Consider the following 57,671-nt stretch of genomic DNA (forward strand, 5'->3'; position numbering starts at 1 on the left):
GCGCTTTACATGTTGAAGCGGCGTGCGTCAACCCGCTGTGCAGCGTCATCAACTGGGATAACGCTGCAATGAGACTTCAGGCGGCAATGCCGTCGCGCGCGCAGGCCTGAAGCATGCGGGCAGGATGCCCGCGCGTGGTGTAACGTCGAGACGACAACCCGGGTACTGCCATGACTCCAGCCAGGGCGCCACTTTCGATCCGGCTCCGGCCTGCGGGCGTGGACCGGGGTGCATGGCTGCTGCTTGCGGCAAGGAGCTTGCGCGGGATCTGTGACGGTTTCGTCGCCGTGCTGCTGCCAGCGTATCTTCTGTCGCTTGGCTTCGGGAAGCTCACGGTGGGCCTGATCGGCACTTCCACGCTTTTGGGCTCGGCCGTTGCGACGATTGTGGTCGGCCTGCTAGGTAGCCGTTATCCGCAACGCGCGCTGCTGCTTTTCGCTGCCGCCCTGATGGCAGCAACCGGTCTTGCGTTTGGATTCCTGTCGTCACTATGGCCGTTGCTCGTGGTCGCGTTCGTCGGCACGCTCAATCCGAGTTCGGGTGACGTCAGCCTGTTCCTGCCGCTTGAGCACGCACGGCTCGCCGAGTCCGCGACTGGCGACGCCCGGACTGCGCTTTTCGCCCGCTACAGCCTCGTGGGCGGGCTGTCGGCTGCACTGGGCGCGCTGCTCTCCGGGCTCCCGGAGTGGATGGCGGCGCATTCCAGGGTTTCCGCGCTCCTCGCCATGCGCGGGATGTTCATCCTCTACGCGATAACGGGCATCGCTGTATTTCTGCTATACCTCCGCCTGCCGAAGCGTCAGGCACACACGGCGGCGGTCCGGGCGCCGCTCGGGCCGTCACGCGGGATCGTCACACGCCTCGCGCTGCTGTTCAGCATCGACGCGTTTGCAGGTGGGCTGCTCGTGAACTCACTGCTGACGCTGTGGCTTATTCAGCGCTTTGGTCTGTCTCTCGCCCACGCTGGGCAGTTCTTTTTCTGGTCGGGGCTGCTCAGTGCCGGCTCGCAACTGGCGGCTGCGCCGATTGCCCGCCGGATCGGCCTGCTCAACACAATGGTGTTCACCCACATTCCCTCGAGCGTGTGCCTGATCGCTGCCGCCTTCACGCATTCGCTGCCGCTGACCCTCGTGTTGCTGCTGGTACGCAGTGCGCTGTCGCAGCTCGATGTGCCGACCCGCAGTGCTTACGTGATGGCCGTCGTGACGCCAGCCGAACGACCGGCCGCGGCAAGCTTCACGGCAGTGCCGCGTAGCCTCGCGGCGGCTATCGCGCCAACGATCGCCGGCGGGCTGCTCGGCGCCGGCTGGCTCGGCGCACCACTCATAGCGTGCGGCACGCTCAAGATTGCCTACGATCTCGCGGTGCTCGCAGTTTTCCGTCGTATCAGGCCGGACGGAGGATCATCGTGATCGGCGGGCACGCGGGTCATCGCCTCGTTGCGCCGCTCATCAGCATGTTGTTCGCGGCCGCGATCGCAGCCGGAAGCTGCGCCGGCTGTATTGCGCATGGCGCGGATGACGCGGATGACGCGGCGAGCGGCAACCTGCCACTGCAGCACATCGAGGATGTGCCGCTGCCAGGGCGCGCGTCACGATTCGATTATGAAAGCTACGACCCCGGCAGGCATCTGCTGTTCATCGCGCATCTGGGAGACAGCGAAGTCGTCGTATTTGACACACTCGCATCGCGCGTCGTCGCGCGTATTCCAGGCATCTCCGCCGTGCACGGCGTGTTGGCGGTTCCCGAACTGTCCCGCGTGTTCGCTTCGGCGACCGGCACGAACGAGATTGTCGCGATCGACGAGCGCACACTGAAGATCGCCGCACGGGCGCCCGGTGGCGTCTATCCGGACGGCATGGCGTACGCGCCCGATACGCGCAGACTCTTCGTATCCGATGAGACAGGAGAAACGGAGACGGTGATCGATGTCCCGGGCAACCGCCGTATTGCGACGATTCCGCTCGACGGTGAAGTGGGCAATTCGCAATACGACCCGGTCTCCCGGCACATCTTCGTCAACGTACAGACACGTCGCCAACTGGTGGAGATAGACCCGGCCAGCAACACGGTTGTTGCGCGTATTGAGCTCCCGGGCGCGAAAGGCAATCACGGACTGCTGCTCATTCCGGAATCACGCCTCGCACTGATTGCCTGTGAGGACAACGATCGCCTGCTTGTGCTCGACATGCGCACGATGAAGGTTGTCGAGGCGTACGACGTCGGCGGCGATCCGGATGTGCTGGCGTTCGATCCCGTATTGCACGTGGCATACGTGGCCGGCGAGGCGGGCGTCGTGTCAATGTTCCGTGTGGGCGCGACCCGCGTGACGAGGATCGGCGACGGCAGGGTCGGCCCGAACGCACATGTTGTGACTGTCGATGCGCAGACGCATCGGTCCTGGTATCCGCTGAAGGACGTCGACGGGCATCCTGTGCTGCGCATCATGGCGCCCCGATGAGCTTCGGTGTCTCACGTCGTTGAACACGACATTGCCCAATCTTTTCCAACTGGCCGATTCGGGCCGACTACCGCCTGCCCGCAACCGATCTCCCCGCAAATCCACGAAGAACCTTAAAAAAGACCGCGCTCGGCGAGATTGGCGTAAAGCGCCCGCACACCGAACGTCCACGGTTCGATTTCCGTGCAGAGCCGCACGGTGTTGACGATGCCGCCAAGCGGCGGCGCACTGATCGTGACGCGGTCGCCAAGGTGATGGGTGAAGCCGCCGCCGGGCGCGTCGCGGTCCTTGATCGGCGAGAACATCGTGCCGAGGAACAGCATGAAACCGTCCGGGTACTGATGGTGCCGGCCCCACGCCTGCGAAACGAGATCGAGCGGATCGCGGCTGATTTCCTGCATATGACTCACGCCTTCGAGCAGAAAGCCGTCGTCCGCACCTTCCACGCGCAGCGAGACGCTGGTGGCGCGAACCGAGTCGAGCGTGAACGTTTCGTCGAATAAACGAATGAACGGCCCAATGGCGCACGAGCCGTTGTTGTCCTTGCATTTGCCGAGCAGCAGAGCGGAGCGGCCTTCGATATCGCGCAGATTGACGTCGTTGCCGAGCGTCGCCCCGACCACCTCGCCGCGGCTGTTCACCGCGAGCACGATTTCGGGTTCGGGGTTATTCCACGCAGAGGCGGGATGCAGGCCAATATCGGCGCCAAAGCCTACGGCAGACATTGGCTGGGACTTCGAGAACACCTCGGCATCCGGGCCGATACCGACTTCCATGTATTGCGACCACGCGCCGCGGCGCTGAAGCGCTTCCTTCAGTTTGATCGCGGCCGCGGAGCCGGGCTTGATCTTCGAAAGATCGGCGCCGATCAGCTTCGTGATTTCCGCGCGCACGTCCTGCGCTTTGGCAGGATCGCCGCCGGCCTGTTCCTCGATAACGCGCTCCAGAAGACTCACGGCGAACGTCACGCCGCAAGCCTTGATGGCCTGCAGGTCACACGGCGCGAGCAGCGAAGGGCGATCGTCGGGGCGATCGCCCGCGAGGCTGTGTTCGAGCAAGGCATCAACCGTGCCGAGCGGCTCGCCGGGCGTATGCCGCACGACATCGAGCAGATCGTCGTACTCGAACAAGTCGGCCGTGGTGGGGGCAATCTGCGAAATATCGAAGACCATGCCGCCGCGCACGACGACGACGCAGGGGCCGTCGCCCTCTGGTGTGGGCCGCCAGACGCGGCCGACGAGTAGCGCATTGTCGAGATCGTGCGGAAGATAAGCGGATGTTGAGGACATGGCAGGCGTTCCGGAGTGAGAGTGGCGACACGCATCGTAGGGCGGATGAGCGTGCGCGTCCAAACGAACGCCTCATTATCCAACAGGATGGACGAGCGAGCCGGCGCCCTCGAATCGGCTGAACGGCGGCTCGCGTTGCGCGTTAGAACAGGTGCTTGATACCCGCAGACACCGCAACCTGATTCGACGTTGTCGAGGGCGACAGGTAGCCGATGTCCGCGACCGCTTGGCGGCCCCACGAGTCCACGCCGCTTGCGTGCTGGTACGCGGCCGTTGCGTACAGTTCGGTGGCCTTCGAGAGCGAGTAGCCGGCGCCCAGGTTCCACTGCTCATAGCGCGCGCCGCCACTGCCGTTCAGGTTGCCGCCATTCGTGTAATCGAACGACGTGCCCACGCGCAGGAACGGCGTGACCTGATAACGCACGCTCGCGCCCACCGTACTGAACGAGGCCGTGCCGTGGTAGTTCTGCGTGTTGAGCGAGGCCGTAGCGCCGAGATCGCGGTATTGCGTGTTGGACCAGGCGAGGCCCAGGATGGCCGAGCCGATGGTCCAGGTCGAGGCCACGGCGACCGTTTGCTGCGTGCGCGCGGAGGCGAATCCCGAGATGGACGGATTCGATGCCGGGCTCGTGGCGGAACCGGCCGAGCCGAGATTGTTGCCCGTGGCGCTCGCGTTCGCATTCGTGCCATAGAGCGAGTTGTTCGGATTGCGCGCGTTGATGATCGACGCGGCGATCGCAACGCTCGGTCCGGTATAGCTGAAGCCCGTGGACCAGTACTGGTTCTGCGTGAAGTTGCCGGCAATCCCGCCCAGGCTGTATAACGCGCCAAACCGGAATCCACCAAAGGAGTCCGAACTGTATTTGATCGCGTTATTGATGCGGTGCGTGAAGTTGAGGTTGTCGTAGTCGGCCGGATGGATCGCGAGATTGCCGAAGTACCACGCATAGAGCAGCGGCGACACGTAATCCACCGCGGCGTCGGACTGACGCCCAAGCGATGCGGTGCCGTAGTTCGGCGCGGTGAGCCCGACCCATGCCTGACGGCCGAACAGGGTGCCGCCCTGGCCGAGCGTGCCATTGCTCACGCTAAAGCCGCTTTCGAGCACGAACAACGTCTTCACGCTGCCGCCCAGATCTTCGGTGCCTTTCAGGCCCCAGCGGCTCGAACTCGGGCCCGAGGTGCCGCTGTCGAACTGGGCGACCTGGCCGCCCCCGGTGGGTTTGCCACCGGCGGCCGTTGCCGCTGTTTGAACGTTGTTCGTGTACGTCACGTTGCCCGTGACGATACCGTAGAGCGTCACGCTGCTCTGAGCGTAGGCTGCGGCGGGTGATAGTGCGATGGTAGTGAGCGCGAGAAGTGTTTTTTTCATGGTTCGGGTCTTGTTTTAAAACGTGGTCGAGACTAGACAGCGGCAATCTGGAATGCGTTAGTGCGGGAAGTAATCGGGCAGGCGATAGCCTTTGTAGGTCTCATTGCGCAGGATCGCGGCACGGAACTCTTCCGACCGATAGGCCGCGACGATATCGGCGGTCTCCGGTGAGTTGCGGTTCGCCGATTTGACGACCACTTGATTCACGTAAGGCGAGCGCATTTGCTCGAGCGCCAGCGCTTCGGTCAAACGGTGCCCGCTGGAAATGGCGAAGTTGCCCTGGATCGCCGCGAAATCGACGTCCTCGAGGGCGCGCGGCGCCTGTGCGGTTTCGAGCGGGACGATACGGATGCCAGCAGGATTGGCGACCACGTCACGCTCGGAGACATCGACAGGATTGGGATTCTCGCGAATGCGGATCCAGCCGATCGACTGAAGAATCTTGAGCGCGCGTTCGAGGTTGACGGGGTCGTTCGGCACGGCGACCGTTGCGCCGGCTTTCACCTCGGAGAGCGAACGATGGCGGGTCGAGTAGAGGCCCATAGGCGGTGTCGGCACTTGTACGACGCCGACGAGATCGGTGCCGTTCCGGTCGTTGTATGCCTTCAGATAGACGTTGTGCTGCATCACGTCCGCCGCGATCTCGCCGTGCCAAACCGCCTGATTTGCTTCGAGACCGGTGCTGAAATTGACATACTGAACGGTGTAACCCTTGCGTTTGAGTTGCGGCTCGACGCCTTCGCGGAATTCGTCGGCGTATGGGCCGGGCACGAAGCCGACGCGCAACACGTGAGCGGCATTGTCGGCAGCGTGCACCGGCAATTGCAGCGCAAACAGTGCGATAGTGGAAAATACTATTTGGATAACTAATTTATTTATCACGATGGAGGCCTTCGCGGTCTGGGAAGGCCGATTATGGTTGTGAGCCTTTGGGGCGGCCAATACTAAATCGAGATTTACATATCGACTGGTGACATAGAACGCAAAGCAATACGGTTATCTGCGGCGAGAATTAGAAACGCAGGATTTGATGGTTTTCGCTGCGCCGCGCGGCTTATAACATCGGCTTCTTCCTTATTCACTGTCGACCTCACGTCGAGACAACCGGGCATGAACGCACGCCGTCACTTCATTCGCATCTCAGCGGGAGCCGCTGCGCTCGCCGCGTTGCCCATGCTCAGCGCGGGACCCGCACGCGCGGGCAGCGCAGCGCGTACGCTGCGCGTAGGCAATCAGAAAGGTTATCTGAGTCTTCTGAAAGGACGTGGAACCCTCGAGAAGCGGCTCGCTCCGCTTGGTGTCTCCGTCACGTGGACAGAGTTCGACGCAGGCCCGGTGCAACTCGAAGCGCTCAACGTGGGTTCGATCGACTTTGGCGACGTGGGCGAGGCGCCCCCCATCTTCGCGCAGGCAGCGGGTGCGCCGCTCGCCTACGTCGCGGCCACGGTGCCGCGCCCGCAGTCGGAAGCGGTGCTGGTGCCTCACGCTTCAGCCATACGCAGTGTGGCGGATCTCAGGGGAAAGACGATTGCGCTCAATCGCGGCAGCAACGTCCACTATTTTCTCGTGAAGCTGCTGCAAGCGCACAGCATCCAGTATGGCGACGTGAAAGTCGTGTTCCTTGCGCCCGCCGACGCGCGCGCGGCGTTCGAGCGCGGTTCCATCGATGCGTGGGTGATCTGGGACCCGTTCCTCGCCGCCGCGCAAAAAACCCTCGACGCGCGCATTCTCGCCGACGCGAGCGGCGTGGTCGGCAACCGCGCCTACTACTTCTCGTCGCTCAGCTACGCGAAGCAGAACCCCGATGTCATCAAAATTCTCATCGACGAATTGAGCCAGATCGACCAATGGGGGCAGGCTAACCGGGCCGCGCTCGCCACCCAGCTCGCGCAGTTGTGGGGTCTGCCGAACGATGCGGCTAGCGAGGCAATCGCACGCGTGCAGTTCGGCACAGGCCCTATCACGAAAGCCATTCTTGCGGAGCAGCAGCAGATCGCCGATACGTTCTTTGACCTGAAGCTGATTCCAAAACGCGTGAACGTGCTGGAAGCGGCTGCGCCGGGCATCGTCTAGCGCTCGGCACAACGTATCCACCCCGGCCGCAACTCGCGCGACGGGGTTTTCTCACACGCCCAGCGCGCGGCGCGCGGCCATGCTCCGCAGCAAACTATTGGACGGCGCGTGAATACGCGCGCACTGCACATTGCGGTGATGGCGTTCGAGCGGATTGTGCCGCGCAATCCCATGGTTGCCCGCGAGTTCAAGCGCGATCTCAACGGCCTGAATGGCGTTGTCGACCACGTCGTGCTTGACGAGGGCGGACAGCTCGGCGGGCGCGGTGCCTGCGTCGATCGCCTCGGCATGCGTGCGCAGCAGCCAGTCGTTGCTAGCCAGCCGCATCTCGATGCGCCCCACGTTTTCCTGCACGATGGGAACGGTGGCCAGCGCCGCGCCCCCGAGCGCGGCCGGTTTGCGCTCACTGAGGAAGGCGAGCAGCCAGTCGCGGGCCGCGCGCGCCGCGCCGTCATAGACGGTGCCGACGAGACTGAAGTACCACGCCGTGGCATGCGGATCGCGCTGCACGCCGAGATGGGCCGGCCGCAAGCCGACAACATCGTCAACGGGAATCGCCACGTCCGTGAACACCACGTCGTGACTCGCGCTCGCCCGCATGCCGAGCGGGTCCCAGGTCTCCACGATGCGCACGCCCGCCGCCTCGCGGGGCACGAGGAAATGGCCGAGGCGCGGCTCGGGCTCGTCCGTGCGTGCGAGCACGTTGATCCACGCGAGCAAGGGTGCGCCCGTCACATAGAGCTTATGGCCCGTGATGCGCCACGTGCCGCCTTCTCGGCGCGCGAGCGTCTCGGGCAGGCCGCCATGCGAGGGTGAACCGAGCGCTGGCTCGACCTGGGCCGCGTTGACGAGCGCGCGGCCTTCCACGCTCGCACGCGTGAGGCGTCGCGCGAGCGCTGCGGGCCAGTGGCCCGTGTTCTCGCGCGCGTCGTGCACGATCATGGCGTGCTGACTGTAGTGCATCGAGAGAATGAGCGCCACCGACGGGTCGCCATAGGCCACTTCGGCGACTATGGCGCGCGCGAGCGCGAGCCCGGCGCCGAAGCCGCCGTCGCGGCGCGCGATATTCGCGCGAAGCAGGCCCGCTTCGCGCAACGCGCGGAACTGCTCGAGCGGCGGGGTGGCGTCGCGGTCATGCTCGTCGGCCACGGCGGCAAACGCGCGGCCCAGCAGCGCCGCGCGCTCGATCAACGCGGCCGCCTGATCGTCGTCGCGCGCGAGCGTGGCGTCTGGCGTGAATGCGTTCACGGTGCACTCCCTGTGCGTTTAACGTTCGCCGCCCGGCGCACGCGGGTCGGGTGCAGCGCCATGGCGCACGATGCGGCCGAAGAACGGGTGGCCCGGGTCATTGAATCCCGGTGTCGACGGATGGCCGCTCGCCACGAGCGAATCGACGAATGCTTCGTCATCCTCATCGAGATGGTACTGCAACGCGGGCAGATAATCGCGCCATTGCGCCTCCGTGCGCGGCCCCGCAATCGCCGAAGTGATATAGCGGCTATTGAGCACCCACGCCAGCGCGAATTGCGCAGCGCTGAGCTTGCGTGCGTGCGCATGCGCCTCTACACGCCGCGCGAGTTCGATCGTCTCCGCTCGCCATTCAGTCTCATTCAGGCGGCGGTCTTGGCGTCCCGCGCGCGTGTCGGCGCCGGGCTGGGCGCCGGGTTCGTACTTGCCGGTCAGCACGCCGCGCGCGAGCGGGCTGTACGAAATCACGCCTAGTCCATAGTGCCACGCGGCGCTCAACTGCTCCGCCTCGACCTGGCGATTGGCGAGGTTGTAGAGGGGCTGGCTCGCGACGGGCCGCGGCACGCCCAGCAAATCGGCTACACGGCTGAACTCGGCAATACGCCATGCGCGATGATTCGACAGACCGTAGTGACGCAGCTTGCCGGCCGCGATCAGGTCGCCCAGCGCGCGCACCGTCTCCTCGACAGGGGTGTGGTGGTCCTCGCGATGCAGATACACGAGGTCCAGGTAATCGGTACCGAGGCGGGCCAGGCTCGCTTCGACCGCGCGGATCACGTGCTTGCGCGACGCGCCGGCTGCGTTGATGTCGCGGCTGCCGCTGCCGGGCGAGAAGTCGAACGGGTTGCCGAACTTCGTGGCGAGCACCCAGCGGTCGCGCTGCCGTGCAATATGGCGACCAACCACGCGCTCCGATTCACCCTGGTGATAGACGTCGGCAGTATCGATCGAATTCACGCCTTGTTCCTGCGCGGCGCCGATGATACGTTCGGCCGTGGCGTCGTCGGTCTGCCCGCCGAACATCATCGTGCCCAGCGTGAGCGTGGAGATTTTCAGGCCGCTATGGCCAAGTTGCCGGTATTCCATGGATTTTCCTTTGTTCATGCAATCAGTGCGACGTGAGCGCGCTTACCGCGAAAGCCAGACATCGGCGAAACTCGCGGCCGTGCCGTCGGGTGAAATGGAGTGGTCGTGCACGCGCTTCGAGGCGAGCGTCACCCACTGCGGCGAGACGAGATTCAGATCCGGCAGATCGCGCTCCAGAATACGCTGGATTTGCGCGAACTGCTGCTTGCGCTTTGTTTCATCGCTTTCTCGCGCGGCTTGTGCAAAGAGGCTGTCGATTTGCGGGTTGCTGTAGTGCGAGCCGTTCGTGAACGGCACGCCGGGGCGGAAATTGTCGGTCGTATACAAGCGCGCCACGCCGACCACCGGATCGAACAGATTGCTCATGCCGTTCACGGTGAAATCGAACTGCCGGTCGGTATAAACGCGCTTCAAATAGGCGGCAAGATCCTGATTGCGGATCGTCACGGCGATTCCCACCCGCGCGAGCGCCGACTTGATGTACTCGCCCGTGCGCGCGGGCAGGTCGCCAATCGGCAGCGGGTCGAGCGTGAGCGCGAAGCGCGTGCCGTCCGCCTTGCGCGGATAACCGGCCTCGTCGAGCAGACGATTCGCGCGCGCCACGTCGAACGGGTAGGGCGTGGGCGCCGCGTCGTAGTAGCGGTTCGACGGCATCAGTGGGCTCGCGGTGGGCGTGGCGTAGCCGTAGTAGATGACCTTGCGGATGACTTCGCGATCGATCGCCGAGGCAATCGCCTGACGCACTTTCAATTGCCCGAGCACGGGATTGTCGAGATTGAACTCGATACGCGCCACGCCCGCCTGAAATTCGTAGCCGCGTGTTTCGATACCGAGCTTCGGGTTGGCCTTGAGGCGATCGAGGTCGGCGAGCGGAACAGGCGTATCGCCGGCGAGATCGACCGAGCCGTCCTCGAACGCCACTGCACGCGCGGCGGGATCGGCGATGATCTTCACGATGATGCGGTCCAGATACGGCTTGCCTGCGTTCCAGTAATCGTCGTTGCGCGCATATTCGATGTAGCTGCCGCGCACCCATTTGACGAAGCGAAACGGACCGGTGCCAATGGGCGCATTATTGGCCGGATTGGCGAGCACGTCCTTGCCCTCGTAAATGTGCTTCGGCAGGATCGGCGTTTCCGAGGCCGAGAACGCGCGAATCAGCCACGGTGTCGGTTCGCTGAGCGTCAGCACGACCGTATAGGGGTCGGGTGTGGCGATCGCGGTGACGTTCGCGAAGGTGGTGCGCGCGCGCGGATGCACCTTGCGCAGCGAGTCGATCGACCACGCAACGTCGGCCGAAGTGAACGGCGCGCCGTCGTGCCATTTCACGCCGTGCCGCAGGTGAAACACATAACGGCGGCCGCCATCCTCGATCTCCCATGAAGTGGCGAGCAGCGGCTTCGGCTTCAAATCGAAGTCGTAGTCGAGCAATCCTTCAACCACTTTCGGGCTGACTTTGAGGACATTCACGGCTGTCGTGGCGACGTCCACGAGCGCCGTTGGCTCCGGCATCACCACGAAATTGAGCGTGCCGCCGCGTGTCTGAGCGTGCGCGGCGACGTGCGCGATGACGCTCGCCATGACCAGAACCAGCAGAACGATACGACGTGCCGACGTGCGCAGGAGGAGAGGAATCATCGAGTAGGCAAAAAGGCGATCAGAAAGTTGGGAGCGCAAGGGGCCACGCTTCACGCGTTAGCCGGCGAATGCCGCCCGACGCGCAAGCGCCGCCTCGAGCGGCGCCGGATCGACCCATTGTGCGAAGTCGAAATCGGCTGCGATAAAACCGTGCTCGAAGAGAAAGCGCTTGAAGTGCTCGAGCGCACCGAGCGCCCCGGCATCCAGCCCGATTGCTAGTTGCCGGTGCAAGCCAGCGCCATACGCGCGCGTCACCCAGTGCTCGGCGCTGCGCACTTCGCGCGCCACATAACGCGTGACCTCGCCGGGATGCGCATGGGCCCACGCGGCGACGTCGAGCGTGCGTGCGAGCACGCGTTCGACGAGGTCGGGACGCTCGCGCAGGAGTTGAGCATCGACGGTAAGCGGGCGCGGCGTCCCGTTGTTCGCATGCGCGCGGCGATCGGGATGCGCGCTGATTTCGACCAGCACGCGCGCGCCAATTACGTTGGCGATGTCGAGACCCGTCGCGCCCTTGACGAACACCACGTCGGCTTCGCCGCGCAAGAGCGCCGCGGCCTCGCGTGCAAATTCGTGAGCGCGCTGCGCATCGAGCCATTCGGCAAGCGGTGCGGATTCTTCCGGTTTCGCGTGCGCGAGACCACGAGGCGCATGCGGCAGATCCACCAGTTCGACATCGCCAGGTGAGACACTGATGGCTTCGAGCAGCGTGTGAAAGCCGCGCAGCGCAGTGGCGCGGTGAAAATCGACCACTTCGGCGGCGTGATTGATCGGTAATCCGAATCGACGGCCGGCGAGCGAGGCGCGTGTTGGTGTGAGGCGCGGATCGAGTGTAATGAGCGCCTGAAACTCGTCGACCCAGCTCACGCCGATGAGCCGCGTGTCGCTGCCTTGCGCTCGTGCCCACAGCGCTGGAATGTTGCCGCCCTGGCGAAACGACCATGGCTGCGTATGCGTGAAGTGCGAGCGGCGAATCGACGGATCGGCGGCGTCCTGCAACGCCTTCACCTCGATGCCGTCGGCAGCGAATTCCTCCTGCAGCAGTCCTTGCTGCGCGGCAATGCCAAATGGCGTCGGTGCAGGGCAACGGGTGTACCAGAGAAGCGTCATGAAGATTCCTCGGTCGCGAATGGGCGCTCGGCGCATAGCGTCTGCGCGGGCAGACTGGAGCGAACGATTATCGGCAAGCGCTTGCTGCGTGGTCAAAGAACGATTCGTGAAATAGGTCCCCGCGCCAGCGTGATTTGCTTTGGCCGCAACGTCATGCTGCTTGAATGCGCACAATGCAGGCCAACGCAGACAGACGAATAACAAAATGCGAATTCCGTGGTTAGTCGCGGGCAATGCGCTCCCTATACTTTTCCTTTTGGCCGAACGCCTCGAGGCCTGACGAAAAGGAAAACTCAATGTCCGCACTTCCCACTGAACTTTCGCCGAATTTGTCGTTGCAGGACGCGCTCGCCAACTTGCCATCGCTTGCGAACGAAATCGGCAAAGACGCAGCGGCGCGCGAAGGGCGCCGCGAACTGCCTTTCGCAGGCTTCGACGCGTTTCGCCGCTCGGGGCTGGGGCGCCTCAGGTTGCCGGTGGAATGGGGCGGTCTGGGCGGCTCGCTCGTGGACGAATTCGACGTGATCGCCGCGCTGGCCGCCGCCGACAGCAATCTCGCGCACGCGCTGCGCATTCACTACGACCAGACCGAAGCGCTGCTGCTCTCGGCGCGCACGCCGTTCAACGATTTGCAGATTCGGCGTGTAATCGACGGTGCGATTTTCGGCGGCGCCTCGACTGAGCTGGGTACGTCGCGTCCGGGCGAATACACCACGGCGCTCAGGCGCGACGGCAAGGATTATCGGCTCGACGGCCGCAAGTACTATTCGACCGGCACGGCCTTTTCCGACTATGCGCGCCTGAGCGTGCTCAACGACGAGGGCCAGCCGGTCGTGGCGATCGTGCCGGTCCGGCGTGATGGGCTCACGGTGCTCGACGACTGGGACGGCATGGGGCAGCGCATGACGGCGAGCGGCAGTCTCGTGTTCGAGAATCTGCTGGTACGGGCGGACGAGATCACGGAACGGGGCCTCGCCACGCTTGCCGGCCGTCATGGCGGCGCGCTGCGCCAACTCCATCTGGTGGCGGTGGCGGCGGGCATCGTTCGCAACGTGGTTGCCGATGCGAAGCGCTACGTGCTGGAGCACGGGCGGCCCGTGCTGCACAGCACGGCGCCCTCCGCGCGCGAAGACGCGTTCATCCAGCAGATCGTCGGCACACTTTCCGCGCATAGCCACGCGATCGATGCGCTCGTGCGCGAGAACGCCCGCACGCTCGATCGATCGGCACAAGCGATCCGCGCGGGTGCGCCAGACGCCGATGCACTCGTGCTGGAAGGGGCACTGGCCACGGCGCGCACGCAGCTCGTGGTCAGCAAGCTCGCGCTGGAAGCGGGCGAGCGCCTGTTCGAAGCGGGTGGCGCTTCGGCCACTTCGCGTGCGCACAATTTCGACCGGCACTGGCGCAACCTGCGCACGATCTTCAGTCACAACCCGCTGCTGCACAAGGCGCGCGTGGTGGGCGACTACGCCTTGAACGGCGTGACGACGCACCTCACCGAAGGCCGCGTTTTCTGAAATCCATGATTCGAGGAGTGGCCACGAGATGAGCCGAACCGAAGCGTCGCGCCAGTTGCATCTGAACGTCAATATCCTGCATTCGGGCTTTGTGCCGTCCGCCTGGCGTCTGGCCGAAGCCGATCCTCGCGCATTCGTGGACGTGGGGCACTATGTGCGTGTCGCGCAACTTGCCGAAAGCGCGAAGTTCGATGCGGTGTTTCTTGCCGACAATGCCGCGATCATCGACCAGATCGACTTCCGTCCGATTACGGCGCTCGAGCCCACGGTGCTGCTCGCCAGCATCGCCGCGGCGACTACGCATATCGGCGTGATCGGCACGGCTTCGACGAGCTACAACGAGCCCTACAATATCGCGCGCCGCTTCGCCACGCTCGATCATGTGAGCCGTGGCCGTGCGGGCTGGAATGTCGTGACGACGGCCGATTTGCCCTCGGCGCGCAACTTTGGCCACGACGCGGTGCCCGATCACGCGCAACGCTATGCGCGGGCCGCCGAGTTCACGGAACTCGTCAAGGCGCTCTGGGACAGCTGGGAGGACGACGCCTTCATTGGCGACAAGGCAAGCGGGCGCTTCATCGACGTGACGAAGGTGCGGCCTGTTGCGCACGAGGGGCGCTTTTTCAAGGTACAGGGGCCGCTGAACCTCCCGCGTGCGCCGCAAGGTCATCCTGTGCTCGTGCAGGCGGGCGGCTCAGGCGACGGCCGCGATCTTGCCGCGCGTCACGCGGAGGCCGTCTTCTCCGCATCGCAATCGTTCGAGGAATCGGCCGCGTACCGGCGCGATCTCAACGCGCGCGCCGCCGCATACGGGCGAACCCAGGGCGTGCAGGTGTTGGCGGGTCTCACCACCATTATCGGCGCGACCGAGGCCGAGGCATTGCGGCGTCGCGACGAACTCGTCGAGCAGATTCCGTGGCGCTACAGCCTCACGCGCCTCGCCGGCACGCTGGGCCTTTCGCCCGATCAGCTCGAACTCGACGCGCGCCTGCCGGATAACCTCGCGCTGCCGGGCGGCGGCAACGGCAATCACACGTTCTTTCACGCGACGATTGCCGAGGCGCGGCGAGGCGGCCACACGGTACGCGAGCTGATCCGCTCGCTCGCGGGCGGCGGCGGCCATCGCGTGATCGTTGGCACTCCAGAGCAGATCGCGGACGATATCGAGCACTGGTTCACGGGCGAGGCCGCCGACGGCTTCAACCTCATGCCCGACGCACTGCCGGACGGGCTGGAAGCATTCGTGAATGGCGTGGTCCCGATCCTGCAACGCCGTGGCCTCTTTCGAACCGAATACGAGGGCAACACCTTGCGCTCGCATCTCGGGCTCGAACGACCGGGCGGTCGCGAGGCGGAGGCGGGCGCGGCGCTGCAGCATGCCTGAAGCGGTGGGTACGCGGCGCTTCGGGCGCCGCGATTTCACTATTCAGCGGCGCAATCCGGCTTCGTGCAGCAACGGCAGCACGCGTTCGCCGAAGAAGTTCAGGTCGGGCTGAAAATCGTAGAAGCTCAACTGCACGCCGTCGATGCCAGCCGCGTGAAGTTCGATGATCTTGTCGGCCACCTCTTCTGGCGAGCCCACAATCGCAATGTTGCCGCCCACGGCGCGCGAGGCCGCCTTTGCGCGATCTTCGAAACCGCCTCGCCAGGCGTGTGCGTCGCTGTCGAAACGGTGAAAGCTCCCTTCGTCGGCGTGCGCGACGATGGCGTCGTGATAGTCGCGCGCCTCGGCCGAAGTCTCGCGGCAAATCACCATCGGATTGATCAGCGTGCGCACCTCGCGTCCATACGCGCGCGCCGCAGTCTTGACGCGTACGACGTGCGCGGGCAGCGCCTCCAGCGCGCGATCGATCTGCGGGCCGGCCGGGCTCGTGATGAACACCACATCCGAGTAACGCGCGGCGAAATCGATGCCCGCATCGGAGCCCGTCGCGTTGATGAGCAGCGGGCGTCCGTAGCGCGGCTTGGGCGTCACGAACGCGCCTTGCAGACGCCATCCCGAGAGTTCAGGCTCGAAACTGAAGTTATCCGGTTGCGCCCACAACTGCTGCACGGCGTCGAGAAATTCGGCGGCCATCTCGTAGCGCCGGTCGTGCTCGATGCGGTTCCAGCCGAACATTTCGTGTTCGACCGCACGATGCCCCGTGACCACGTTGATGCCCCAACGTCCGCGCGAAATGTGATCGAGCGTGGCCGTGAACTTGGCGAAGTGCAGCGGGTGCCACGGCCCGTAGAGCACGTGGGTCGTCGCCGCCAGGATGATGCGCTCGGTGCGCGCGGTTAGCGCGGCCAGCGTCATGAACGAGTCGAGCGCGTGACCGTCGAACACGCCGCCATAGCCGCCTTTTGGCAGCCATTGCGACAGGGCGAAGACGAGATCGAAGCCGAGCGCCTCGCACTTTTGCACGAGCGCGGCGTTGTAGTCGAACGACCAGTCCGTGCTGCGCGGCAGCGTGGACGCGCTCCATCCGCCAGCCTGGATCGGCAGGAACAGGCCCAGCATGAGCGGCTGCGCGAACGCGCGCGCCACCGGGCTATCGGCAAAGGCAGCGGGGGAGGCCACAGGCACGAAGGGGGTGGCGGCGGCGGTAGATGGGCGCGGCTCGGCCACGTGAATTTCGCTCAAGACAGACACCTTGGAAGTTCGTTGCGGCGCCGGGCGCCTTTGCTGATCAATTGGTTGTTCATTCAATCGATTGATTAAACACGCGCCGCGCGCGAATAACAAAGAAGCTTTTCTGCTTTCCAATTGAATGGCCGCACTGCTGCATTTGCGGTTCGGTGCGTGAGTTCATATGGATAGCAGCATCGCTTGGTTAGCGCGCGAGAAGGCCGTTGCTACGATTGCAGAACTGTCGCCACGGCGCGAATTGACCGGTTTTCGCAGAGCCCCGCTTTGCCCCATTCATATCGGAACGCATCAGCATGTCACGTTTGACCCGTCGAGAATTTCTCATTGCAAGCGGCGCAGCCGCCGCCACGGCGGGGCTTCCCGCGCTTGCCCGCGCCCAGGGCGCTGTTACGCGCAAACGCGGCGGCACGCTGAACGTGCTGATCAATCCCGAGCCGCCGGTGCTGGTCTCGATCTTCCAGACTACCGGTCCCGCGCTCGCGGCAAGCTCCAAGGTGCTGGAAGGTCTGCTTTCCTACGACTTCGACCTGCACCCCCAACCGCAACTGGCGACCGCATGGACCGTGAGCCCCGATGGTCTGCGCTACACGTTCAAGCTGCGGCAAAACGTGCGCTGGCACGATGGCCAGCCATTTACATCCGAAGACGTGGCGTTCTCGGTCGATCTGCTCAAGGCGATTCACCCGCGCGGGCGCAGTACCTTTGCGAACGTGACGAAAGTGCAGACGCCCGACGCCAGCACGGCCATCATCGAATTGTCGAAGCCCGCACCATTTCTGCTGAAGGCGCTTTCGGCGGGCGAGTCGCCCATCGTGCCGAAGCACCTGTACGCCTCGGGCGATCCGCTCACGAACCCGCACAACAACGCGCCCATTGGCACGGGGCCGTTTCGCTTCAAGTCGTGGACGCGGGGCGCGAGCATCGTCTACGAGCGCAATCCCGACTACTGGGACGCCGGCAAACCTTATATCGATGCGCTCGTGTACAAGGTCATTCCCGATCCGGCCGCGCGCTCGGCGGCGTTCGAGACCGGCGCGCTCGACCTGGGCGGCGAGAACCCCGTGCCGCTCACCGACTTGCCGCGCCTCACGCAATTGCCGCAGCTCGTGACCGAAACGCGCGGCTATCGCTTTCTCGAGCCGCTGGCCGAGATCGATTTCAATCTCGATCATCCGGTGTTGAAGGACCCGCGCGTGCGCCAGGCCATCGCGCACGCCATCAACCCGCAGATCGTGCAAAAGACCGTGGCCTATGGCTATGCGGATGTCTCGCCCACGCCCATCACGCCCGCTTCGCCGTATCACGACGCGCAGATCACGCCCTACGCCTTCGACCCGCACGCGGCCGAGGCGCTGCTCGACGCGGCAGGCAAGCCGCGCGGCGCGGATGGCGTGCGCTTCAAGCTCACCCATGATTACCTGCCATACGGCGACATGTACCAGCGCCAGGCCGGCTATGTGAAATCGGCGCTCGCACGTGTGGGGATCGATGTCACGGTGCGCTCGCAGGATCTTCCTTCGTTCCTCAAGCGTGTCTACGCCGACCGCCAGTTCGACTTCACGAGCATCGGCGTGAACACGCTGTTCGATCCGGCTGTGGGCGTGCAGCGTCTTTACTGGTCGAAAAATATCCGGCCCGGAGTGCCGTTCTCGAATGCGCCGCATTACAGCAGCCCGGAAGCGGACCGTCTGCTCGAAGCGGCATCGGTTGAAATCGACGAAAGCCGGCGCGTGAGCCTCTACAAGCAGTTTCAGCAGACCGTTTACCGCGATCTGCCGATTCTCAATCTCGTCGCGCCGCGCATGGTCACGCTCGCCAACCGCCGGGTGCACGATCACACGGTGAGCGCGCAGGGCCTGGAAGGCAATTTCGCCGATGTCTGGCTCAGTGCCTGACTGCGCACTCCATGCGCACCGCAACACCCGACGGAGTCCAACGATGAGCCGAAGCGTTCGCTGGCAAACGATCCTGCGCCGCACCGCCTGGCAGGCGCTGCCCACGGTGCTCGGCATCGTGATTCTCAACTTCTTCCTGCTCAAGCTGATGCCGGGCGACGCCGCCGACGTGATCGCGGGCGAAGCCGGCTCGGCGACATCGGAAACGATGACCCTGCTGCGCGCGAAGTTCGGGCTCGACCAGCCCTTGCTCGTGCAGCTCTGGACGTATCTGAAGCATCTCGCGCATTTCAGCCTGGGCTATTCGCCGCGCTACGACATGCCCGTCATGCAGCTGATCCTCTCGCGGCTGCCCAACACCTTGCTGCTGATGGGCGTGGCGCTTTCGCTCGCACTCGTCGTCGGCGTGGTGCTCGGCGCGGTGATGGCGCACTGGGCAGGCAAGTGGCCCGATCGCGTGTTGTCGGTGTGCGCGCTGCTGTTCTATTCCACGCCGGGCTTCTGGATCGGCCTGCTCGCCATCATTCTGTTCGCGGTCCGGCTTGGGTGGCTGCCGAGCGGCGGCAACGTCACGATCGGGGCGAACCTGCACGGCTTCGCCTATGTCGCCGATGTCGCGCGTCACGTGTTGCTGCCCGCGGCAACACTCGCCACCTTCTTCGTGGCGATCTACGCGCGCATTACGCGTGCCGCGATGATCGAAGTCCAGCGCCAGGATTTCGTGCGCACGGCGCAGGCCAAGGGTCTGCATCCGTGGCGCGTAACGTTGCGGCACGTGCTGCGCAACGCGCTGATGCCGCTTACCACGCTCGTGGGGCTGCATTTCGGCACGCTGCTTGGCGGCGCGGCCGTGACGGAAACCGTGTTCAGTTGGCCGGGGCTCGGCCGCCTCGCACTCGATGCGGTGCTCGCGCGCGACTTCAGTGTGCTGCTGGGCGTGCTGCTCCTGTCGTCGCTGCTCGTGATCGTCGCGAACGTCGTGGTCGATCTGCTGCAGGCGTGGCTCGATCCGCGCGTCAGTTAACGGAGGAACCGCAATGAGTTTCGAATCGCCGGATCTGCCGGTTGAAGCCGGAAGCGCCGCCGCAAGCCAGGGTTCGCCATGGCGGCGCCAGTTGGCGTTTGCGCTGCTTGGCCGCCGTGGCACTGATCGTGCAGGCGCACCCGCACGGCGCGCCGGGCTTGCTTTCTGGCGCGCGCTGGTGCGCAACCCATCGGCGTGCGCCGGCCTCGCACTGCTCGCCGCATTCGTGGTGCTCGCCGTGCTCGCGCCACGGCTCTACCCAGGCGACCCGCTCGACATGGTGGGTGGGCCGTTCGAATGGCCGGGCAGCGACCCGCAGTTCTGGCTCGGCACCGATTCGCTCGGGCGCGACGTAGCGGCCGGCATCGCGCATGGTGCGCGCGTGTCGCTGCTGATCGGCGCGGCGTCCGCCGGCATCGGGCTTGTGATCGGCACGCTTGTGGGTGCGATCGGCGGTTATTTCGGAGGCCTGATCGATGACGCGCTGGTACGCCTCACCGAACTCTTCCAGACCGTGCCGTCGTTTTTGCTGGTGATCGTGCTCGTGGCGATCGGGCGGCCCAACGTGGTGGTCATCGCGCTCGCCATCGGCATTGCCTCGTGGCCCACGGTCGCCCGTATCGTGCGCGCTGAGTTTCGCACGCTGCGGCGCTCGGACTTCGTGCTGGCGGCGCGCAGCCAGGGGTTCAGCAATACGCGCATCATTTTTGGCGAGATCCTGCCCAATGCGTTGCCGCCGGTCATCGTCACGGCTTCGGTCATGGTGGCGAGCGCCATTCTGATCGAGTCGTCGTTGTCGTTCCTCGGCATGGGCGACCCGAATGTCATGAGCTGGGGGGCGATGATCGGCGCCGGACGCGATTCGCTGCGCACGGCGTGGTATCTCACGGCGATTCCCGGCGCGGCCATCGTCCTCGCCGTGCTCGCCCTCAATCTGCTCGGCGACGGCCTGACCGAGGCCCTCAATCCGCGGCAACGGCAACGACCGTAAAGGTGTCTCGTGAGCCAACTGCTTGAAGTACGCGATTTGCGCGTGAATTTTGGGGCGCACGAAGCGGTGCGCGGCGTGAGCTTCGACATCGCGGCGGGCGAAACGCTCGCGCTGGTGGGCGAATCGGGCAGCGGCAAATCCGCTACGGCGCTTTCGCTCATGCAGCTCGTTCCCGAGCCCGGGCGCGTGACGGGCAGCGTGCGCTTCGAAGGGCGCGAGCTGCTGGGCTTGCCGCCCAAGGCGGTGCGCGAGTTGCGCGGCAAGCAGATTTCAATGATCTTTCAGGAGCCGATGACGTCGCTCAATCCGGTGCTTTCGGTCGGCGAGCAGGTCGTGGAGACGCTGCGCCAGCACGAAGCACTGCCGCGCCGGAGCGCCCGCGCGCGCGCCGTCGAACTGCTCGATCTCGTGCGCATTCCCGAGCCTCAGCGCCGCTTCGACGACTACCCGCACGAGCTATCGGGCGGGCAGCGCCAGCGCGTGATGATCGCGATGGCCGTGGCGTGCCGCCCCCGTCTGCTGATCGCCGACGAACCCACCACGGCGCTCGACGTGACCATCCAGGCGCGCATTCTCGAACTGCTCGACGCGCTGCGCCGCGAGCTGTCGATGTCGCTCCTGCTGATCACGCACGACCTCGGCGTCGTGGCCGATCATGCTGACCGCGTAGCGGTGATGCTGGCCGGGCGCAAGGTAGAGGAAGCGCCTACCCAGGACCTCTTTGCGCACCCGCGTCACGCGTATACGCAAGGGCTCCTGAGCGCTTCCCTCAATCTGGCCGACGATCTGCACTACCGGTCGTGGACTTTGCCGGAAATCCGGCATACGGCACCGGCAGAAGGCGAGGAGGGCGGCTTCGTGGTGGTGCCGCGCAAGGTGCCCGAGCACGCAGCGCCGGGCGTGCGGGCGGCGCACGCCGCGCCGCTGCTCGCCGTGCGCGATCTGCGCGTGGCGTACCCTCAGCGCAGTGGCGCGCCGCCGCTTCACGCCGTAGACGGCGTGTCGTTCGAGATTGGCCGGGGCGAGTCGGTCGGGCTCGTGGGCGAATCGGGCTGCGGCAAGTCCACGCTTTCGCGCGCGATCATGCGCCTCGTGCCGGTTGCGAGCGGCTCGATCGCGCTCGACGGCACCGATCTCGTCGCGCTGCGCGAGCGTGCGTTGCGGCCCCTGCGGCGCCAGGTGCAGATGGTATTTCAGGATCCCTATGCATCGCTCAACCCGCGCCGCACCGTGGGCGATATTCTCGAAACCGTGCTGGCCGTGAATGGCGAGGGCGACGCGGCGGCGCGCCGCGCGCGCGTTCGGTTGGCGCTTGAGCGCGTGGGTCTTCCCGCGGCAGCGCTCGCGCGTTTTCCACATGAATTCTCGGGCGGCCAGCGTCAACGCATCGGCATTGCGCGTGCGCTCGTGCTCGAACCCGCCCTGCTGATCTGCGACGAGCCGGTATCGGCGCTGGATGTCTCGATCCAGGCGCAAATCCTCAATCTGCTCGTCGAACTCAAGCGCGAACTGGGGCTTTCCATGCTATTCATCTCGCACGATCTTTCGGTCGTGCGCTATATCGCCGATCGTGTGCACGTCATGCAGCAGGGCAAGATCGTCGAGAGCGGCGACCATCAGGACATCTGGCGCGCGCCAAGGCATGCATATACGCGCACGCTGCTCGCCGCGATTCCGGGGCGCGAGCGGGAGGCCGAAGCGGCTTGAAGCGCGCGCAGTGGCACATCGCGCAGCAAGGTTGCGCTTCCAGTGCTTCAATGAGCGCTGCGCCGCCTTAGCCGATTGGCCTCCGATCAACCGCCCATTCTGGCCCCTATGACAAAGCCCACCGATATCAAGGCCCTCGTATTCGACGTGTTCGGCACCGTGGTGGACTGGCGCAGCGGTGTGGCGAGAGAAGCCACCGCTTTTCTGCAGCGCCACGCGCCGCAACTCGACGCTTTCGAGTTCGCCGATGCCTGGCGTCGCGAGTATTCGCCCTCGATGGAGGAAATCCGCAGCGGGCGACGGCCATACGTGCGCCTCGACGTTCTGCACCGCGAGAACCTCGTGAAGGTGCTGGAACGCAGCGGCATCGCCGGAGTAACAAACGCCGAAATCGACGAACTCAACCTGGCCTGGCATCGTCTCGATCCGTGGCCGGATGCGCTCGGCGCGCTGACCCGCCTGAAGCGCCGCTACATCATCGCGCCTTTGTCCAACGGAAATATCCGGCTCATGGTGGATATGGCGAAGCGCGCCGGTTTGCCGTGGGACGCGATTCTCGGCGCCGAAGTGGTCCGCGCCTACAAGCCTTCACCGCAGGTGTACAGCGAGACGGTGGACATTCTGGGGCTTGCGCCAGCCGAACTGTGCCTCGTCGCGGCGCACAACGGCGACCTTGCCGCGGCGCGCCGGCTCGGTCTTTCGACCGCGTTCGTCGTGCGGCCGACCGAGCATGGACCCGGTCAGAAAACGGACCTGAAAGCGGAGCAAGCGTGGGACTTCGTCGTGGCCGATTTGAACGAGCTTGCGAGTCAGCTTGATGCCTCGATAGATTGAGCTTTAATGGTATTTGCCATGGAGGGCGTCTCTCGGGATCAGGGGCTATATGCGCTGCACAAATTGTGGCTTCGAATGCCGCGAGGGCGCGAGATTTTGCGAGCAGTGCGGCACCCAGGTCGCTCACACTGCGTCGCCCCCGTCCCCGGTCGATTACACGCCTTCGCACCTGGCTGAGCAGATCCACGCCGCGCAGGCGGCCCTCGAAGCCCGTGGCAAAGCGCTCAGCGAACGTAAGACGATTACCGCCTTGTTTGCGGACATGGCCGGCTCGACCGCACTGATCTACGGGCTAGACCCGGAAGAGGCTCACGGGCTGATCGCGCCGGTCCTCGAATTGATGATGGAGGCCGTCCACCATTACGAGGGTTTCGTGGCGAAATTGCTCGGCGACGGCATTCTGGCGTTATTTGGCGCGCCGATCGCCCACGAGGACCACGCGCAGCGCTCGCTCTATGCGGCGCTCAGAATGCAGCAAGCCATGCGCCGTCATAGCGACCGAATTCGCCTCGAGCGCGGCATTCCCCTGCAGATACGCGTGGGGGTCCACACCGGCGAAGTGCTCATGCGGTCCATTCACAAGAACGACTTGCAAGCGGACTATGACCCGGTTGGCAACGCGATCCACATCGCCTCGCGCATGGAGGCCATTGCGACGCCCGCGTCGATATTGGTGAGTCAATCCACTTACCGGCTGACCGAGGGCTATTTCGAGTTCAAGGCCTTAGGGCAGACACAGGTCAAAGGCGTGGCCGAACCGCTTGCCGTGTATGAGGTGCAGGGGCCCGGTGCGCTGCGCACACGTCTTCAGGTGGCCGAGCGGCGCGGTCTGGCCCGATTCGTCGGACGCGCGCCCGAACTCGAGACATTGCGCGCGGCGCTCGATGCGACCCGCGCCGGGCAATGCAGCATCGTCGGCGTGGTGGGCGAGGCGGGTGTGGGGAAATCGCGGCTCTTTCACGAGTTCAAACGCTCGGCGCTAAAACGCTGCCTCGTGGTGGAGACCTTCTCGGTTTCGCACGGCAAGTCGTTCGCGTACTTGCCGCTCATCGAATTGCTGAAAAACTACTTTCAGATCACAGCGGAAGACGACGAACGGCGAAGCCGCGAAAAGGTGACAGGCCGTGTGCTTGCCCTCGAACGCAAGCTGGAGGACGGGGTGCCTTATTTGCTCCATCTGCTGGCGGTTGGCGAAACCAGTCCGGCCCTCGCGCAAATGGATTCGCAAATCCGGCGCGAGCGCACGTTCGAAGCCATCACGCATCTCTTCGTGCGCGAGAGCGCGAACGAACCCGTCGTCCTGGTGTTCGAGGACCTGCAATGGCTCGACAGCGAGACGCAAGCCTTTCTCGCTTACCTGGTCGAGCACGTATCGAGCGGGCACCTTTTGTTGCTGCTGAACTATCGCCCGGAGTATCAGCATGAGTGGGGCGGGCGCAGCGGCTACACGCAGTTGGCGCTGGAGCCGCTGGGTCGTGCCGATGCACAAGGGCTCATCAGCGCGCTCGTCGGCGACGATCGAACGCTTACCGGGGTCAAGCAGCACGTGCTCGACAAAACGGAAGGCAATCCGTTTTTTATCGAAGAAGTCGTCCAGACCCTGGCCGAAGAACACGTGCTGGTGGGTGAACCGGGTCATTACCGGATGGAAGCGGCGCCGCTCGCGCTACATATTCCGACTACGGTGCAGGGCGTGCTGGCTGCGCGTATCGATCGCCTGCAGGCCGCAGACAAAGCGTTGTTGCAAACGCTCGCGGTGATTGGCAAGACGTTCCCGGCAAATCTTGTCCAGTATGTCGTCGACCTGCCGGACGACGAGCTCTATGCGAGCTTGTCACGTCTGCAAGCGGGGGAGTTCATTTACGAGCAACCGGCGTTTCCGGAGGTGGAATACGGCTTCAAGCATGCCTTGACGCAGGAAGTGGCGGGCGGCTCCCTGCTTGCCGAGCGGCGCCGGCTTTTGCATGCACGCATCGGCCAGGCGATGGAGACGCTTTTCCATGACCGTCTCAAGGACTACTGGAACGAGCTCGCGCATCACTATAGCCTCAGCGCCAACGTACCGAAGGCGGTCGAATATTTGCAGAGCGCCGGTCAACAGGCGTGGCAACGTTCGGCTACCGCCGAGGCGCTTCGCCAGCTTGGCATGGCGCTGGATCTGCTCTCGGGCATGCCGGAAACGCCCGAACGCGCCGATCGCGAACTCACGTTGCTGCTTGCTATCGGGCCGGTGTTGATGGCCGCGAGAGGATGGGCTTCGCGCGATGTGGAAGCGACGTATTCGCGTGCGCTGGATCTGTGCAGGCAGGCTGGGCGAACACCGCATTTGTTCCGCGTTCAAACCGGTTTGCGGATGTTCTATCAGTTGAGCGCGGAATATAAAACGGCCAAAGAGATCGCCGAGCAGCTGCTCGAACTGGCAGCGCGCGCGAACAATCCCACGCAAGTCATGGAAGCGCATTATCTGCTCGGCATGAGCTTGTTCAGGCTCGGCGAGCTCTCCAGCGCGCATACCCACCTTGCCGGCCTGGCGACATCATCGTTACTGCAGGACTCAGGGCAGCTCGATGAAGAGATTTTTGCGCACGGGCGAGATCCGCGCAGCGTGGGCGAAGGCAGCCTGGGCCTCGTCCTTTGGCATAGGGGCTACCCGGACGCAGCGCTAAGGCATGCTGAACAAGCGATCAGTCGCGCGCGTTCGATGCACGATCTGGTCAGTCTCGGCCAAACGCTCATTTTCAAGGCTGAGCTTCACCAATTACGCCGAGAAACTGCGCAAACCCGTGCCTGCGCCGAAGCCGCCATCGCCCTTGCGACGGAGCAGGGCTTTCCCATGATTCTCGCGTGGGCGACCATGCTCCACGGCTGGGCGCTATCGGAGGCCGGAGAAAAGGAGGAGGGGATTGCGCAAGTTCGCCGCGGACTCGCCGACTACGAAGCAACCGGTGCTCGCCTTGGCCGCTCGTACTTTCTGGCATTGCTGGCCGAAACCTATGCAAAGGCGGGGTTGTGCGACGCCGGGCAACATGCGCTGGCCGAGGCAATAGCGGTTTGCGAAACGTCGGACGAACGCTATCACGAGCCCGAGTTGTATCGGCTCAAAGGCGAGTTGTCGCTGCTCTGCGCAGGGCTTTCGAGCGTCGCACCCGTGGACCGCGACGCGGCGCAGGCGAACTTCAACGAAGCCATGGCGATCGCTCGCCGCCGGGGCGCCAGATCGCTCGAACTTCGCGCGGCATTGAGCCTGGCAGCGCTTCATGCGCAAGCCTCACGCGCGCGTGAGGCGCGGGAGACACTCGCCCCAGTGTATGCATCGTTCACAGAGGGGTTCGAAACGGCGGACCTGCGAGCAGCCAGGCAATGGCTCGACACGCTCGCCTAGAACGCCAAGCGGTCGTCGCGGGCGCTGCGGCGCGGTATCTCAGGAAAGCATATGGGCAGGCCAACGCCGAAACGTTAGTCTGCCCATGCCGGTTCGCCGCTTACGCGGCGATCCGGTCTCGCGCTTGCCGTCCCGCTACAGGCGACGGAACACGCATGGCCGTGTTAGAAGCGATGGCGGATACCCACGGTCGCCACAGCCTGCGAGTTCGAATCCGACGCGGAAACGCCCATGATGTCCGCGTGAATCTTCCCTTCGCCATCCACCACGCGCTGATACGCGGCTTCTGCGTAAAGGTCGGTGCGCTTCGAGAGCGCGTAATCGCCTTGCAGCGTGAACTGATGGAACTTCGGATTCACGCCTTCCAGGCTCGCGTCCGTGTACGTATAGGCGCCCGACACCGTGAACGCAGGCGTAAACGCGTAGCGGCCATTGATTTCGTAGTTGGCGAAGCGCGCGCTGTCGCCCGCGAGCGACGTCGTCGCGCCCGCGTTCGCGGAGTTGATGGCCGTGAGATTGTTCAGCTGCGTTTGCGTGAACACGAAGCCCACGTTGGCCGCGCCGAACGCGTAGTTCAGGCCCGCGCCGTACGTGCGTTGACGCGAAGCCGTGAAGGTGGCGTCGTCGCTGACCGCGCCGCTGCTGTTGATGGTCGAACCCGAGTTGTTGAGCTGCAGGTAGCCCGCGCCTGCCGTGAGGCCGCCAAACGCGTAGGTGGCGCCGAGGCTGTATGCGCGGTTGCTCGCAAAGCCGCCTGCGTCGTTCGAGAAGCCGTACAGCGCGTTGAACTTGAGGCCGCCGTAGTTCACGCTCTGGTACTTGAGCGAATTGCTCACGCGGAACGAGTTGTTGAGGTTGTCGTTGTCGTACGGGTGTGCGGCGAGCGTGCCGCCGTATTGCGTGCCGTTCAGCGACAGTGCGCCCAGGTTGTCGACCACGCTGTCGTACTGACGACCCAGCGTGAGCGCGCCGGCCTGTTCGCTCGAAAGACCGACGAACGCTTGACGGCCAAACATGCGGCTATTTTGCTTCGCCGCGCCGGTCGAAATGCTGAAGCCGCTCTCGAGCACGAAGATCGTCTTGAGGCCGCCGCCCAGGTCTTCGCTGCCGCGCAGGCCCCAACGGCTGCCGTTGAGCGCGCCGCTCGACTGTTGCACGTTCGAGCTGCCCGACTGGTTGCTCGTGTACAGGACGCCGGCGTCGATCAAGCCGTAAAGCGTAACCGAGCTTTGCGCGTGCGCCGCGCTGGCGAAAGAGGCTGCAGCGACTGCGAGAGCGGATAGGGTGTTCTTTTTCATCGTGACTCCATTGCTTTGTATTTCGCTCGAAAGAGAGCGAGCGCGGAGCATAACGCGATATAGCGAGTGCATTTCGGAATTTGTGGCATACATGCCACGATTACTGGCTAACCGTTTCTTACTTGTTCCGGCTTATTACTTCCGCACCAGAAATGATAAAAATATCAGTTAAATCAGGGACTTTTTGTGATCTCGCATGGTGGGTGGAACGCACGGTTTTCCGTATTTTTATCGTAATTTAGAGAAATATTAGACGATTCCGCATCCTTGAATATTACGGTGAATGAATACCGCGAAGAAATGCATGTTATTCAACGAATCGAATTGGCTGCACCGTTCCTTATCATGATTTTCGGCCACCGGCGCGGCTGTGACAAAGCGCCGCCTTGAGTACTCTTCCATGCATTCGGGCGCGAACGCCCCGCGTTCCCATGACTGACACCATCGTTGCGCTGCTCGCCAAGGCGAAGCAGCATTTCATCGCCGGCCGCATCGACGCCGCGCAGCACGATCTCCAATCGATCCTGCGAGTCCGTGCCGATCACCCTGGCGCGCTGGAAGCGATGTCTTTCGTCTACGCTGCGCGCGAGGATTACACACGCGCCGCCGAACTCGCATGGCGCGCAGCGCAGCCCGCCACGACGGTTCCGCAGCAGTTAGAGCAAGCGGCGCGCATTTGCCAGTGCGCGCAACGCCATGCAGACGCCGTCGCGCTCTACGAACGCCTGCTCGCGCTCGCGCCCGATCACGCTGAAGCGCTGCACGGCGCAGCGATGTCGTTCATGCAACTGGCGCAGGCCGAAGCCGCGCTCGCTTGTCTCACCCGACTGACGCGCCGCTATCCGCACGCGGCGCAAGCGCACTACAACCGCGGCACGCTGCTCGGCTTGCTGGGCCGTTACGACGAGGAACTCGAAGCGTACCGGCGGGCAATCGAACTCAAGCCGGATTTCGTCGCCGCCTATGTGAATCTGGGCGTCGCGTTACGCGATCTGCATCGCTTCGACGAGGCGCTGCGCCAGTTCAGGAAAGCGTTGTCGATCGACACGAACGACGCCGGCGCACGCACGAATCGCGCGCAGACCAATCTGCTGCTCGGCGAATTCGAGCACGGTTGGCGCGAATACGAATGGCGCTGGCGCGACGGCGAAATGACACACGGTTTCCCCGCGGCGACGCAATGGACCGGCCAGCCACTCGCGGGCAAGACCGTGCTCGTGCACGCGGAACAAGGTTTCGGCGACACGTTGCAGTTCATTCGCTTCATCGAGCGCCTGAACGCGAAGGGCGCACGCGTGATCGCGCGCGTGCAGGAGGCGCTGCGGCCGTTGCTGCAGAACGTGGCGGGTGCGGCGAGTGTGACAGGCGAATTTTCGGCGCTGCCGGCGTTCGACTACCACGTGCCGATGTTGAGCCTGCCGCATGCGCTCACGCTGCGCGAAGGGGACTTCGCGACCTCGAGTGCGTATCTGCGCGTCGATACCGAAGTTGAAGATGCAGCGCGCGCATCGTGGTCCGACGTAATCGGCGCCAACGAGAATGACGATCGGAGGCTGCGCGTGGGCGTGGTCTGGTCAGGCAGCACGACGCACGTGAACGATCGCAATCGCTCGATGCCGCTTGCGGAACTCCTTCCGCTTTTCGACGCCGATGCGCGTTTCATCTCGCTGCAACAAGAACCGCGTGAGCGCGACCGCGCCTGCGTCGACGAACTCGCGCAGCGCGGCCGGCTGATCGACACCGGCGCACGTTTGACGACGTTCCCGGCGACGGCGGCGCTTGTCGCGCAGCTCGATCTGGTGATCGCCGTGGATACGGCGGTCGCGCATCTGGCGGGCGCACTCGGCAAGCCCGTGTGGATCGCGCTGCCGTTCACGCCGGACTGGCGCTGGCAACTGAATCGCGACGACAGCCCGTGGTATGCCGATGCGCGTCTGTTCCGTCAAACGCGCCGCGGCGAGTGGGGCGACGTGGTGGCAGCGTTGCGCACGGCGATCGATGCTCGAATCGCCGCGCGATCGACCACGAGGCATGCAGCATGATGGTCTGGCCTGCGCCGGCCATCACGCCCGCCAGCGGTGGACTGCCAGCGCACTTAGAACCGGTGGCGCATGCCGATCATCACAATCGCCTGCGAGCTCTTGCCTGAATCGATTTCGGTCGAACCGATCACAGCCTGCGCGGTGCCTTCGCCATTTTCGCCGCTCGCGTGTCCGTAACCGCCCACTGCGTAAAAGTCGGTGCGCTTGCTGATCACATAGTCGGCGCCAAGCGCAAACTGGTTGTACTTCGCCGATGAATCACCGCTCGACTTCATATACGTATAGCCGATTTCAGTCGTGAGCGCGGGCGAGATCTGCCACAGTGCATACACTGAGCCGGTGTTGTACTTTTGCGCCGTCGTGAAGGACGAGCTTGCGTCCGGCACGTACTGCGCGAAGCTGTAGTAGCCGCCGAGCGTGACGGGACCGATGGCGTAGTTGCCGCCCAGGCGCGCGATGTTGATGGAACGGGCCGACGAGTAGGCGTCGTTGACCGACGTGGTGAAAAGCGAGTCAGCGGTGGTCGTGCCGCGAGTCGACAGCACCGCATTGCCGTTGTCGATATGCATGAAGCCCACTGCGAGGCCGAGCGGTCCCTGACCGTACGAAAGCGCGCCGCTCCACGTCTGGCCCGATCCCTGCGAGCCGGCAACGCCGCCGAACGTGTACATCCATTCCGTCTTCAGGCCGGCCAACGTCGGGCTTGCCCATTTGATGGCATTGCTAAAGCGCGCGGTATTGTCCGCGTTGTCGATGTCGCCCGGCGTCGAGAACATGCCGCCGAGGAAGTTATCGCCCTGGATGGGCTGCACGAGGTCGGTGAGCGGGTCGTACTGACGCCCGGCGGTCAGCGTGCCGAACCGGCTGTCCTGCAGGCCGACAAACGCTTGACGTCCGAACAGGCGGGTTCCTTGCCCTGACTTGCCGGTCTCCACGTTGAAACCGCTTTCGAGCGTGAACACCGTCGTCAGTCCGCCGCCGAGATCTTCGCTGCCCTTCAAGCCCCAGCGCGAACCCGAGAGGTTGCCGCTCGTCATCGAGATTTGCGAGCTCTGTCCGCCCGAATTGTGCGTGTACTGAATCCCCGCGTCGATGAGGCCATACAGGGTCACGGAGTTTTGCGCGAACACCTGGGTCGAGAACCCGGAAAAACTAAGGATAGCTACAGAAATTGCGGACTTCTTCATCGAAATATTTTCCTTGTTGTCTGAGAGGCGGCGACGGGCTGGCGTGAGCGAGCCCTTCGCCGCGCTTTTCTGGCATGAGTCGATCATGCCGACGACAGGCTAATTCCCGATTATTAATCTATTAAGTAGATGTTCTTATCAATCATTCTATTATCCGCAGTTTCGTTTACAGAATTTTTCTCACAAATAAACTTAATAGATATTTCATTTTCCGAATTATTCTTACTCGATGTAATACATAGTCGAAAGCAGAGCAAAAATGGTTTCGCAATAAAACAATATAGACAAATGCCTCTATTTTCAATGCGTTTTCCCTTCGGGCAGAATCGCTGACACGAATCTGACTCATTGCGCCATTACGATCTGGCGCGCCTTACGCCCCGGCTTATGCACCGGAAAAGGGCATTAGCGGCAGCCTGCAGGCGTGCGCCAATTTGCTTGCTGTTTTTCACCACACGTTAATTTCGGCAAAGGATGGGAAATTCTATGAATCGGATGAGTACAAGCCGTTTTGGTTTGCTGTCGGCGGCAGGCGCCGCTGTACTGGCCTCCATGGGCGTGGGCAGCGCGAATGCGGCGCCGTCCGACGCGCTCGTCGCCGCCGCGAAGCAGGAAGGGCAGCTGACGGTCATTGCGCTCCCGCACGACTGGTGCGGCTATGGTCCGATGATCGAAGCCTTCAAGGCGAAGTACGGGATCAAGGTCAACGAGCTGAATCCGGATGCGGGCTCGGGCGACGAGATCGAGGCGATCAAGGCAAATAAAGGCAACAAGGGTCCGCAGGCACCGGACGTGATCGACGTCGGTCTGTCGTTCGGTCCGTCGGCGAAGGCGGACGGTCTGTTGCAGCCGTACAAGGTGTCGACGTGGAAGTCGATCCCGAACGACTCGAAGGACGCCGACGGATACTGGTATGGCGACTATTACGGCGTCCTTTCTTTCGAAGTCAACGCGGACATGATCGACAAGGCCCCGGCCGACTGGAGCGATCTGCAGAAGCCGGAGTACAAGAACGCGGTGGCGCTGGCCGGCGACCCGCGCGCGTCGAACCAGGCGATCCAGGCCGTCTACGCGGCTGGCCTGTCGTCGGCCAAGGGTGATGCGAGCAAGGCCGAAGCGGCCGGTCTCCAGTTCTTCGCCAACCTGAACAAGAACAGCAACTTCGTGCCGGTGATCGGCAAGGCCGCTTCCGTTGCGCAGGGCACGACGCCGATTCTCGTGCGCTGGGACTACAACGCGCTTGCCGACCGCGACACGCTCAAGGGCAATCCGAAGGTGGAAGTCGTCGTGCCGAAGACGGGCGTCGTTGCGGGCGTGTACGTGCAGGCCATCAGCGCCTACGCGCCGCACCCGAACGCCGCGAAGCTGTGGATGGAGTACCTCTATTCGGACGAAGGGCAGCTCGGCTGGCTCGCGGGTTATTGCCACCCGATCCGCTACAACGAGCTTGCCGCGCAGAAGAAGGTGCCCGCCGCACTGCTGGCGAAGCTGCCGCCCGCCACGGCCTACAAATCGGCCGTATTCCCGACGCTGCAGCAGCAGGACGCGACCAAAGCGGCTGTGACGAAGCAATGGGATAGCGTCGTAGGCGCGAACGTCAAGTAAGCGCGATTGCGGATGGTGATGCGCGAGGCGGTGATCCGCGCTCGCGCGCCAGCCGCAACTTTCGCTGGCATTGCATCGCTCACTCCTCGTTCCTGAAAGCCCTATGAGCACTGTATCCAACCTGGAGCCCAACGGGCCTGATCTCGCCGTGCCGCCGGGAAACGCTCCGCATGCAAAGCGATCCTCGGGCGCCGCGCGCTACCTGTCCTTGCTAGGCGTCGCGCCGTTCTTCATTTTCACGCTGCTGTTCCTGATCGCGCCGACCGTGTACCTCATGGCCGGTGCGTTCCAGAATGCACAGGGCCGGTTCACGCTCGACAACTTTCGGCAGCTCTTCGAGCCGGAGGTGCTGAGCGCGTACTGGATCAGCATCAAGGTGAGTACGGCGTCGGCGGCGGGTGGGGCGGTCATCGGCCTGCTGCTCGCGTGGGCCGCGGTGCTCGGCCGCTTGCCCGGCTGGATCCGTCCAACGCTATTGACCTTCTCCGGCGTCGCGTCGAATTTCGCCGGCGTGCCGCTCGCGTTCGCGTTCATCTGCACGCTCGGGCGCGTCGGTCTCGTCACGATGCTGCTGCACCGCTACGCGCACGTGAACCTCTACGCCACAGGCTTCAGCATTCTCAGTTTCTGGGGGCTGACGATCACCTACCTGTACTTTGAGATTCCGTTAATGGTCCTGATCATTGCACCTGCCCTGGATGGCCTGAAGCGCGAGTGGCGCGAGGCATGCGACTGCCTGGGCGGCACCGCGTGGCACTACTGGCGCCTCATTGCGCTGCCGGTGCTGTGGCCAAGCGTGCTTGGCGGCGCGCTGCTGCTGTTCGCCAACGCGTTCGGCGCAGTCGCCACCGCGTACGCGTTGACCGGCAGTTCGCTGAACATCGTGACGATCCTCCTGTATGCGCAGGTGCGCGGCGACGTGCTGCACAACCAGAACCTCGGCTATGCGCTCGCGCTCGGCATGGTGGTGATCACGGGGCTCTCGAACGGCGGCTATCTCTGGCTGCGTGCGCGCGCCGAAAGGGGGCGCCGATGAAAAAGCCATCCCGGCTGGGCGCCTGGATCGCGATTGTCGTCGGCGCACTGTATTTCCTGATCCCGCTCTTCGCGACCTTCGAGTTCAGCCTGCGCATGCGGCGCGGCACATACAGCTTCGACGCGTACAAGGTCGTGCTGGGCGACCCGAGCTTTCAGGCGTCGTTCGGCTATTCCGTGCTGATGGCGTTCGTGACGATCGTGATCGGCGTGCTGCTCGTCGTGCCGACGGCGTACTGGGTGCAACTGCGGCTGCCGAAGCTGCGCCCTGTGGTCGAGTTCATCACGCTGCTGCCGGTCGTGATTCCGGCAATCGTGATCGTGTTCGGCTATCTGCGCCTCTACAACAGCAGTTCGTGGCTGCCGATGACCGGCAACGAGCGCGCGACCGACCTGCTGCTCGCATTCGGCTACGTCACGCTCGCGCTGCCCTACATGTATCGCTCAGTCGATGCCGGCCTGCGCGCGGTCGACGTGCGCACGCTCACCGAAGCGGCCGAGGCGCTCGGCGCCAACTGGCCCACGATCCTCTTCAAGGTGATCTTCCCGAATATCCGCTCGGGCATCCTCTCGGGCGCGTTCCTGACCTTTGCCGTCGTGATCGGCGAGTTCACGATGGCGAGCCTGCTCGACCGTCCGGCGTTCGGCCCTTATCTGCAGCTGATCGGCGCGAACCGCGCCTACGAACCCTCCGCGCTCGCGATCATCGCGTTCGTCGTCACGTGGGCGTCGATGGGCCTGATCCAGGTCTTCGGCTCCGTGCGCGCGGCGGCGGCTCACAAATCCTGATGAACCAGGACATCATTCATGGCATTCCTTGAGATAGAGAATCTGCACAAGTCGTTCGGCGCGCATACGGCGCTGCATCACTTCGACATGCAGATCGAGCGCGGCGAATTCATCACGTTTCTCGGGCCGTCGGGCTGCGGCAAGACGACGGTGCTGCGCATGATCGCCGGCTTCGAAGATCCGACGCGCGGCGCGATCCGTATCGTGGGCAAGGACGTCACGCGGCTGCGCACGCGGGCGCGCAAGATCGGCATGGTATTTCAGTCGTACGCGCTGTTCCCGAACATGACCGTTGCCGGGAACATCGGCTTCAGCCTGAAAGTCGCGGGCCGCCCGCAAAGCGAAATCAACAAGCGCGTGGAGGAGATGCTCGAGCTCATCAAGCTGCCGCTTTTCGGCGAGCGCTACCCGTGGCAGCTCTCCGGCGGCCAGCAGCAGCGTGTCGCGCTCGCGCGCGCCATTGCCGGCAAACCGGAGGTCTTGCTGCTCGACGAGCCGCTATCTGCGCTCGACGCGAAAATCCGCATCTCGCTGCGCCAGGATATCCGCGCGCTGCAGCGCGAGCTTGGCATCACGTCGATTTTCGTCACGCACGACCAGGAGGAAGCGCTGTCCATTTCCGATCGCATCGTCGTAATGAACGAGGGGCGCGTGGAGCAGGTGGGTACGCCTGCCGAGATCTACAACTTCCCGCGCACGCGCTTCGTGGCGTCGTTCGTCGGCACGCTGAACCTGCTGCCGGGCAAGATCGTCGATCCGGCGACGGGGCGCATCGCGGTCGACGGCCAGGTGCTCACCACCTCGCAGCCGCTGCCCGCCGACGACGCGGGCCGCGCGCGCCTGCTCGCAGTGCGGCCGGAGGCGATCCGTCTGGAAGCGCCGGCGGCGGGCCGCAACTCGCTTGCGGCGACGGTCGAGGACATCGACTTTCTCGGTGCGGTGGTGCGCATCCGTGCGCGCGTGAAGGAAGCCGTCGTTTCGCTGGACGTTTTCAACGACCCCAACCACGCATTGCCGCAACGCGGTCAGCCCGTCGCGCTCGGCTTTTCGCACGAGAATCTGCTGGTGCTCGAAGAGGGGGCGTGAGCACGCCGGTCACTACGAACGTGGAGGTCGCGCTGCCGCTGCCTCCACACGGTCCGTGAGCTTGCCGACCAGCGCATTCGCCACGATCTCCTCGCCAATGACGACGTCGGACGCCCCGGCGCTTTCGAATAGCCCCTTTCGCAAGGGATTTTCGCTGGGCACGACAATCGCAAGCGAAGCGTTCAGCGTATGCGCCAGCAAGGTGATCGCCAGATTGTTGTTGCTGTCGGGCGTTGTCACGATCAGTGCTTTGGCGCTATCGAGCCGCGCGCGCCTGAGCACGTCGTCGAATACGTCCGGGGGACCCAGAACCACCATCAGTCCGCGATCCGCCGCCCGGTGCGCCTGCTCCTGGTCGCCCACGACGACGAGCACCGTCTCTCCTGCTTCGCGCAAGCGGTTGGCGACCAGTTCGCCAAGCGAATGGAATCCAACCAGCACGACATGATTCGCTAGATGCCCGAGCTTGCGTTCCATAAGCCTGTTCTCCCGATAAGCCAGCACGTCGTCGCTCGATAACATGCCAGTGAGCCTGGAAACCGCGAATCCGCCAATCACCATCGTCGCCGACATGGCGAGCAGCATGAAGATCTTCTGACTCGGATTGAACTCCGTAAAGTCGCCGAGTGTCGTGACGAGATTGAATCCGTCCCAAAGGGCCGTAAATACTTTGCCGGAAAGCGGAGCACCGGACTGGTCGAGCAGGGCCAACCCGGTGGCCGCGCCAACGAGCAGCAGGGCGAGAAGCGCAATGGTCAGGCGCACCTCGCGGCGCCATTCCCGAATGCGCAGCCCTCCGAGGCGGGGCTCATGAACACGGAAGATCCACATCGTTACCTCGGACCCAGGCGGAAATCGATTGGCGATCGTGCGTTGCACAAGACAGCACCGCTGTGACTGCCTAGCGTATCACTCAGCCGTTCAGACCCAGGTTCGGCTGCCCACGAACGACCGAAACAAGACGACCGCCACGCGGCGCGGCCCGCCTGTCGGCGATTCCCCGACATCTCTCGGCCAAGTGATGGCCGCGCCCAAACTCGCATCGTCGCGTATGCACGCTGGGTCGGGCTTTGCGCGGATGGTGCCCCGATGGCATGACATCTGCATGGTGTGGCGCGAGCGGCTGGCCGCTTGACGCATCCTGCAACCGTCCTGTTCGAGGAGACCCATCATGACTACGTTGACCATCCGCGATCTTCAGAAGTCGCAAGCGCTCGATCACGAAGCAATGGCCAGGTTTCAAGGTGGCCGGATGAAGATCATCGGCTCGCACCCCGGCTCGATCCTCACCTCCGCCGACGGCGACCCGGTCGCCGTGTATGTCGACGGCGTGCTGCAAAACTCCGTTAGCGACGGCTACTACCACGGCTGAGTGCCAGCGGCATACAAAGCAGAGCGGTGTAACCGCGGGGGGCTGATGTGGACCAAACGTGGCTATGTACCGCTGCCGGCGCGATCGTGATTGTGATCGCGCTGGCTGGCGTGACGGCGCACTACCTTCGTGAGCGTCGTCGGGCCGATCTTCTGCGCAACTTCGATCACCATGAATGGTGGCAGCGTAACCACGGTTCCGCCTGCACTTCGGGCGGCTCGGGTACCGGGAGCAGGGCAGTACAAGCAGGAACATGGCGGAAATATTGAACGGGTATTCAACGATGAGCTACCCATTTCTGGCCCCCATCGATTGATGGAGGCGATCGGGGGCGCGGGAAAAACATAGCGAGAGCGTATTGCGCCTGCGCGTAGGTTCGGCCCGGTCTTGCAACGAGGCGAAGGTGCCCGCTTCGAGCAGGCCCTCGATAGAGGAGGAAATGAGCGAAGTGAAGCGGCTTTTTTGTGCAGACAAGAAGGCCTGTTGCACCCCACATGGCAATCCTTAGAGGTAGCTCATCATGAAATCGCTAGGTCAAACATTCGTTATCCTTATCATTTTGTCCGCTCCAGTGGCTTCGTTCGCACAATCGAACGCTGCCGTGACTCCCGAGCAGGTCCGCGCCGAACTCGTGCAGCTGGAACAGGCTGGCTACCACCCAGGTGACGGCGACAACACAAATTATCCAGCCGATATCCAGGCTGCCGAAGCGCGCGTGGCCGCGCAGAACGGCGGGAACAGCTACGGCGGAATGGCTGGCGGGACGTCGGCGTCTGGTGCGCCCGCTGCCGCAACCGGCGACAGCATGAAGCCGATTTACTTCGGTCAGTAAACCATTGCGTTGACGAAGCCCTTCCTCCGAATGGAGGGGCTTTGTTTGGGTTCGTTACCGGCAGAAAAATGAGGGCCGGACTGACAGGCCCATTGCAAGAAACCTGAAAAGTTGCCAGAATTTCGGCCCGGCCCGCCTTACCCGGGCACGCGGAATGCTCCGAAACTTGAAAACGTTTAATCGCCGCTCATTGACTAATATGTGGTCTATGAAGCCATCGCTGCGCTATGTGGGAGTTTGTGCAATCTGCGCCTTCTTTACGGCGTGTGGTCAGATCGCGCCCAGACAAACGGCATGCAGCGTGGATTCCTGTCGCACGCGGCACGAGGTGGTGCAATCCGGCGAGGCGTCGTGGTATGCGGAAAAATTCCAGGGGCGGCAGACCGCCAACGGAGAACGCTTTGATGCCGGCTCATTGACGGCTGCGCATCGTACATTGCCGCTTGGCAGCTACGTGCGCGTGAGGTCGATGGCAACCGGAAAGTCGGTTGTCGTGCGCATCAACGATCGCGGCCCCTACGTGAAAGGCCGAATCATCGATCTCTCTTATGCCGCCGCGAAGACCCTGGGGTTGACGGAAGCACGGTCGATGCGAGTGCAGATCGAACGCGTGGAGAACACGCAAAACGCACAGGCGGAGCCGGACGACGGCGGAATTCTCGCTACAGGAAGGTGACGTGAGGGCTGACTCGCGTCACGCCACGCTCCTGTCGCCACCGCATCATCCCATGGTTTGAGCGGCGCTCGCGCTGCGCTGCCTGAAATGGCCCGGCTTCAGCGCCATGACAGCTACGAGACTGAGCGCGATGCCGATCATCACATAGAGCACCGGCGCCAGCGGCGAACCCGTGAGCGCAATGAGCCACGTCACGAAAGTCTGTGCAAAGCCGCCAAAGATCAGGACAACGACGTTATTGACCACGGCGAGCGACGTCGCGCGCGTGCGCTTGGGGAACATCTCGGCAAGCGTCGTGCAATAGACGCCGAGGAAGGTCGCGCTGAGCACGCCGATCACGATTTGCGTGACGAGGAGCCGGGGCACGGACGGCGCCGCCACGACCCACGCATAGAGCGGATAGATCGCAACCAGGTAGGCGCCCAGCGACCCGACCAGCAGCGTCTTGCGGTCGTAGCGGTCAGATAGCGCCCCCGCGAGCGGCGTCACGATCAGCATGACGATGGCCGCGATCATTTGCACCATGAAGCTTTCCGAAACGGGCAGCTTGAGAACCTGCTTCGCGTAGGTGACGGTATAGCCGAACGTGACGTAGAAGGTAACGGTGCTCGCCACCACCATGCCCATGCCGATCAGATAGTCTGGCAGTCCGCGCTTGACGGCAGCCGCATCCGTCGTCCGGGCGCGCGGCGTGGCGTGGATGCGCGCATAGGTTTCGCTTGCATGGCGGCGCAGGTAGATGGTCAGCGGCGCAATGAGCAGGCCCACCGCGAACGGGATGCGCCAGGCGCCCGCGAGCTGTTGCTCGGGCGTGAACACCTGCGTGACCACCATGCCGAGCGCGGCGCCCAGCATCGTCGACATGAGCTGCCCGCTCATTTGCCACGATCCGTAGAAGCCGGTGCGATTCGGCGGCGCCAGTTCGATCAGGAACGCCGTGGAAGTGCCGAATTCACCGCCTATCGAAAAACCTTGCAGGAGCCGGGCCACCAGCATCAGCAGCGGCGCCGCGAGGCCGGCCGTCGCGTAGGTCGGCGCGAAGGTCATGATCGCGGCGGCCAGCGCCATGATGCCCATGCCGAGCGTCATGCCCGCCTTGCGGCCATATTTATCGCCGTAGAGGCCGAGCAGCAGGCCGCCCACGGGGCGCATGAAAAAGCCTGCGCCGAAGAGAGCCGTGGTTAGCAGGATCGCATTCAGATCCGCGCCCGCTGCGCCGTGCGAGACCGGAAAAAACAGCTTGCTGATGATCGGCGTCATCGCTGCGAAGATGGTGAAATCGAACCACTCCATCGCATTGGCCAGCACGGCGGCCACGATGACGGGCTTGATGCCTGGTTGAGTGTCCATCGGCTATCCCCGGATATTGGTTGAAGGGCGGTCCAGCATGCTTCGGTCAGGCGGCGGTTGCCGGCTCGGGAAACACGGGTTCGCCGAGATTGAGCATCAGCCGGTTCGCCCACGCGAAAATGGCGATCGAATGGATCAGGTCGAGTATTTCAGCGTCAGTGAGCCCGGCCTCGCGCAACGCTTGCAGCTGGTCGGCGTCAATCTCGTTCGGGCGCTCGGTCAGCGCAGCCGAGAAACGCGCAATCGCCTCTTCGCGCTTCGTCGTACCGGCGCTGTGCGGGTCGGCGAAGACCTGGCGGATCACGTCGTTGCGCTTGGCGAGCTGCTCGAAACGCTGGGCATGCACCGATGCGCAATACACACAGCCGTTGAGCCGCGAAACCACGGTGGTCGAAAGCTCCCGTTCCGCGCGAGGCAAGCCGCCGGGTGCGTACATGATCGCGTTGAACGCGGCGGAGCGCTGCCGCAGGATCTCGGGTTGATGGACGAGAAATCGGTAGTAGTCCGAGACTTTTGCCTTGGGATGGCTTTCTTCGAGAACGGTAATCTGTTCCGCCGTGGCATGGTCGAGATCGACCACGTCGAGCCACGCGTCCCATTCCAGCGATTCGTTCGTGAAGCCGTGCGAACGGATGACGTCGGTCATGATGCGCGCTCCAGCTGCTTGAGGGCTTGCAGACCCGCGACGAGGCGCGTCTGGTACGACAGAAAGGCGATCAGCTGCGCGAGTGAGACGACGGCGGGTGTCGTCAAGCCGGCGGCGGGCAGCGTCTGCAGCGCGGCCTTGTCGCCAGCGACCGGATTTTCGATCAGCGTGCGCGTGAATGCGAGGATCGCGCGCAGGCGCGGGGCAGGGAGGTCCTCGGGTGCACCCGTTTGCACGGCGGCGAGCGCCGCCGCATCGACTTCGTGTGCGGCCAGTTCGCCGCGGTAGTGGGCAACGAGCGCCGGGGAGGGCGCGAGGCGGCTCGCGTAGAGCGCGACGAGCAAGCGCTCGACGAGCGTGAGGCCGCCGAGCGCGGGATCGAACAGCGCGTCGTAGCTGCCCTGGGTCGCTTCCACCACCTTGGCGCGCTGGTGCCGCAATGCATGTGTGGCCGAACCGGGCGTGAGGTCGGCGACGCGATCGATGATGTCGTCGTCAGTGTCGTATGTCATGGTCAACTCCGGAAAACTGCAGATTCACACGCTCATTTTCATTTCGCTTCGCGCTCGGCAAGCGCCGGGGGCGGTGGGGCGGCTGTCCATTCGTCGCCTTCGACTTCCGGCTCGGCGAAAGCCGCCATGTTGGCGTAATGCAGTTCGACGTCCTCACGATAGAACGTTGCGGCAAGCCCCTGTGCGAGCCGCTTCGCGCCTTCGCTGACGGCCGGGATGTCGCCCGACAGCGCGCCGTGCGAGAGCGTCGCGGGCGCGCAAAAGCAGTGAATGCGCTCGAGTCCGGGGCACGCGCCGGGTGTCTTTTCCTGGAACTCGAAGGCGGGCCCGAGGTCGGGCGAATCGGCAAGCTCAATGTCATCGTCGCCTGCGGGCGGCGCGTAGCGGTCCTTCCACGCGCGCACGTGGCGGGCGAACGGCGCGAATTCGGGGCGGCTCGCCAGATCGATACGGAAGCCTGTTGCGAACACGAGAAAGTCCAGCACGAAGACACCCTTCGGGGTGCTTACGTACAGTTCGTCGTCCACCTGCTCGATGCCGGTGACTGGCGCACCGAGGTTGAAGCGGGCGTTGGCGTGGCGCGACACGCGCAACGTACTGCCGCGCGGCGGCGGCACCTGCTGCACGTTGATGTAGTGGCGGATGCGCCATTTCCAGTCATCGGCAAGCGCGACATGGCCGTGCGTGAGGCCCGGATTACCCGCGCCTTTGCCTTTATTGATGCGCGGGATGTCCGCGCGGCGAATCAGCAGATCGACCGACGCTGCACCCGCTTCGAGCGCCGTTGCCGCGCTGTCCATGGCCGACGCACCCGCGCCGACAACGCCTACGCGCTTGCCGCGCAGCGTGCCGTAGTCCAGCACATCGGAAGAGTGGGCATAGAAGCGGCGCGGCAGATCACGCGCGAATGCAGGTACGGAAGGCCCACCCAGGCCGTCGCGGCCCGTCGCGAGGACAACGTGGCGCGCAAACACAGTCTCGCTGCCGCCGGGGCTCGTGACAGACAGCGCCACGCCGCCGTCCGCGCGCGGCGTGATTGCGGTGACCCGGTGTTCGTTGCGCACATCGATGTCGAGTACATCGCGATACCAGCGCAGATAGTCCATCCATTGCAGGCGCGGGATCTTGTCGAGCGCCTCCCACGCCTCGCCGCCGAACTGCGCTTCGAACCACGCGCGGAACGTGAGCGAGGGCAGGCCGAGCGCGGGGCCCGTGAGCTGCTTCGGAGAACGGAGCGTTTCCATGCGCGCGGTGGTGGCCCATGGGCCTTCGAAGCCGCGCGGCGACTGATCGTAGATGACGGCGTCGATGCCGAGATGGTCGAGCGCGGCGGCGAGCGCAAGCCCAGCCATACCGCCGCCGACAATCGCCACATTGACCACGGGGCGGCCGTCGTGGGTGCGCTCGGGAATCCAGCGCTTCGGGGGCAGTTCGAGCCACGCGAGATCTTCGCGCAGGCGGGCTTCGAGCGCGGCGAGACCAGCGGACGGTGGAGTGGTCGGATTCATTACGGCAAGGATTCCTTGTTGGCAGGCAGGTCGCCATAGAGCGACTGCAGGACTTGGGCGTGCTCGGCGCTCGCGCGCAGCGTGAAATCGGGCAGCACGGCGCGCGCTGCGTCGGCGAGCGCGTCGATGAGCGTCGCGGCCACGGGGGGCAGCGCGATCGCGTCGCGCGAGATCACGCCAAAGAAGTACGGAATGTCGGCGTCGATCGTGCGGATCGCCACGCCGGCAAGCGGCATGCCGTAGGCCGTGACCGGTTCGAGCACCGAGATGCCGAGTCCGGCGCGAACCGCGGTCAGCGCGTTCATCGACGAATTCGTTTCGATCAGACCGGCTGGCGTGACGTCGGCTTGCGCGAACGCGTGGTCGAGGCGGCGGCGCAGGCGATAGGGGTTCTGCATCGTGACGATGCGCCGGCCCGCGCAGGCCGAAAGCGGCAGCCGGTCATGGCGCGCGAGGGGATCGTCGTCGCGCAGCGCGGCCACGCACGCGGATTGCCCGATCCAGTGCACGACCACGCCGCGGTGCTCGAGCGGCAGGCTCGCCACGCCAATGTCCGCCGCGCCGGTCAAGACATCGTGCACGACCTGCTCGGGGGGCAGGCTGCGCAGCTGGATCGTCTGCGCGGCGCCCGCGAGTTCGGTGCGCGCGAGCGCTGCGGGCACGAGGCCGGCGGCGAGCGCGGAAGTGGCGGCGATGCGCAGCGGCCGGGTTTCGCCGCGGCCGATCTCGCCGGCGCGCTTCTGGATCTGATGAACGCCCGTCAGCACGTGCTCGACGTCCTCGTAGAGCTGGATGCCTTGCTCGGTGGGCGTGACGCGCGGGCCATTGCGCGTGAACAGCGGATAGCCGACCTCGGTTTCGAGCTCCTGGATCAGCCGCGTGATCGCGGGCTGCGAGCGCCCCAGCAAACGGCCGGCGGCGGTGACGCTGCCGGTCGTGATCACTGCGGCGAAGGCTTCGAGCTGGCGTAGTTCCATCTTCCGTGGGTGTCCGGGCGCGTAAGAATTCAGAATTCGCATTCTTACGCGTTCAGAATGCGTTTTACAAATAATGGATTTTTATATCGTTATTCCGGCGCAGCGAAAGAGGGGTTTGCCCTAACGTGGCTTTTCGCGAGCGCGCAGAGCTGGCGATGTTTCATGGGAGCAGCGGTCCGCGCCTTGGGGCGACCTTGCCGGCGGGGTTCGGTGCCGTCTCTGACGCCTACGCGCGGGCGCTGCTGGAGAGTGAGCACGGCCCGGCGCAGGGATGCCATATGGAAACGATGCCGGAGGACGCGCACAAGGTTGTCTCGGCCGTAAGCACAGTCGCAATCCGTCATCAGACGCTAAGGATTCCTGATATTGAGAGCTGGCCCACTACGCGTTCACTGGTTCCCATCAACATGACGACGAACCCGCGAGTCCCGTTCCGGACGCGGCCCGCGATTTAGACAGTATTACGAGGGCGCGAGCCAACGCCTGGATATTTGCAGACATTCATTTATCGGGGCTTAGGAAGCATGCACAAAAGCGAGGCGCATAAATGTTGGCAAACCAACCATCTGCATTCCGCTGTCTGTGAAGACAGCCAATTTGTCGAAAAGAGACATAACATGCAGCTGACAAAATGGTGAACGCCGGTTTATCCACTCACCGAGCGTTCCCTTCTAAAACCGGCTAGTCTTTACGCGTGCGCACAATTCCTGAATCTTCGTGCGTGATCCGGTCTCTATCGGGATCGTGCGGCGCTCTGGAAGCCGGATACGCACGATGCCTCGTGGCAAAGACTGTCTTTCGATTGCCGTCACAGGGTCCGCTCCGGTGACGCTGACAAGGAGACTGGCATGCGAGGTGCTGGCCGTGCGTTTGTCCCTTTGCTGATTGCAACGCTCGCGCTTTCCGCTTGCGAGGCCCCAACTTCGGGCTCCACCTTTACGCCTGCACAGGCGCAGCAGGTGATGGTGGTCGAGCTCGGTGTCGTTGAAAACGTGAGGCCCGTCTCGATCCAGCCGGGCCCGACCGGCATTGGTGCGATAACCGGCGGCGCGCTCGGCGGTATCGCGGCAGGCAGCAACATCGGGCGCGGCACGGGTTCGGTTGCGGCGGGCATCGGCGGCGCCGTGCTGGGCGGCGCGGCAGGCAATGCCGTGGAGCAGCGCGTCACGCAGCGCGCGGGCCTCGAAATCGTGGTGCGTCTGGATTCGGGGCAACTGATGTCGGTGGTTCAGGATGCGGATCAGCAGTTCGTGCCGGGCGACCGTGTGCGTGTCCTGCTCGGCAACAACTCGGTGCGCGTGACCCGATGAAGTGAACGCAGGTGCGGTTGGTCTCTCGATAACGCGAAGTTCCGGACAAAGCGAGGAAACCGATGGCCGATACCGGGCAGAAGATGAGTCGCGTGCCGTTGGCCGCTGCACTTGACCGCAATGCTAGCCGGGGGCATCGCGGGCGCCGCGATCGGCAGTTGTGTTGGCAACGTTTCGTACTGGGTGCCGATCAAGGCCATGCCGGGCGTATTTTTCCCCGCTTTCGGCGACAGCAACACGGTCACGACTATCGTCGTGGCTTCGATTGCTATCCGGCTGTTTCGCTTTCTCATTCTGCGCGGCGTGAAGCAGGCCGCTTTCATCAACACCATCGCGACGTTCGCCACCCGGATCATTTCGATCAGGGTGTTCATCGTCTAGCACTTTTCGTATTCAGGTACGACGCCTTCCGATCTCCCTCGAGCGGTGCGCGGAGAACGTGCGCGCGATGGGCTAGCGCTTGAATCGTTTTGTTTTCGGATGGATACCCCGGCGCGCCCGGCAAGGCGGCAACAAGGCGCGAAGTCATTTCAGGGTGGACGCGGGCAGCCGCTCCAGGGATTCAGAGGAATACGCCAGTGTGTGCGAATCATGCTACGGGTCGAGCGGTTTCCCTGCCTTTGGCCGTGACGCTGAGTGCGGTGCTGTGCGTATTGGCGGCAGGCTCACTGACGGGCTGCCGTAAAGGCGAAGAAGCGCCGGTGACGGAGGTCCGCCCGGTACGCGCCGTCAGGGTGGAAAAGCAGGAGGCGGGAACCACTATCTCCTTGACCGGAAGGTTGCAGGCGCAGGCCGAGATCAACCAGTCGTTCCGTATCGACGGAAGAATGACGTCCCGCAACGTCGATGTCGGGGACCGCGTGCGGGCGGGCCAGGTGCTGGCGCGGCTCGACCGGATGAACGAGGAAAGCAGCCTGCAGTCCGCGCGGGCGCAACTGGCCGCGGCCCAGGCACAAGCCCTGGAAGCGCGCACCATGTTCACCCGCATGCGCGATCTGCTTGCGGAGCATGCCGTGTCGCGCGCTTCGTTCGAACAATCGGAAGCGATGGCGAAGATCACCCAGTCGCAAGTCGATTCGGCGCAGTCGTTGGTCAGCATCGCGCAGAACCGGCTCAGCTACACCGATCTGGTTTCCGACGTTGCGGGCGTGGTCACGGCGCGCGGGGCGGAGCCGGGCGAGGTGGTTCCGGCTGGCCGCATGGTCGTGCAGATCGCTCGCGAAGGCGCGGTGGATGCCGTATTCGACGTGCCCGCCGCGATCAAGGATGTCGCGCCTGGCAATCCCGACATTGTCATCGCGCTTGCCAGCAACCCTGAGATCACCGCCGTTGGTAAGGTACGCGAAGTATCGCCGCGCGCCGATCCGGTGACCGGAACCTTTGCGGTCCGGGTTCAGGTTCTCAATCCACCGGCTGCCATGCGCCTTGGCAGCACGGTCATTGGCCACATGACGCTGCAGCGCGCGCCGGCCATCGAAATTCCCTCGAGCGCGCTGATCCAGCCCGGCGGCAAACCGGCAGTCTGGGTGATCGATACGAAGACGGGGACGGTTTCGGTGCGTGAGGTCGAGCTTCAGGCGTATGGCGAGGACCGCGTTCAGGTTTCCCAGGGCCTCGCCACCGGCGACGTGGTCGTGACTGCCGGTGTTCAGGCATTGCGGCCGGGACAAAAAATTAACTGGACCGAGGCTCCCAGGTGATTGGCCCGAATCTCTCCGAGTGGGCGCTTTCGAAGCGCCCCCTGGTGGTGTTCCTGATGATCGCCGCACTGGTGGCGGGAACGCTGTCATTCTTGCGGTTGGGGCGTGCCGAAGATCCGGTTTTTACCTTTCGCACCATGATCGTGGCCGCCGCGTGGCCGGGCGCGACAGTCGACGACACCCTCTCGCAGGTCACCGAGCGGCTCGAGCGCACGTTGCAGGAGACCCGCCATCTCGATCGCATACGCAGCTATACGACAGCGGGCCAGACGACGATCTTCGTCGATCTTCTGCAATCCACGCCGCCCTCCGAGGTCCAGAACATCTGGTACCAGGTGCGCAAGAACGTGGACGACATGAGGCTAACGCTCCCGGCCGGCACGCTCGGGCCGTTCTTCAACGACGACTTCGGCGACACCTACGGCATCATCTACGGCTTCACCGCCGACGGCTACAACATGCGCGAGTTGCGCGATCACGTCGAGGCGATCCGCTCGCGCCTGCTGCTCGTGCCCGACGTGTCGAAGATCGAGGTGCTGGGCGCGCAGGACGAACAGATCTACATCGAGTTCTCGACCACGCGTCTTGCGGGCTTGCGCCTGGATTACCCGACCATCGTCGCGGCATTGAGAGCGCAAAATCTCATCAGGCCGACCGGCGTCCTGCAAACCGGGCAGGAGCGGGTGTTCTTCAGGGTGACGGGCGCCTTCGATTCCGAACGCGACATCGAGGATGTCAACCTGGTGCTCGGCGGTCGCATCGTTCGCCTCGGCGACATCGCCACCGTGAGGCGCGGCTTCGCCGATCCTCCGCAGCCGATGTTCCGTGTGAACGGTAAGCCGGCCATCGGTCTCGCGATTGCGATGCGCGATTCGGGCGACATCCTCGCGCTCGGCCACAACCTGAAGGCCGAGATGGCCGACGCCACCGCGAACCTGCCCGCCGGCATCGAGCCGTTCCTCGTCGCCAATCAGTCGGATACTGTCGATGTCGCGATCAACGACTTCATGGCGTCGCTTTGGCAGGCCATCATCATCATCCTGGTGTGCAGCTTCCTGAGTCTGGGGGTGCGGCCCGGGACGGTGGTGGCGCTGTCGATTCCCCTCACGCTCGCGATCGTATTCGCGATCATGGACGCCGTGCATATCGACCTGCACCGGGTGTCGTTAGGGGCCCTGATCATTGCGCTGACCCTACTGGTCGACGACGCCATGACCACCGTCGACGCCATGATCAACCGGCTCGCCGCCGGCGACAGCAAGGATCAGGCCGCGACGTTCGCGTACCGCACGCTGGCCGCGCCGATGCTGATCGGCACGCTCGTGTCGATCTCCAGTTTCGTGCCGATCGGCTTCGCGAAGAGTTCGGCGGGCGAGTATACGTTTTCCATTTTTGCGGTGGTCGCGATCGCACTGCTCGCGTCGTGGTTCGGCGCGGTGATTTTCTCGCCGCTCGTCGGCGTGGTGATCCTGAAAGCGCCCAAGCCGGAGAAGGAGCCGCGCAAGCCCGGCAAGATGCTCATGGCCTATGACCGCTTTCTGCGTGGCGCGCTGCGGCTAAAGGGGTTGACGATCGCCATCACGCTCGCGGCGTTCGTGGTGTCGATCTTCCTCGTGCGGTTCGTGCCGCGGCAGTTCTTCCCCGCATCGGACCGGCCCGAACTCACGGTGGATCTGACCTTGCGCCAGAACGCTTCGATCCACGCGACCGAGGCGCAAGTCGCGCGGCTCGAAGCCATGTTGAAAAGCGATCCCGATGTCGATCACTTCAGCAGCTATGTGGGCCGCGGCGCCGTGCGCTTCATTCTCACGCTCAATGTTCAGCTGCCCAATCCGTTTTTCGCGCAGATCATTGTGGTCGCGAAGAATCTCGAAGCACGGGACCGGCTGCAATCGAAGCTGGAGAAGACGCTGAGCGACCAGTTTCCCGGCATCGTCGCGCGCGTGTCTCCGCTGGAACTGGGGCCGCCGGTGGGGTGGCCGCTGCAGTATCGCGTGTCGGGTCCCGACCCGGCGCAGGTGCGCAGGACCGCACTCGATCTGGCCGCTATCGTGGGTTCCGACGAGCGCGCGCGCCACATCAATTTCGACTGGATGGAGCCGGCCCGGCAGATCCGCATTCACATCAATCAGGATGAAGCGCGCCAGCTCGGCGTGAGTTCCGCGGCGCTCGCCGCCATCATGAATACCGTGATTACCGGCACGCCGCTCACGCAAATACGCGACGACATTTACCTCGTCAACGTCGTGGCGCGAGCGCAGGAAGAGCAGCCGCTCACGGTGCAGTCGCTGAGTACGCTGCAGGTGCCCACGCCGAGCGGCCGGATGGTGCCGCTCAGCCAGTTCGCGACGTTCACGGAGGAGCAGGAGTCGCCGCTGGTATGGCGGCGCAACCGTGTTCCGACGCTCACGGTGCGCGCCGACGTGATGCACGGCACGCTGCCGGACGATGTCGTCGCCACGCTCGCGCCGAAGATCGCCGAGTTCAGCGCGAAGCTGCCCAAGGGCTACCACGTCGCGACCGGCGGCATTTTCGAGGAAAGCGCCATTTCGCAAGCGTCGGTGTTTGCCGTGATCCCGGTGATGATCGTGCTGATGCTCACGATCATGATGGTGCTGCTGGTGAGCTTCAAGCGGCTGGCCATGGTGGTCTCGGTGATGCCATTGGGCCTGATAGGCGTGGTGCTCGCGCTGCTGATCTTCAACCGGCCGCTGGGTTTCGTCGCCATCCTGGGCATTCTCGCGTTGATCGGCATGATCGCCAAGAACGGGCTGATCCTGATCGTGCAGATCGAGACCTATCGGCAAGAGGGGATGGGTGTGCTGGAGGCCGTGGTCGCCTCGGGCACTTCGCGCATACGGCCCATGATGCTGACCTCGATCTCAACCGTGCTCGGCCTGATCCCGATCGCGCCCACCGTGTTCTGGGGCGCCATGGCCTTCGCGATCATGGGCGGGTTGCTGGTGGCGACGCTGCTGACCCTGGTGTTCCTGCCGGCGCTGTACATGGTGGTGTTCGGCAAGGAAGACCGGCCGGCATCGCATTCGGGTACGGCGAGCGGGGCGGTGTAAGCCGCGTGGGGCGGATTCCCTCCGGGGCCATCCGCCATGTTCGCGCTCGCTGGTTTTCCATAGAGGAGGCGCATCGTTCATGAGCCCACCATCGCTGCGTGCTTTCCTGCTCGACTGGCGTTCGCATTGGCGCGTCGCGCTGGCGCGCGCGCTGTGTTTTCTGGCGCTTTGGTTCATTCTGATGCCGAGCGTGAAGCCGGCCGATCTCGCGTGCGGTCTGATCGCGACGTTCATCGCGACACAGATGAGCCTGCGTCTGCAGCCTCCCGCCACAGGCATGTTGCGCCTTGGCGCCTTACTCATCTTCGCGCCGCATTTTCTCCTGCAGTCGCTGCTCGCGGGTATCGACGTAGCGCGCCGCGCATTGGACCCGCGCCTGCCTTTGCGGCCGGGCATCGTGGTCTATCGTGTCGGCTTTCCGCCGGGAACGGCCCGCAATGGGTTCGCCATCATCACGAGTCTCTTGCCAGGGTCGCTTCCGGTAGACGAGACCGCCGACGGGCTCGTCTACCACTGCCTCGACATTTCGCAGCCCGTGGCCGAGCAGCTGGCCGACGAAGAACGGCGCCTCGCCGGTGCTTTGGTGGGCGCTTCGGTCAGCGGTGAACGTCATGGCTGACGTGCTCATTGCCGTTTGCGCGCTGGTGCTGCTGATGGTGGCCGTGGGCTTGCTGAGTGTGCTGCGCGGGCCCACGCGCGCCGACCGCATGATGGCCGCGCAACTGTTCGGCACGGGAGGAATCGCGGCCTTGCTGCTGGTCGGCACGGCAAGCGGCGTCGAAGCGGTCGTGGATGTGGCGTTGACGCTCGCCGTGCTTGCGGCGTTCGCCTCGGTGGCCTTCGTCAAGGCCGATCGCCAGGCCGAAGGCGAGATCGCGAAGGAGGACCGGAAATGAAAACCGCAGCCGACGTCTTCACGATCGTTGCCATGCTGGCCGGCGTTTTCTTCTTCGTGGCCGGTACGGTCGGGCTGTTGCGGTTCCCGGACACGTACACGCGGCTGCACGCGTTGACCAAGGCCGACAATCTGGGCCTCGGCATGGTGGTGCTGGGCCTCGTGCCCCAGACCGGGCATATCGTGATCGCCCTCAAGCTGATCGTGGTCTGGCTGCTGGTGATGCTGACGTCGTCCGATGTGTCGCAGCTCATCGCGCGCGCGGCGCGCCGGCAGGAGGAGGGCCGATGATCTCCGCCATCTCCTTTGGCATCGGGATTCTGCTGCTGGCGCTCGCGCTATGGACCGTCGTGGTGCGCGATACGTTCGCCGCGGTCGCCGGGTTCATTCCTTATGGCCTGCTGCTCACGCTTGCGTGGCTCGTGCTGCGCGCGGTCGACGTCGCGTTGACCGAAGCGGCGATCGGTGCGGGTTTGACCGGCGCGCTGCTGATCCGCGCGGCTTCGCGGCTGCAGCCAACGGAAGCGGCAGCCCAGGCCGAGGAGCCGGGTCTCGCAATGCGTGTCGCGGCAGGAGCCGCCGCCACGGGCGTCGCCGTCGTGATTGCCGCTTGCCTGTGGAACTTGCCGGACCCCGCGCCAACGCTCGCGCCCGAGGTGGCGCAGCACATTCAGGCGACTGGCGTCGGCAACCCGATCACGGCGGTCCTGCTGTCGTTCCGCGCGATCGACACGCTGCTGGAAGCGATCGTGCTGCTGCTGGGCGTGGTCGGCGTCTGGTCGCTGGCGCCGGACCGCTTCTGGGGCGGCAGACCGGGACTGGCGCAGGTGGTGAGCCCCAACGACATTCTGGTGTATCTGGCGCGCGTATTGCCGCCAATAGGCGTCGTGATCGGCATCTATATTTTCTGGGTCGGCGCCGATCATCCGGGCGGCAAATTCCAGGGCGCCACGGTGATTGCCGCGATGTGGCTGCTCGTCATGATGTCCGGTCTGCGCGATGCGCCGCCGATCAGCCGGCGCTGGTTGCGCGCCGTGCTGATCCTCGGGCCGGCCGTGTTCGTCGCGCTTGGCCTGCTCGGCGCCGTCATGGCGGGCGCGCTTCTGGCGTACCCCGACGGCCGGGCGAAGCTGTGGATCATCGTCATCGAAGCCGCGCTGCTGCCTTCGCTTGCCGTGACCCTGGTCCTCCTGCTGGTCGGGCCACCCCAGCGGCCGGAGGTGAGCCCATGAACGTCTCGCAGTTGTTCGGCTTGACCGCCGCCGCCCTCGTGGGTCTCGGCCTGTACGGCCTGATCGTCAACCCGCAGCCCTTGCGCAAGGTGCTGGCCTTCAATCTCACGGGCAACGGCGTTTTTCTGGCCTGTGCCGTGATTGCACACCGTGGGGCGGGCGCGGGCATGTCCGGCGATCCGGTGCCGCAGGCGCTGCTGATCACGGCGATCGTCGTGTCGTTTGCCGCTTCCGCGCTGGCAGTCGGGCTCATGCTGCGCCGGTTCTCGGAAACGGGCTCGAATTCGCTTGCGGCGGACGGCGATGCGGCGTCGGGCCAGACGCGCAATTCGGAGGCCACGTGACGACGCTCGCGCCCACGGCGCAGTCGACGCCGGGCGGCCTGCTGCTCGCGCTCGCCATTCTGTTGCCGTTCGCCGGGATGATGGCCGGTCTCGCGCTCGGCGGCCGCCACGCGCAACGCGTGGCCTGGGTGACGATTGCCCTCGGTTTCGGCGTCGTGCTGGAGATTGCGGCCAGGCTGCTGGTATCGGGCGACGCATTGCGATATCTGCTGGGCGGCTGGTCGCCGCCCCTGGGCGTCGTGCTGCGCGCGGACGGCCTCTCGGTCTGCATGATGGTGGTGGTCGCCGTGGTGGTGGGCGCGGTGGCCATTTACGCGAATGGCGATTTCGGCACGCCGTCCGGCACGAGCGAGGCGCGCGCGCCGCTGGCATTCTGGCTGCTGCTGCTCGCGGTATGGGGGGCGCTCAATCTGGTCTTCGTCAGCGGAGACATTTTCACGCTCTACGTCGCGCTCGAACTGCTGACTTTTGCCGGCGTTCCCCTCGTGTCGCTCGATGGCCGCGCCGAAACGTTACAGGCCGCGCTGCGTTATCTGCTGTACGCGCTGATCGGTTCGATGCTGTATCTGCTGGGTGTTTTTCTGCTGTATGGCGCCTACGGCACGCTCGACATCGCGCTGCTTGCGGCGAGGATCGGCGCTCAGCCGCTGGCCTGGACTGCGTTGGCGCTGATGACGGCAGGCATGCTCGCCAAAACCGCGCTTTTTCCGCTGCATCTGTGGCTGCCGCCAGCGCACGCGGGCGCGCCCGCCGCCGCCAGCGCGCTGCTGTCCGCGTTGGTCATCAAGGGATCGTGGTTCGTGGTGGTGCGGTTGTGGCTCGATGTCTTCGCCGGCATCGTGAGCGCATCCAGCGCGCAACTGCTGGCGGGACTCGGCGCGATGGCGATCCTCTTCGGCAACGTGGTGGCGCTGCGCCAGGCGCGGCTGAAGCTCCTGATCGCATACTCGACGGTTGCGCAGATCGGCTACCTGTTCCTGCTGTTTCCGCTCGCCGCGCAGCACGAAGGCGCCCGCGCCGTCACGGGCGGCCTGTTGCAGGCCATCTCGCACGCGAGCGCCAAAGCGGCCATGTTCCTCGCGGCGGGGCTGATTTATAGCACGCTGGGTCACGACCGCCTGGCCGACCTGCGCGGCGCGGCCCGCGCCTTGCCCATGACGTTGACGGCATTCGCGCTGGCCGGCGCGACGCTGATCGGCTTGCCGCCTTCCGGCGGCTTTCTGGCCAAGTGGCTGCTGATGTCGGCGGCGCTCGCGACGGGGCAATGGTGGTGGGCGCTGGTGATGCTGGCGGGCGGCCTGCTCACGAGCGTCTACGTCTTCATGGTGGTGGTGCGCGCGATGGAGCCCGCCGCGCCCGGCTGGTCGCCGCAACGGCAGGTGCCCCGTTACCAGCAGCTCGCGGTGCTCGGCCTCGCAACGTGTTCGTTCCTGCTTGGCCTCGCCGTGCTGCTGCCGGTCGACGTGGCGCAGATTGGCCGCACCGTGATGCCGCAGGCGGGGTTGCCATGAACATGTCCCAAGGTCTGCTCGCCGCCGCCATCGGCTTGCCATTGCTGATGCTGCTGCTTTGCGCTTGCGCGCCTGTTCGCAGGCGCTTGCCGTCGTGGTTCGCGATCGCTGCGCTGCCTGCGCTGGCGGCGGCAGTCGGGGCGGGGCAGAGCGAAACGCTGACGCTCGGCCACAGCCGGTTCGCCCTGCGTTTCGCGCTCGATACGCCGGGCGCGTTGCTGCTCGGCACGGCGGCGCTGTTGTGGTTCTTCGCCGGCATCTACGCCGCGCGATATGTACGCGGCCGCGAAGATATCGATGGTTTTGTCGTCTGCTGGTTCATGGCCTTGACCGGCAGCGTGGGCGTGTTTTTGACGGCCGATCTGCCTTGCTTCTATCTGATGCTGGCGGTATTGAGTGTCGGCGCCAGCGGGCTGGTGCTCCAGGGCGACGGACCCGAAGCACGCTATGCGGGCGCACTCTATCTTGGCGTTGCCTTGCTGGCCGAGGCCTTCGTGCTGGGCGGGCTGGTCCTGCTGGCACAGGCTACGCCCGGCGGCAGCCTGCTGATTCGCGATGCGGCTGCCGCCTTGCCGGGCTCGCCATGGCGCGATGCCACCGTGCTATTGCTGCTGGTTGGCCTCGGCATGAAGGCCGGGATGGTGCCGTTGCACTTCTGGATGCCGCACGCCTATCGCGCTGCGCCCATTCCCGCGGCAGCGGTGCTGAGCGGCGCGGTGGTCAAGGCCAGTGTGATCGCATTGGTCCGCTTTCTGCCATTCGCTTCGAACGGTGCATGGCCGCAGTTCGGCATTCCATTCGCGGCGCTGGGCATGTTCGGCGCGTTCTACGGCGTGGCGATCGGCATCACCCAGTTTCAGCCGAAGGTCGTGCTGGCGTACTCGAGCGTGAGCCAGATGGGCTTCCTGATGGCCGTCATCGGCATGGGGCTGGCCGCTGGCGATCCCGCCACCGTGCTGGCGGCCGCTTACTATGCCGCGCACCATCTGCTCGTGAAAGGCACGCTGTTTCTGGCCGTGGGCGTGGTCGCGTTGACGGGCGCCGGATCGTTGCGCCTCGTGCAGGTGCCCACGGCGATCGTCGCGCTCGGCCTCGGCGGCTTGCCGTTGACCGGCGGCTCGCTGGCCAAATACGCGGCCAAGGATCTGCTGTCCGGCGATCTGGCCAGCATGCTGGCTGCGGCGTCTTCAGCCGCAACCACGTTGCTGATGCTTCATTTCGTGCGCTGTCTCGGCGCGATGGGCACGACCCATTACAACGCGCGCGCTCCTGGGCCGCTCAGAGGCGCGTGGCTCGCAATGGTGGTGGCCTCGCTGGCCGTTCCGTGGGTGTTGTATCTGCGTATCCCGGTCGGCTCGCTACCCGAGGCCCTGGCTCCCGCGGCGCTGTGGTCCGCGCTGTGGCCGGTACTCGTTGGCGCGGCGCTCGCGATTGGCTGGAGCCGATGGGGCAAGACAGTGCCGTCCGTGCCCGTGGGCGACGTAGGCGGCCTCTTGCGCGGACTGCAACGAGGCGGCGCGCAGGCCGCACGAATCGCGGTGTGTACGGATGCATTCGTGCGTGGGTGGTCCGTGTCGTGTCTGACGCTGTTGCTCGCAGCGCTGCTGTTCGGTGGCCTGCTGGCGGTGGCGGCATGATGTGTGTGGCGCAAACGAGCGCACCGCCTGCGCCTATGCGACGCGGTCGCAGCAGAACCTGGAGTACGTCATGAGAACGCGGACGTGGACTGCGATACTTGCCGCCGCTACCAGTTGCCTGGTCGGCTGCTTTAGCGTGGGCCCAGATTACAGCCGCCCCGAGGTGCCGGTGCCCGCAACGTGGCGGGTCGATTTGCCCGCGGCCGAAGCCGTCGTGAACACGGCATGGTGGGAACAGTTCGACGATCCGGTGTTGAACGATCTGATCCAGGCCGCGCTGGAGGGCAATCTGGATGTGCGTGTCGCTGCGGCGCGTGTCGACCAGTTCATCGGCCTGTTGCGCTCGGCGCGCTCGCAGGGTCTGCCGCAAGTCGGTTATGGCGCGAACGTGAGCCGCAACCGGACCAGCGAGGTCGGGATGCCGCCGCTCTCGCCGTTGCTCGATCCCGTATTCAATCTCTATCAGGGCGCGCTGTCCGCTTCCTGGCAAATCGACCTGTTCGGCCGGGTAAGGCGCCTGACCGAAGCCGCACAGGCGCAGGTCTATGCGAGCGAACAGGCCCAGCGCGGCGTCGTGCTTTCGCTCGTGACAGGCGTAGCGACCAGCTACATCACGCTGCGCGGACTCGACCGGCAACTCGAAATTGCGCGGGCCACCGCGAATAATTTCGGCGAAACGTTGCGCATTTTCGAGCTGCGCTATCGCAAGGGCCTCGTTTCCCAGACGGAGCTTTCGCAAGTGCAGTCGCAGTACAAACTCGCGCAGTCCACGATACCGGCCATCGAGCAGCAGATTGCCATCGTGGAAAACGGCATTTCCATTCTGTTGGGGCGCAATCCTGGGCCGATTCCGCGCGGCAAGTCGGTGAGCGAGCTGGTGCTTCCCGTCATTCCGGCCGATCTGCCGTCGAGTCTGCTCGAGCGGCGGCCCGATATTCTGCAGGCCGAACAAAATCTGGTCGCCGCCAATGCGAACGTCGGCGCCGCGCGGGCGCTTTACTATCCGACCATCTCGCTAACCGGTGCGCTCGGTTCGGTCAGCACGGCCTTCGGCGACTTCCTTTCCGGGCCCGCTGCGCTCTGGTCGATCGCAGCGGGTGTGACCGGGCCGATCTTCACGGCGGGCGCGATTGGTGGTCAGGTGCAGTCGGCCGAGGCACAAAAGCGCCAGGCAGAACTGATCTACAGGCAGACCGTGCTGGGCGCGTTCAACGATACCAACAACGCGCTCGTCAGCTCACAGAACACGATCGAGCAGACCGGGCTTCAGCAGCAGCGTGTCGACGCGTTGCGCGAATACGCGCGCCTCTCGAGCCTCAAGTTCGAAGATGGCCTGATTGGCTATCTCGAAGTGCTGATCTCCGAAAACGACCTGTTCTCCGCCGAGCTCACCCTCGCCAGCCTGCAGGCCTCGCGCTATAACCAGGTGATCAGCGTGTATCAGGCCATGGGCGGTGGCTGGGTGGATATCGCCGATTCGCATACGCCCGTGTCCCTGAGCGCCGAACGAAAGGTGAGCGCCCCGCAGGGCAGGTGAATTCACACAGGCTCCCGTGACATGGTCGTGCGTTCATGGAAGTACGCCGTATGGCTCGCCGCCGCGTCGTTGCTATTGCTCTGCGGTTGCGCGACGCGGCCCGTGAACCCGCCGATCATTCAGTACGACCCGCAGCAGTTGAGCCCGTTCGACCGGCTGGAAGGCAACCGGCCCGGCAGGCAGGACATGGTCATTCTGGCCTTCTCCGGTGGCGGAATGCGTGCGGCGGCGTTTTCCTATGGAACGCTGGAGACGCTGCAGCGTATCGAAGTGACGGGCGCGTCGGGCGAGAAAATCCGCTTGCTCGATGAGGTGGATCTGATCACCGGCGTCTCCGGCGGCAGCTTCACCGCGCTGGCGTACGGGCTTTACGGCAAGCATCTGTTCGACTTCTACGAGGACCGCTTTCTCAAGCGCAACGTACAGCGCGAACTCGTCACCCGGATCCTGAACCCGGTGAACTGGCCCGCGCTGGCTTCCGCGCGCTGGAGCCGCTCCGAGCTGGCGGCAAAACTGTATGACGAAGTCCTGTTCAACAACGCGACATTCGCCGAACTCGAGCGCAAGGGCGGTCCGATGATCGCGGTCAGCGCAACGGAACTGACGACGGGGTCGCGCGTCGTGTTTCTCCAGCAGAACTTCGATGTCATGTGCGCGGATCTCGGTCCATTCAAGCTTTCGCGCGCGGCGGCGGCGTCCTCTGCCGTGCCGGTGGTTCTGGCTCCGATTACGATCAACAACTACGGCGGCACGTGTGGCTACGAGGAACCCGAGTGGAGTCACGCGCTTGCCAGAGCCGGCACGGTGCAGAGATCCGCGAGCCGTATCCTCAATCGACTGCAGGATTTGCGCGAAATCGTCGACTCGACCGAGAACCCGTATTTCCATCTCGTCGATGGCGGCATTTCCGACAATCTGGGACTCCGGGGCGTGCTGGACTTCATCGGAACATTCGAGGCGCTTCACGAAGCCGGCCAACCCGCGCCGCTCGACAACGTACGCAGGCTGATTATCTTCGTCGTGAACGCGGCGTCGTCGCCTTCGAGCAGCTGGAACCTTTCCGAACGTCCACCGGGCGCAATCCGGACGCTTGTCCAGGCTGTCGGCGTGCCGATCGATCGATTTTCCAGCGAATCCGTCGAGCTATTGCAGGACATCAAGGCGCGATGGGCGCTATTGCGCCAGATCCGCAACTCCGAGGCGTTCAGGGACAACAAGGACCCCGCGCTGGCCCGGGCCGTGGAAGCGCCCGACACCGAT

General features: G+C 64.4%; 49 protein-coding genes (1 of these 49 only partly in view). 32 read left to right on the forward strand and 17 right to left on the reverse strand.

Going from position 1 to position 57,671, the window contains the following annotated elements:
• Positions 1-170 precede the first annotated feature (170 nt).
• Both U5A57_RS32480 and U5A57_RS32485 read left to right on the forward strand, forming a co-directional pair.
• Entirely contained in the window at positions 171-1,412 is a 1,242-nt protein-coding gene (locus U5A57_RS32480; RefSeq protein ID WP_321915778.1) for an MFS transporter, read from the forward strand.
• A 44-nt stretch (positions 1,413-1,456) separates the two neighbouring features.
• Positions 1,457-2,461, forward strand: a complete 1,005-nt coding sequence (locus U5A57_RS32485) for a YncE family protein (protein WP_321915779.1) — start codon at positions 1,457-1,459, stop codon at positions 2,459-2,461.
• A 113-nt stretch (positions 2,462-2,574) separates the two neighbouring features.
• On the opposite strand, the gene U5A57_RS32490 is transcribed toward U5A57_RS32485, so the two are convergent.
• The 3 genes from U5A57_RS32490 to U5A57_RS32500 all read right to left on the reverse strand — a co-directional run bounded on the left by U5A57_RS32490 (position 2,575) and on the right by U5A57_RS32500 (position 5,965).
• Positions 2,575-3,750, reverse strand: coding sequence for a fumarylacetoacetate hydrolase family protein (locus U5A57_RS32490; RefSeq protein WP_321915780.1), 1,176 nt, complete (start codon positions 3,748-3,750; stop codon positions 2,575-2,577).
• Between the two features lie 142 nt (positions 3,751-3,892).
• The gene (locus U5A57_RS32495; RefSeq protein WP_321915781.1) at positions 3,893-5,122 is read right to left on the reverse strand and encodes a porin; all 1,230 of its coding nucleotides are present in this window, start codon (positions 5,120-5,122) and stop codon (positions 3,893-3,895) included.
• A gap of 57 nt (positions 5,123-5,179) precedes the next feature.
• Positions 5,180-5,965 carry a MetQ/NlpA family ABC transporter substrate-binding protein gene (locus U5A57_RS32500; RefSeq protein WP_321915836.1) on the reverse strand — a complete coding sequence of 262 codons (786 nt, stop codon included), beginning with the start codon at positions 5,963-5,965 and terminating at the stop codon, positions 5,180-5,182.
• A 267-nt stretch (positions 5,966-6,232) separates the two neighbouring features.
• Between U5A57_RS32500 and U5A57_RS32505 the strand changes: the two genes are divergently transcribed.
• Complete coding sequence (locus tag U5A57_RS32505; protein ID WP_321915782.1) at positions 6,233-7,195, forward strand: sulfonate ABC transporter substrate-binding protein; 963 nt, start codon at positions 6,233-6,235, stop codon at positions 7,193-7,195.
• Positions 7,196-7,246: 51 nt separating this feature from the next.
• Here U5A57_RS32505 and U5A57_RS32510 read toward each other — a convergent pair whose 3' ends face one another.
• From U5A57_RS32510 to U5A57_RS32525, 4 genes are read right to left on the reverse strand one after another with little or no spacing between them, the layout of a single operon-like run.
• Positions 7,247-8,443, reverse strand: a complete 1,197-nt coding sequence (locus U5A57_RS32510) for an acyl-CoA dehydrogenase family protein (protein ID WP_321915783.1) — start codon at positions 8,441-8,443, stop codon at positions 7,247-7,249.
• A gap of 18 nt (positions 8,444-8,461) precedes the next feature.
• Positions 8,462-9,529 carry an aldo/keto reductase gene (locus tag U5A57_RS32515; protein ID WP_321915784.1) on the reverse strand — a complete coding sequence of 356 codons (1,068 nt, stop codon included), beginning with the start codon at positions 9,527-9,529 and terminating at the stop codon, positions 8,462-8,464.
• Between the two features lie 42 nt (positions 9,530-9,571).
• Complete coding sequence (locus U5A57_RS32520) at positions 9,572-11,167, reverse strand: ABC transporter substrate-binding protein (protein ID WP_321915785.1); 1,596 nt, start codon at positions 11,165-11,167, stop codon at positions 9,572-9,574.
• Positions 11,168-11,224: 57 nt separating this feature from the next.
• Positions 11,225-12,277 carry an ABC transporter substrate-binding protein gene (locus tag U5A57_RS32525; protein ID WP_321915786.1) on the reverse strand — a complete coding sequence of 351 codons (1,053 nt, stop codon included), beginning with the start codon at positions 12,275-12,277 and terminating at the stop codon, positions 11,225-11,227.
• A 296-nt stretch (positions 12,278-12,573) separates the two neighbouring features.
• On the opposite strand from U5A57_RS32525, the gene U5A57_RS32530 reads away from it, so the two are divergent.
• Both U5A57_RS32530 and U5A57_RS32535 read left to right on the forward strand, forming a co-directional pair.
• Entirely contained in the window at positions 12,574-13,794 is a 1,221-nt protein-coding gene (locus U5A57_RS32530; protein WP_321915787.1) for an acyl-CoA dehydrogenase family protein, read from the forward strand.
• Between the two features lie 28 nt (positions 13,795-13,822).
• Positions 13,823-15,178, forward strand: a complete 1,356-nt coding sequence (locus U5A57_RS32535; protein ID WP_321915788.1) for an LLM class flavin-dependent oxidoreductase — start codon at positions 13,823-13,825, stop codon at positions 15,176-15,178.
• A gap of 42 nt (positions 15,179-15,220) precedes the next feature.
• Here the strand turns inward: U5A57_RS32535 and U5A57_RS32540 are convergent, their stop codons facing one another.
• Positions 15,221-16,420: an LLM class flavin-dependent oxidoreductase gene (locus U5A57_RS32540; protein WP_415774686.1), complete on the reverse strand. Its 1,200-nt coding sequence runs from the start codon at positions 16,418-16,420 to the stop codon at positions 15,221-15,223.
• Between the two features lie 299 nt (positions 16,421-16,719).
• Here U5A57_RS32540 and U5A57_RS32545 point away from each other — a divergent pair, with 299 nt between their 5' ends.
• The 6 genes from U5A57_RS32545 to U5A57_RS32570 all read left to right on the forward strand — a co-directional run bounded on the left by U5A57_RS32545 (position 16,720) and on the right by U5A57_RS32570 (position 26,259).
• The gene (locus U5A57_RS32545; protein WP_321915789.1) at positions 16,720-18,321 is read left to right on the forward strand and encodes an ABC transporter substrate-binding protein; all 1,602 of its coding nucleotides are present in this window, start codon (positions 16,720-16,722) and stop codon (positions 18,319-18,321) included.
• Between the two features lie 43 nt (positions 18,322-18,364).
• A complete protein-coding gene (locus U5A57_RS32550) occupies positions 18,365-19,345 on the forward strand; it encodes an ABC transporter permease (RefSeq protein WP_321915790.1) in 981 nt (326 codons plus the stop codon).
• 13 nt (positions 19,346-19,358) lie between these two features.
• The gene (locus U5A57_RS32555) at positions 19,359-20,336 is read left to right on the forward strand and encodes an ABC transporter permease (RefSeq protein WP_321915791.1); all 978 of its coding nucleotides are present in this window, start codon (positions 19,359-19,361) and stop codon (positions 20,334-20,336) included.
• A gap of 9 nt (positions 20,337-20,345) precedes the next feature.
• Entirely contained in the window at positions 20,346-22,043 is a 1,698-nt protein-coding gene (locus U5A57_RS32560; protein ID WP_321915792.1) for an ABC transporter ATP-binding protein, read from the forward strand.
• A gap of 108 nt (positions 22,044-22,151) precedes the next feature.
• Entirely contained in the window at positions 22,152-22,877 is a 726-nt protein-coding gene (locus U5A57_RS32565; protein ID WP_321915793.1) for a haloacid dehalogenase type II, read from the forward strand.
• 49 nt (positions 22,878-22,926) lie between these two features.
• Complete coding sequence (locus U5A57_RS32570; RefSeq protein WP_321915794.1) at positions 22,927-26,259, forward strand: AAA family ATPase; 3,333 nt, start codon at positions 22,927-22,929, stop codon at positions 26,257-26,259.
• A 164-nt stretch (positions 26,260-26,423) separates the two neighbouring features.
• On the opposite strand, the gene U5A57_RS32575 is transcribed toward U5A57_RS32570, so the two are convergent.
• Positions 26,424-27,557, reverse strand: a complete 1,134-nt coding sequence (locus U5A57_RS32575; RefSeq protein ID WP_321915795.1) for a porin — start codon at positions 27,555-27,557, stop codon at positions 26,424-26,426.
• 431 nt (positions 27,558-27,988) lie between these two features.
• Between U5A57_RS32575 and U5A57_RS32580 the strand changes: the two genes are divergently transcribed.
• Positions 27,989-29,599 (forward strand): tetratricopeptide repeat-containing glycosyltransferase family protein, encoded by a 1,611-nt coding sequence (locus tag U5A57_RS32580; protein WP_321915796.1) that lies wholly within the window; start codon positions 27,989-27,991, stop codon positions 29,597-29,599.
• A 53-nt stretch (positions 29,600-29,652) separates the two neighbouring features.
• On the opposite strand, the gene U5A57_RS32585 is transcribed toward U5A57_RS32580, so the two are convergent.
• Complete coding sequence (locus U5A57_RS32585) at positions 29,653-30,786, reverse strand: porin (protein ID WP_321915797.1); 1,134 nt, start codon at positions 30,784-30,786, stop codon at positions 29,653-29,655.
• Positions 30,787-31,281: 495 nt separating this feature from the next.
• Here U5A57_RS32585 and U5A57_RS32590 point away from each other — a divergent pair, with 495 nt between their 5' ends.
• From U5A57_RS32590 to U5A57_RS32605, 4 genes are all read left to right on the forward strand, one after another.
• Positions 31,282-32,391: an ABC transporter substrate-binding protein gene (locus U5A57_RS32590; protein WP_415766135.1), complete on the forward strand. Its 1,110-nt coding sequence runs from the start codon at positions 31,282-31,284 to the stop codon at positions 32,389-32,391.
• Positions 32,392-32,494: 103 nt separating this feature from the next.
• On the forward strand, positions 32,495-33,427 hold the full coding sequence (locus U5A57_RS32595; protein WP_321915799.1) for an ABC transporter permease subunit: 933 nt from the start codon (positions 32,495-32,497) through the stop codon (positions 33,425-33,427).
• A complete protein-coding gene (locus U5A57_RS32600) occupies positions 33,424-34,215 on the forward strand; it encodes an ABC transporter permease (protein WP_321915800.1) in 792 nt (263 codons plus the stop codon). Before U5A57_RS32595 ends, U5A57_RS32600 begins: the two co-directional genes overlap by 4 nt.
• Positions 34,216-34,233: 18 nt before the next feature.
• Entirely contained in the window at positions 34,234-35,301 is a 1,068-nt protein-coding gene (locus U5A57_RS32605) for an ABC transporter ATP-binding protein (protein WP_321915801.1), read from the forward strand.
• 12 nt (positions 35,302-35,313) lie between these two features.
• On the opposite strand, the gene U5A57_RS32610 is transcribed toward U5A57_RS32605, so the two are convergent.
• The gene (locus U5A57_RS32610) at positions 35,314-36,132 is read right to left on the reverse strand and encodes an NAD(P)-binding protein (RefSeq protein ID WP_321915802.1); all 819 of its coding nucleotides are present in this window, start codon (positions 36,130-36,132) and stop codon (positions 35,314-35,316) included.
• Positions 36,133-36,472: 340 nt separating this feature from the next.
• Between U5A57_RS32610 and U5A57_RS32615 the strand changes: the two genes are divergently transcribed.
• The gene (locus tag U5A57_RS32615) at positions 36,473-36,673 is read left to right on the forward strand and encodes a hypothetical protein (RefSeq protein WP_321915803.1); all 201 of its coding nucleotides are present in this window, start codon (positions 36,473-36,475) and stop codon (positions 36,671-36,673) included.
• Positions 36,674-36,735: 62 nt separating this feature from the next.
• Here the strand turns inward: U5A57_RS32615 and U5A57_RS32620 are convergent, their stop codons facing one another.
• Entirely contained in the window at positions 36,736-36,867 is a 132-nt protein-coding gene (locus tag U5A57_RS32620; RefSeq protein WP_321915804.1) for a hypothetical protein, read from the reverse strand.
• A gap of 326 nt (positions 36,868-37,193) precedes the next feature.
• On the opposite strand from U5A57_RS32620, the gene U5A57_RS32625 reads away from it, so the two are divergent.
• Positions 37,194-37,505, forward strand: coding sequence for a DUF4148 domain-containing protein (locus U5A57_RS32625; RefSeq protein ID WP_321915805.1), 312 nt, complete (start codon positions 37,194-37,196; stop codon positions 37,503-37,505).
• A gap of 166 nt (positions 37,506-37,671) precedes the next feature.
• On the forward strand, positions 37,672-38,181 hold the full coding sequence (locus U5A57_RS32630) for a septal ring lytic transglycosylase RlpA family protein (RefSeq protein WP_321915806.1): 510 nt from the start codon (positions 37,672-37,674) through the stop codon (positions 38,179-38,181).
• A gap of 45 nt (positions 38,182-38,226) precedes the next feature.
• On the opposite strand, the gene U5A57_RS32635 is transcribed toward U5A57_RS32630, so the two are convergent.
• The 5 genes from U5A57_RS32635 to U5A57_RS32655 are packed head-to-tail and all read right to left on the reverse strand — an operon-like array spanning position 38,227 to position 43,174.
• A complete protein-coding gene (locus U5A57_RS32635; RefSeq protein WP_321915807.1) occupies positions 38,227-39,531 on the reverse strand; it encodes an MFS transporter in 1,305 nt (434 codons plus the stop codon).
• Positions 39,532-39,577: 46 nt separating this feature from the next.
• A complete protein-coding gene (locus U5A57_RS32640; protein ID WP_321915808.1) occupies positions 39,578-40,177 on the reverse strand; it encodes a peroxidase-related enzyme in 600 nt (199 codons plus the stop codon).
• The gene (locus U5A57_RS32645; RefSeq protein ID WP_321915809.1) at positions 40,174-40,689 is read right to left on the reverse strand and encodes a CMD domain protein; all 516 of its coding nucleotides are present in this window, start codon (positions 40,687-40,689) and stop codon (positions 40,174-40,176) included. The genes U5A57_RS32640 and U5A57_RS32645 overlap by 4 nt, the downstream gene beginning before the upstream one ends.
• A gap of 38 nt (positions 40,690-40,727) precedes the next feature.
• Complete coding sequence (locus U5A57_RS32650; protein ID WP_321915810.1) at positions 40,728-42,197, reverse strand: NAD(P)/FAD-dependent oxidoreductase; 1,470 nt, start codon at positions 42,195-42,197, stop codon at positions 40,728-40,730.
• Complete coding sequence (locus U5A57_RS32655; protein WP_321915811.1) at positions 42,197-43,174, reverse strand: LysR family transcriptional regulator; 978 nt, start codon at positions 43,172-43,174, stop codon at positions 42,197-42,199. Before U5A57_RS32655 ends, U5A57_RS32650 begins: the two co-directional genes overlap by 1 nt.
• Positions 43,175-44,022: 848 nt before the next feature.
• Between U5A57_RS32655 and U5A57_RS32660 the strand changes: the two genes are divergently transcribed.
• The 13 genes from U5A57_RS32660 to U5A57_RS32720 form a co-directional block, all read left to right on the forward strand.
• Positions 44,023-44,484 carry a hypothetical protein gene (locus U5A57_RS32660; RefSeq protein WP_321915812.1) on the forward strand — a complete coding sequence of 154 codons (462 nt, stop codon included), beginning with the start codon at positions 44,023-44,025 and terminating at the stop codon, positions 44,482-44,484.
• Positions 44,485-44,604: 120 nt separating this feature from the next.
• Positions 44,605-44,865 (forward strand): hypothetical protein, encoded by a 261-nt coding sequence (locus U5A57_RS32665; RefSeq protein ID WP_321915813.1) that lies wholly within the window; start codon positions 44,605-44,607, stop codon positions 44,863-44,865.
• 245 nt (positions 44,866-45,110) lie between these two features.
• Complete coding sequence (locus tag U5A57_RS32670; protein WP_321915838.1) at positions 45,111-46,184, forward strand: efflux RND transporter periplasmic adaptor subunit; 1,074 nt, start codon at positions 45,111-45,113, stop codon at positions 46,182-46,184.
• Entirely contained in the window at positions 46,181-49,255 is a 3,075-nt protein-coding gene (locus U5A57_RS32675; protein WP_321915814.1) for an efflux RND transporter permease subunit, read from the forward strand. Before U5A57_RS32670 ends, U5A57_RS32675 begins: the two co-directional genes overlap by 4 nt.
• Before the next feature lie 79 nt (positions 49,256-49,334).
• Positions 49,335-49,874: a Na+/H+ antiporter subunit E gene (locus tag U5A57_RS32680; RefSeq protein ID WP_321915815.1), complete on the forward strand. Its 540-nt coding sequence runs from the start codon at positions 49,335-49,337 to the stop codon at positions 49,872-49,874.
• Positions 49,867-50,151, forward strand: coding sequence for a monovalent cation/H+ antiporter complex subunit F (locus U5A57_RS32685; RefSeq protein ID WP_321915816.1), 285 nt, complete (start codon positions 49,867-49,869; stop codon positions 50,149-50,151). The genes U5A57_RS32680 and U5A57_RS32685 overlap by 8 nt, the downstream gene beginning before the upstream one ends.
• Positions 50,148-50,441, forward strand: coding sequence for a monovalent cation/H(+) antiporter subunit G (gene mnhG / locus U5A57_RS32690; protein ID WP_321915817.1), 294 nt, complete (start codon positions 50,148-50,150; stop codon positions 50,439-50,441). The genes U5A57_RS32685 and mnhG overlap by 4 nt, the downstream gene beginning before the upstream one ends.
• Entirely contained in the window at positions 50,438-51,382 is a 945-nt protein-coding gene (locus U5A57_RS32695) for a hydrogenase subunit MbhD domain-containing protein (RefSeq protein ID WP_321915818.1), read from the forward strand. The genes mnhG and U5A57_RS32695 overlap by 4 nt, the downstream gene beginning before the upstream one ends.
• Complete coding sequence (locus tag U5A57_RS32700; RefSeq protein ID WP_321915819.1) at positions 51,379-51,726, forward strand: NADH-quinone oxidoreductase subunit K; 348 nt, start codon at positions 51,379-51,381, stop codon at positions 51,724-51,726. The genes U5A57_RS32695 and U5A57_RS32700 overlap by 4 nt, the downstream gene beginning before the upstream one ends.
• Positions 51,723-53,237: a complex I subunit 5 family protein gene (locus U5A57_RS32705; protein WP_321915820.1), complete on the forward strand. Its 1,515-nt coding sequence runs from the start codon at positions 51,723-51,725 to the stop codon at positions 53,235-53,237. The genes U5A57_RS32700 and U5A57_RS32705 overlap by 4 nt, the downstream gene beginning before the upstream one ends.
• Entirely contained in the window at positions 53,234-54,874 is a 1,641-nt protein-coding gene (locus tag U5A57_RS32710) for a proton-conducting transporter membrane subunit (RefSeq protein WP_321915821.1), read from the forward strand. The genes U5A57_RS32705 and U5A57_RS32710 overlap by 4 nt, the downstream gene beginning before the upstream one ends.
• 70 nt (positions 54,875-54,944) lie before the next feature.
• Positions 54,945-56,411 (forward strand): efflux transporter outer membrane subunit, encoded by a 1,467-nt coding sequence (locus U5A57_RS32715; protein ID WP_321915822.1) that lies wholly within the window; start codon positions 54,945-54,947, stop codon positions 56,409-56,411.
• 21 nt (positions 56,412-56,432) lie between these two features.
• Positions 56,433-57,671: the 5' portion of a patatin-like phospholipase family protein gene (locus U5A57_RS32720; RefSeq protein WP_321915823.1), read on the forward strand. Its footprint extends 261 nt past the window's final position; the window shows 1,239 of its 1,500 coding nt (coding positions 1-1,239); the start codon lies at positions 56,433-56,435; its stop codon lies beyond the right edge, outside the window.

The organism is Paraburkholderia sp. J11-2 (genome assembly GCF_905220185.1).
Taxonomy (GTDB): domain Bacteria; phylum Pseudomonadota; class Gammaproteobacteria; order Burkholderiales; family Burkholderiaceae; genus Paraburkholderia.

Coding starts and splice junctions, on each gene's coding strand:
- U5A57_RS32680 (WP_321915815.1), top strand. CDS start 49,335: ATGAGCCCACCATCGCTGCGTGCTTTCCTGCTCGACTGGCGTTCGCAT.
- U5A57_RS32480 (WP_321915778.1), top strand. CDS start 171: ATGACTCCAGCCAGGGCGCCACTTTCGATCCGGCTCCGGCCTGCGGGC.
- U5A57_RS32565 (WP_321915793.1), top strand. CDS start 22,152: ATGACAAAGCCCACCGATATCAAGGCCCTCGTATTCGACGTGTTCGGC.
- U5A57_RS32485 (WP_321915779.1), top strand. CDS start 1,457: ATGTTGTTCGCGGCCGCGATCGCAGCCGGAAGCTGCGCCGGCTGTATT.
- mnhG (WP_321915817.1), top strand. CDS start 50,148: ATGAAAACCGCAGCCGACGTCTTCACGATCGTTGCCATGCTGGCCGGC.
- U5A57_RS32590 (WP_415766135.1), top strand. CDS start 31,282: ATGAGTACAAGCCGTTTTGGTTTGCTGTCGGCGGCAGGCGCCGCTGTA.
- U5A57_RS32580 (WP_321915796.1), top strand. CDS start 27,989: ATGACTGACACCATCGTTGCGCTGCTCGCCAAGGCGAAGCAGCATTTC.
- U5A57_RS32615 (WP_321915803.1), top strand. CDS start 36,473: ATGACTACGTTGACCATCCGCGATCTTCAGAAGTCGCAAGCGCTCGAT.
- U5A57_RS32650 (WP_321915810.1), bottom strand. CDS start 42,197: ATGAATCCGACCACTCCACCGTCCGCTGGTCTCGCCGCGCTCGAAGCC.
- U5A57_RS32585 (WP_321915797.1), bottom strand. CDS start 30,786: ATGAAGAAGTCCGCAATTTCTGTAGCTATCCTTAGTTTTTCCGGGTTC.
- U5A57_RS32605 (WP_321915801.1), top strand. CDS start 34,234: ATGGCATTCCTTGAGATAGAGAATCTGCACAAGTCGTTCGGCGCGCAT.
- U5A57_RS32710 (WP_321915821.1), top strand. CDS start 53,234: ATGAACATGTCCCAAGGTCTGCTCGCCGCCGCCATCGGCTTGCCATTG.
- U5A57_RS32525 (WP_321915786.1), bottom strand. CDS start 12,277: ATGACGCTTCTCTGGTACACCCGTTGCCCTGCACCGACGCCATTTGGC.
- U5A57_RS32625 (WP_321915805.1), top strand. CDS start 37,194: ATGAAATCGCTAGGTCAAACATTCGTTATCCTTATCATTTTGTCCGCT.
- U5A57_RS32520 (WP_321915785.1), bottom strand. CDS start 11,167: ATGATTCCTCTCCTCCTGCGCACGTCGGCACGTCGTATCGTTCTGCTG.
- U5A57_RS32655 (WP_321915811.1), bottom strand. CDS start 43,174: ATGGAACTACGCCAGCTCGAAGCCTTCGCCGCAGTGATCACGACCGGC.
- U5A57_RS32490 (WP_321915780.1), bottom strand. CDS start 3,750: ATGTCCTCAACATCCGCTTATCTTCCGCACGATCTCGACAATGCGCTA.
- U5A57_RS32570 (WP_321915794.1), top strand. CDS start 22,927: ATGCGCTGCACAAATTGTGGCTTCGAATGCCGCGAGGGCGCGAGATTT.
- U5A57_RS32645 (WP_321915809.1), bottom strand. CDS start 40,689: ATGACATACGACACTGACGACGACATCATCGATCGCGTCGCCGACCTC.
- U5A57_RS32545 (WP_321915789.1), top strand. CDS start 16,720: ATGTCACGTTTGACCCGTCGAGAATTTCTCATTGCAAGCGGCGCAGCC.
- U5A57_RS32575 (WP_321915795.1), bottom strand. CDS start 27,557: ATGAAAAAGAACACCCTATCCGCTCTCGCAGTCGCTGCAGCCTCTTTC.
- U5A57_RS32600 (WP_321915800.1), top strand. CDS start 33,424: ATGAAAAAGCCATCCCGGCTGGGCGCCTGGATCGCGATTGTCGTCGGC.
- U5A57_RS32595 (WP_321915799.1), top strand. CDS start 32,495: ATGAGCACTGTATCCAACCTGGAGCCCAACGGGCCTGATCTCGCCGTG.
- U5A57_RS32505 (WP_321915782.1), top strand. CDS start 6,233: ATGAACGCACGCCGTCACTTCATTCGCATCTCAGCGGGAGCCGCTGCG.
- U5A57_RS32700 (WP_321915819.1), top strand. CDS start 51,379: ATGAACGTCTCGCAGTTGTTCGGCTTGACCGCCGCCGCCCTCGTGGGT.
- U5A57_RS32685 (WP_321915816.1), top strand. CDS start 49,867: ATGGCTGACGTGCTCATTGCCGTTTGCGCGCTGGTGCTGCTGATGGTG.
- U5A57_RS32555 (WP_321915791.1), top strand. CDS start 19,359: ATGAGTTTCGAATCGCCGGATCTGCCGGTTGAAGCCGGAAGCGCCGCC.
- U5A57_RS32660 (WP_321915812.1), top strand. CDS start 44,023: ATGCGAGGTGCTGGCCGTGCGTTTGTCCCTTTGCTGATTGCAACGCTC.
- U5A57_RS32610 (WP_321915802.1), bottom strand. CDS start 36,132: ATGTGGATCTTCCGTGTTCATGAGCCCCGCCTCGGAGGGCTGCGCATT.
- U5A57_RS32495 (WP_321915781.1), bottom strand. CDS start 5,122: ATGAAAAAAACACTTCTCGCGCTCACTACCATCGCACTATCACCCGCC.
- U5A57_RS32715 (WP_321915822.1), top strand. CDS start 54,945: ATGAGAACGCGGACGTGGACTGCGATACTTGCCGCCGCTACCAGTTGC.
- U5A57_RS32550 (WP_321915790.1), top strand. CDS start 18,365: ATGAGCCGAAGCGTTCGCTGGCAAACGATCCTGCGCCGCACCGCCTGG.
- U5A57_RS32515 (WP_321915784.1), bottom strand. CDS start 9,529: ATGGAATACCGGCAACTTGGCCATAGCGGCCTGAAAATCTCCACGCTC.
- U5A57_RS32535 (WP_321915788.1), top strand. CDS start 13,823: ATGAGCCGAACCGAAGCGTCGCGCCAGTTGCATCTGAACGTCAATATC.
- U5A57_RS32665 (WP_321915813.1), top strand. CDS start 44,605: ATGCTAGCCGGGGGCATCGCGGGCGCCGCGATCGGCAGTTGTGTTGGC.
- U5A57_RS32635 (WP_321915807.1), bottom strand. CDS start 39,531: ATGGACACTCAACCAGGCATCAAGCCCGTCATCGTGGCCGCCGTGCTG.
- U5A57_RS32530 (WP_321915787.1), top strand. CDS start 12,574: ATGTCCGCACTTCCCACTGAACTTTCGCCGAATTTGTCGTTGCAGGAC.
- U5A57_RS32640 (WP_321915808.1), bottom strand. CDS start 40,177: ATGACCGACGTCATCCGTTCGCACGGCTTCACGAACGAATCGCTGGAA.
- U5A57_RS32695 (WP_321915818.1), top strand. CDS start 50,438: ATGATCTCCGCCATCTCCTTTGGCATCGGGATTCTGCTGCTGGCGCTC.